This window comes from Streptomyces thermocarboxydovorans (assembly GCF_039524635.1).
Classification (GTDB): domain Bacteria; phylum Actinomycetota; class Actinomycetes; order Streptomycetales; family Streptomycetaceae; genus Streptomyces; species Streptomyces thermocarboxydovorans.
The window spans coordinates 3,629-61,299 of record NZ_BAAAGU010000035.1; the positions used below are offsets into that span (position 1 = coordinate 3,629).

Consider the following 57,671-nt stretch of genomic DNA (forward strand, 5'->3'; position numbering starts at 1 on the left):
ATGCCGAGGACGGCGACGGGTGCGATGTGGGGGTCGGCGACGGGTGCGATGTCGGGGCCGGCGCCGGGTCGGGTGACGGGTGCGTTGCCGGGTCGGGTGCCTGGTTCGGTGACGGGTTGCGTGTCTGGTTGTCCGGCTCGCTCATGTCGCTGCCTCCCCCTCGTTGCTCATGCGCCGGACCGACCCCCTCCGGTCCTCCGGGCCGGCCTGGCCGGGCACCCGCGGGGCGGAGCCGATCAGTTCGGCCGCCGCCTGCTGGTAGCGGAGCACGGCCTGCTCGGCGGCGCGCAGATCACAGGGCGCGCTCCACAGCATGCGGCGCGCCTTCTCGTACCGCTCGACCAGCAGCGGATCTTCCGCAAGCCCGCGCCGGGCCACCTTCGCCTTGTACGCGTCCAGCCGGCCGCGCAGCTCGGCGCGGACCGCCAGCGGCGCGGTGACCGCGGTCAACGACTCGCGGGCGCGCAGCAGTTCGTCCTCCGCCTTCTGCTCCAGCGACTCCAGCAGCGGCGACAAGCGGTGCCACTGCGCCTGCCTGCGGTACTCCGCGGCCGTGGCCAGCTGCTCCTGCAGCACCGTCGGCGGGCCGCTGACCACCGGCACCTCCGTGGCGGCGATCTTCGCCAGCACCTCGCCCCGCGCCGTACGGGCCTCGGCGAGCGTGCGGTCGGCGCGGGACAGCAGGTCCCGCAGGCGGACGATGCGCTTCTCGGCGTCCTGGCGGACCGTCAGCACCGCGTCGATCTCCCGGCGGACGTCCTCCAGGGCGCGCGCCTCACGGTCGTAGACGGTGGTGTCGGGCTTGCCGCCGCCCGGTGCCGAACTGCCCTCGGCAGGCTGCCAGAACGCCAGCGGGTCGGAGACGACCTCCTCGCGCAGCTTGGTCAGGGTGCGGGTGATGCGCTCCAGGTCGTCGCCCGCCGGGTGCTCGCCGGGACGCACGCCCACGGAGTGCGCCAGCTTGCGGGTGCGCTGCAACTCGGCGGCGAGCAGATCTATCCGCGCGGGCAGCGCCGACCACACCGCGTCCGCGGCGACCACCACGTCCAGCGAGGACGCGTACAGGGCGTTCATCCGGTCGACGAGGCCGGCCAGCGAGTAGCGCTCGGTCAGGCGGCCCTGCTGCTCGCCGTGCAGGGTGGGCGCGTTGGCGGTGGCGGCCGCCGAGCCGGCGACCGTGACGCACTCGCCGCGCAGCAGCTCCGTCAGCTCCACCAGGTCCTCGCGGCTGGACCAGCGGCGGCGGGACCTGATCTCGCGAGCGGTGCGCAGCGCGTCCGTGTACGCGTCGAAGTACGTCCACAGCAGCGTGATCGCCGCCTCGGTGCACTTCCAGCGTTCCGCGGTGACGCCGGTCAGCCGGGCACCCTCCAGGAGTCTTCGGCCCGCGTGGTCCTGCAGGGCGAGCAGCGAGGTCTCGATCGCCTCGTGCTCGGCGCCGAGCCGCGCCAGCGCACGGTCCACCTCGTCCCGGTCCATCACCGGCCGGGTGGGGTCCGTGTCGCCCATCGATCACCTCTCGTTGCGGGTTGGATCCGGTTGTGGGTCGGCCGGAGTCCGCTCAGCTCTTGCGCAGGTACTCCGGTGCCGGTGGTTCCGACTTGGATGAATCCCCGGCAAGTGTCGCTGACAACCATTCGTCGTACGACGCCTGCCATCCCTCCTTGGTGTCCTTGCGCCAGTCCACCAGGATCTGGTTGACCCGGCGTACCAGGTCGTCCGCGTCCTTCTTCATCGCCACGCCGTAGTACTCGGTCGTGAAGGCGTCGCCCTTGAGCTCCACCGTCGGGTCCTGTGCGGCCTGGCTCGCCGCGAGCGCGCCGTCGTTGACGACGGCGTCCACCTCGCCGAGCTGGAGCCGCACCAGGCAGTCGAGCTGGTTGGGGACCTGGGTGGAGATGTCCGTGGAGGCGGGCAGGTCGCCGTTCTTCTTGTCCTCCTCCAGCTTCGCGTAGGCCGTGGAGCCCTTCGCGGTGCAGATCCTCCGGTTGGCCAGGGTCTCGTCGTAGCCGGTGACCGGTGAGGTCTTCGGCGCCAGGACCTGCTGGCCGGTCTTGAAGTACGGGGCGGAGAAGGCCACGTCCTTCAGGCGGTCGCAGTTGATCGTCATGGTGCGGACCACCAGGTCGACGCGGCCGCTCTTGATCGCGGGGATGCGCTGGGCCGTGGGGATCGCCTTGAACTGGACGGCGTCGGGGTCGCCGAGGATGTCCTCGGCGATACGGTGCACCAGGTCGATGTCGAAGCCCTCGAGGCTGGTGTTGTTGCCGCCGTTGCCGCTGGTGCGGCTGTTGGGGTTGCGGTAGCCCCAGCGGTAGCTGTTCTGGTCCACGCCGACGATCAGTTTGCGCTTCTCGCCGGGGCGGTTCTTGATCGCCTCGATGGTGGGGCCGTCGGCGTCGGAGGGGGGCAGGGTCTGCTTCTCGGGGGCGGTGCAGTCCTCCGCCTTGCCGGCTGCGCCGGCTGTGCCGGGTGCGTGTGCTGTGTTCGCGCCGGTTTCGGCCGCGGGGGCGGCGTCGGGGGTGTCGTGGACCGCCGAGCCCGTGCAGGTGAGCAGGAGGGCGAGGAGGAGGGCCACGGCGCAGGCCGTGAACATCGCGCCCACGCCGCCCCAGCCCCGCAGGCCGGCCCGCATCTGTCGTGCCTTGTTCAGCATGCCCGTCACGCCCCCTCTCACCGGTACTCCGACAGCCGGCGGCCGATGCCGAGCACCGCGCCGAGTGCGCCGATGACGGCGAGGACGGCGGCGCCCACGGGCAGGCCGGTCAGTGCGTCGCGGCCGTCGGTGGCCGCGGACTTGAACTCGTGCTGTTCGTGCTTCAGGGCGGTGGCGAGGTTGGCGTCGACGTTGTCGAAGCACTCGCCGGTGGTGCCCTTGGCACCGATGACCATGTTCAGGGCCTGCTGGTAGTTGCCGTTGTCGTCCTGCTTGCGGGCCGCGTCGTGGCGCTTGTGCCACTCGGTCATGTTGCCGACGGCGGCGGTCACGGGCTTCTCGCCGGTGCTGTCGTCGGCGAGCCGGCGCGCGTGGGTGAGGCCCTTGGCCAGGGTGTCCATGTTGCGTTCGAAGTCGTAGTCGTACGCGTCGACGGTCTCGTCGCCGACCTGCCGGGTCTCGGCGCCGCGGGCCACCAGGGTCAGGTTCTCGTTGCCGCGGGCCTTGAGGGAGGCGATACGGGCGTCGTTGAGGACGGTGAGGGAGCGGACGCCGTGGTCGTGCGAGTCGTTCAGGCCGGAGCGGGCGAGGGTGTGGCCGGCGAGGAGCCAGAGGAGGACGGCGGTGGTGGTGGCGGTGGCGGCCACCAGGCCGTGGTTGAGGACGCGGTTGGTGCGCAGGTAGTTGCGGCGCTGGGCCCAGGCGAGGGCGGCGAGGGCGGCGGTGCCGAGGGCGATGGCGAGCCAGGGGTAGGGAGTTGCGCGTCCGTAGTCGGACTGCAGGCGCTGGTTCTCCTTGGTGTAGAGCTCCTCGGCGGCCGGGAGCATCTCCTGCTGCATCTTCTCGTTGGCGTAGCGGAGGTAGGCGCCGCCGACCGGGAAGCCCTGGCGGTTGTAGGTGCGGGCGCGTTCGACCAGGCCCTTGTACTCCGGGAGCAGGCGGTTGAGCTTGGTGATGGTGGGGGTGGAGGGGGAGTCCGGGTCGGCGTTGGCCGCGGCGGTGACGAGTTTGCCGGCGGCGGTGCGGATGCCCTTCTCGTAGCGGGCGCGGGATTCGGCGGTCTCCTGACCGCCCGCCAGGAAGCCGCTGGAGGCCGCGGTGTTGGCGTCGGCGAGGGAGCGGTAGATGTCGGCGGCGTCGGAGCTGAGGGGCTGGCTGCTGGTGAGGACGTCGTCGGCGGCGGACGCGCGGTCGGTGGTCTGCCAGATGGTGACGGCGCCGAAGCCGAGGACCAGGGCGGCGAGGAGGGCGCCGATGATGCGGAGGCGGCCGGGTTCGGTGGTGGCGGCGTGGCGGAGGCGGTCGACGCCTTCCGCGAAGGCGGTACGGCGGGGTGGCGTGGGGGCGTGCAGCTCCGCCGGTGAGGCCGGCGGTGCCTCGCCGGCGCGCGTCTGTGTCAGTATCACTTGACCTCCCCCATGGTCATCTGTCGCGGCAAGTATTGCCGCTGGGACTGACATCTGCACCTCCTCACCAATACGCCGTCAGGCCCGGGTTCGGTTCCCGCTGCGGCTGGGTGGGGGTGCGCGTCTGATGCCTGCGGCGCAACAGCGGCTCCGGTGGGGGTGCGCGTAGCGCCCACGCTGGGTGGGTGAGACGGGGCGGGGGTGGTGGTATCCGTCGGGATGTTCTGGGCATGACAGGGCCCCGCAGGGCGTGAGAGGGGCCCCGCAGGGCGTGAGAGGGGCCCCGCAGGGCGTGAGAGGGGCTCCGTGGGGTGGTGGGAGGGGCTCCGTGGGGCGGTGGAGGGAGGGTGGTGCCGGAATCAGTGAGAGGGAGGGGGTGCCGGATTCAGGGAAGGGGCTGGGCGTCAGCGGGAGGTGTCGAAGACTTCGTCGCGGGTCGTGGCCAGGGCGCTCTCCAGGGCGCCGCGCAGGACGGGGTGCTCCCGGACGCCGCCGGTGACCAGCCGCGGGCGGGAGGCGACCAGCTCCTCCAGCTCGGCCTGGACGAGGGCGCGCAGTGTCTCGCCGCCGGAGGTGAGGCCGGTGCCGCTCAGGACGACGAGTTCGGGGTCGAGGACGGAGACGAGGGAGGCGAGCCCGGTGGCGAGCCGGGTCGCGTAGGTGGTCAGCAGGGTGCGGTGGCCCTCGTCCCGCTCCGCGGCCCCGGCGGCGCGTTCCAGCAGGGCGGCGGCCACCTCGGTGCAGTGGCCCTGGGGGATGTCGCCGATGCCCAGCTCGCGGGCCAGCTTCGGGACCGCCTGGGCGCCGGCCAGCTCCTGGAAGCCGCCGCTGTTGGCCTTGGTGACCTGGCGGACCAGGGGCGTGCCCGGCACCGGCAGGAAGCCGACCTCGCCGGCGCCTCCGGTGAAGCCCCGGTGCAGCCGCCCGCCGAGGACCAGGGCGGCGCCCAGGCCCTCCTGGTTCCACAGCAGGACGAAGTCGTCGTGGCCGCGGGCGGCGCCCAGCCGCTGCTCGGCGACGGCGACCAGGCTGACGTCGTTCTCGTACTCGAACGGCATGGGCAGCGCGGCGGCCAGCTCCTCCAGCAGCGTGGGGGAGTGCCAGCCGGGCAGGTGGGAGGCGTAGCGCAGGCGCCCGGTGTTCGGGTCGAAGGCGCCCGGGGTGCCGATGACCAGGCGGTGGATGTCCGACCGGGACAGTCCCGCCTCCTTCACCGCGCCGTCCAGGGCGTCGGCGACCTGCTGCACGACCGGGACGGCGGGCCGGCGGCCGGGGGTGGGCAGCTCGTACCGGCCGACCGTGCGTCCGGTGATGTCGGCCACGGCCGCCAGGATCCGCTCGGGGGTCACATCGAGTGTGCCGTATCGGCTACTTCGTGGTGCTCGGCGGCGTCAGCGGGGACGCCGCGACCGACTGCGGGGAGACCGAGCTGGCGTACGCCGACGGCGGGGCGACGGAGGCCGCCGGGTCGGGGCCCGGTTCCGGGTCCTCCGGGGCCGTGGCGCCGCCCACGATGCGGATGCCGGCGGCGTCGAAGGCCCGCTTGATGCGCCAGCGCAGCTCGCGCTCCACGGAGAGGGACTTGCCCGGCATCGTCTTCGCCGAGACGCGGACCACCATCGAGTCCAGCAGCACCGAGTCCAGGCCGAGGACCTCCACCGGGCTCCACAGGAGCTCGTTCCAGGGCTCCTCCTTGTTCATCTTCTCGGCGACCTCGTCGAGGGTGGCCTTCACCCGGTCCAGGTCCTCGTCGGAGCGGACGGTGACGTCGACGTTGGCGGTCGCCCAGCCCTGGGAGAGATTGCCTATCCGCTTGACCTCGCCGTTGCGGACGTACCAGATCTCACCGTTGTCGCCGCGCAGCTTGGTCACCCGCAGCCCGACCTCGATGACCTCGCCGGAGGCCACACCCGCGTCGATGGTGTCGCCGACGCCGTACTGGTCCTCCAGGATCATGAAGACGCCGGAGAGGAAGTCCGTCACCAGGTTGCGGGCGCCGAAACCGATGGCCACACCGGCCACACCGGCGGAGGCAAGCAGCGGGGCGAGGTTGATCTGGAAGGTGCCCAGCACCATCAGCGCGGCCGTGCCCATGATCAGGAAGGACGCGACCGAGCGCAGCACCGAGCCGATCGCCGCCGAGCGCTGGCGGCGCCGCTCGGCGTTGACCAGCAGCCCGCCGAGACCGGAGCCGTCCACCGCGTCGCCGGTACGGGCCATCCGCTCGATCAGCTTGGTGATGGCTCTGCGCACCACCACCCGCAGCACCGCGGCGATCACCACGATCAGCAGCACCCGCAGACCGATCGCCAGCCACGTCGACCAGTTCTCCTCCACCCAGCCGGCGGCGTTGGTGGCGCTCTCCTGGGCGTCCCGGAGCGAGGGCACCGTCGGTGTCTCGGTCTCCGAGGGGGTCGGCGAGGGACTCACGGCCGCCAGGGCGACGTCCGCAACGGGCAAGGACACGGCAGGTACCTCCAGGTGCACGCTCTGCCCCCGGTGCGACAGCCACGGTCACATCAGTTCGGCAAGGTCATGCCGATTACGAAAGGGTCACCGGTACGGCAGAACCACCACACTATCGGGGCATCGTGAAGGACTCCGCGGCCTCCGTGAAGAAGTAATGGCCCTCACCTGCGCTTGAGCCGGCCATGATCCGGGGGAAGACACTCCTGTGTGGTCGAAAACACTCCCAGCCCGTTACCGGGACATGGTGGCGCGTTCACCTGGCATGAGAGGAAACTGACTACGAAATCGTCCCGGCGCGAGCCACGCGCCGCCGGCGTACAAGGAGGCATCCGTGCCGCATGTCCTGGTCCTCAACGCGTCGTACGAGCCACTCGGCGTCGTACCGCTCCGCCGCGCGCTCGTGCTCGTCCTCGAGAACAAGGCCGTCTGCCTCGAGGAGTCCGGCGCCTATCTGCACAGCGCAACCGTCACCGTCCCCGCACCCAGCGTGGTCCGGCTCAAGCGTTTCGTGCGTGTTCCCTACCGGGGGCCCGTTCCTCTGACGCGGCGGGCGCTGTTCGCCCGTGACGGGGGCCGGTGCATGTACTGCGGTGGCGTCGCAACCAGCGTCGACCACGTCATCCCGCGCAGTCGTGGGGGCAAGCACGTCTGGGACAACGTGGTGGCCTCCTGCCGCCGCTGCAACCACGTGAAGGCCGACCGGCATCTGCGCGAACTCGGCTGGCGCCTGCGCCACAAGCCGGCCCCGCCCACCGGTCTGGCCTGGCGCATCATCGGCACGGGCCATAGGGACCCGCGCTGGCTGCCCTACTTGCAGCCGTACGGCGCGGACGACGTCCTGGCCCGGATCGACGGCATCTCCGCCTGACGATCCGGGCCTTCGTGTGTCCCGCCGAGTCGGCCGTGTGTCCCGCCCGGCGGCGACCGGTCCTGGCGGGCCGGCCCCGGGAGACCCCCGTTCCCCGGGGCCGGCCGGACCGCCGGCCTGTCGGCCTGTCGGCCTGTCGTCAGGCGTAGCGCAGTTCCGCGGGGCGGACGGTGCGGCGCAGCAGGGGCAGGGCGGTCGTGGCGGCCAGGAGGCAGGTCGCGTAGACGGCGAAGGGGACCAGCAGCGACACCCACGGCAGGGACCAGCCGCCGCCCTCGGCGAGCACCGCGTACCCGAAGCCGATGACCGCTCCTCCGGCCCCCGCGAGCAGCAGGGCCGGGGCCAGCGGCAGGGCCGTCTCAAGGAGCAGCGCCCTGCCCAGCACGGAGCGCGGCACGCCCGCGGCGGCCTGTGCGGCCAGGCCCCGCCGCCGCGTGGCCAGCGACTCGGCCGTGCCGACCGCGAGACCGGACAGGGTGATCGCCAGCGCGACCACCAGGGCGGCGGCCGTGAGGTCGAGGCCGGTGGTGTAGAAGGAGCGGCCCTCCGCCAGCTGCCGCTGCGAGTCCAGCACCTCAAGCATCCATTGCCGCAGACCCACGAAACCGGTGCCCACGACCGTCACCAGCAGCACCGCGGCGTGCGTCCGTGCCGCCGCCCACGGGTCGTCGCGCAGCCGTTCCGCCGCGATCAGCACGGCCGCCGACCGGGCCCGGCGGGCGAGCAGCCGCCCGGTCAGCCTCGCCGTGGCCCCGGAGAGCCACACCGCGCCGGCGCCGACCGCGAGGATCGCTCCCATCACCGTCAGCGCCGGCCCTCCGCCGGGCCGGTTCGGCGAGGGCGGGGACGTGGTGGCCACCGCCACCAGCGCGGCCAGCGTCAGCAGTACCCCCGCCAGGAACATCAGGCCCGGAGCCCGGCCCGTGCGCGGGCCCACGCGGCGCACCCAGCCGAGCGGTGAGGTCACCACACGCCGCAGGGCCAGCGCGCCCGCCACCGCGCCCAGCACCGGCACACCGACGGCGACCAGGCCGGCCCCGGCCAGGGCCAGGGCGCTGGGGCTGTCCCACAGCCGCAGCAGCACGAGCAACGACACGACCGTCGTGACCGCCGAACCGAGCAGACAGGCCAGCCCCGTCTCCAGCGCGGCGATCCGGCGCACCTGCCACGCCGACGCCCCCGCCAGCCGCAGCCCGGCCAGCCTCCGGTCACGGTGCACGGCGCCGATACGGGCGCACTGCCCGAGGAATCCCAGGACCGGAACGAGCAGGAGCAGCAGGCCGACGATCACCCCCGAGCGGGTACTGGGCTCGTTCAGCAGGCCCGCGCCGACGGACACCTGGTAGTGGCCCCGCAGCGAGGCCAGGCTCACGGCCCCCAGTGCGAACGCCGTGGCCAGCCCCGCGCCCGTGGCGGTGAGGGCGATCCGCCACCACTCGCGCCGGTCGGAGCCCCGGGTGAGCTGCCAGGCCAGACGCAGATCCGCTCGCAGCGAGCTCACGCGGTCACCTCCAGCGGGGCCACGGTGCCGTCCCGCAGCTGCACCTCGCGGTCCGCGTACGCCGCCACCTGGGCGTCATGCGTGATCAGCAGCACCGCCGTGCCGGCCTCCCGGGCCGTGTGCACCAGCGCCGTCATCACCTGCTCGGCGGCGAGCGAGTCCAGCGCCCCGGTCGGCTCGTCCGCGAACACCACCTTCGGGCCGGTCACCAGTGCCCGCGCCAGCGCGGTCCGCTGGGCCTGGCCACCGCTCAACTCACCGGGCCTGAGCTGCTCCTGCCCGCGCACCCCGAACCGCTCCAGCCACTCGCCGGCCGCGGTCTGCGCCGCCTGGCGGCCGGTGCCCGCCAGCATCAGCGGCAGTGCCACATTGTCGAGTGCCGTCAGCTCCGGTATCAGCTGGCCGAACTGGAAGACCACCCCGAACTCGGTCCGCCGCAGCTCGCTCAGCCGCTTCTCGGGGAGCCGGTCGAGCCGCTCCCCGGCATACGTGACCGAGCCGGAGTCGGGGCGGACGATCCCGGCGAGGCAGTGCAGCAGCGTCGACTTGCCGCTGCCGCTCGCCCCGGTGACGGCGAGGATCTCACCGGCCCGCAGCTCGAGGGAGGCGCCGCGCAGGGCCTGGGTCCTGCCGTAGGCCTTGACGAGGTCACGGGCCGCCAGGAGCGGCACTGGGTTGCTCATGCTGTGTCGACCTCCGCGGTCAGAGAGGTGAGCCGGGCCGCCGTGGTGTTCATCCAGCGGAGGTCGGCGTCGAGGTGGTTGAGGGCGTAGTCCGCCGAGAGCACGGTCGCCAGGTCCGCGCCCTTGGCCGACTTCAGTGCGGTCAGCTCACGCATCCGCGCCATGTGCGCGGCCCGCTGGGCGCGCAGATACGCGGCGGGGTCGCCGCCGGACAGGATGGACAGCACGACCTTGGCGAAGATCTCGTTGGCCACGAAGGGGGCGGGCGGGGTGATCTCCCCGGCCCAGCGGGCCAGTTCGCGTGCCCCTTCCTCCGTCGAGCGGTACATGGTCCGCTCGGGGCCGCCGTCCGCGTCGGTGCCCTCGATCTCGGCGAGGCCGTCGCGGACCAGGCGCTGCAGGGTCGTGTACACCTGCCCGTAGGCCAGCGGGCGGGCCTGGGGAAAGCGTTCGTCGTGGCGTCGCTTCAGGTCGTAGCCATGGCTCGGCCCCGAGGCGAGCAGCCCCAGCAGGATGTGGCGGGTGCTCATGGGGATCAGTATGCACTGAGTACATGTACTGAGTGAATAGTGATCGGTGAAGAGATGGGTGTGGATGCCGTCGAGGGCGATGAATCCTGGCGGCCTGCCCGTTCGGACCGCGGCTCAGTCCGCCACGGCGTACGCCTCCACCGACCACAGCGAGTACCCGTACTGCGTGGCCCGCCGCTCGCCCTGGACGCGTACGAAGCGCACCTCGCGTTCGTCCATGCGGAGCGTCTCGTGGCCGCCGCGGCCGTCCTTCACACGCACCGCCGTGCGCCAGGTCCGGCCGTCCGCCGAGACGTCCACGCGGTAGACCGACGGGTACGCGTCCTGCCAGTGCAGCTCGACGCGGCCCAGCCGCACCGGCCGGCCCAGGTCCACCTGCCACCAGGCGCCGTCCTCGGCCGGGGACGACCAGCGCGTCCGGGGATCGCCGTCGTTCGCCGCCGACGCGGGGAAGTCGGGCGTCTCGTCCGCCGAGGAGCTCGCCCGGCCGGTGCGGGCCAGGTCGGGGCCCGCGGTGCGCGGGACGGCGTGCACGGTCAGCGTGCGCCGCACCCCGCCGAATCCGAGCCGCACCTCGTACCGCCCGGCCGGCGTGCCCCGCTCCACGGCCACCTCGACCGGCACCCGCACCGAGGTGCCGCGCGGCACGCCCACCTCGCCCTTGGGTACGCGGACCCGGATGCCCTCGGGCGCCTCGACGGTCAGCCGGTCGCGCACCCCGGCGGGGCGGCGCGAGCCGAGGGTGGCCGTCAGCCGGCGGCTGCCGCCGATGTCGGTGTCCGCGCGGCCGCCGCCGGACAGGTCGAGGGAGGCGGCGGGCGCGTCCTCGAACCAGGGGACCAGGTGACGCACGCGGGCGCCGTCGGCGCCGGTGACCCGTACGCCGTCCGCCCGCTCGTCCGTCCGCAGCTCGGTCGCACCGGAGGCATCCAGCGCCCCCACCCGGCGCCAGCCCGCGCCGGGCACGCGCACCTCGACCGTCCCCTCGGTGCCGGGCTCGGCGAGCACCGTCACGGCGGACAGCGAACGCGTACGGGGGAGCCGCAGCTCACGGTCGTCGGCGGCGCCGCGGGACGGTGCGGGCGGCTCGTGATCGACACCGGCCCACTCCCGGTACGTCTCCTGCGCCCGGCTGAGGAAGCCGTTCAGCACGCCCTCACCGACGGTGACCCGTGCCGACTCCAGCCGCTCCCGCTGGCTGCCGAGCCTCTGATACGCCGCCCAGGCGCCGGCCGCGTCGCCGGAGTCCTGCGCGCGGAGCATGTCCAGCGCCGTGAGCCCGGCGTCCCCGTACCGCCGCAACTGCTCGGCCCACGGGGCGGCTTCCGCGCCGACCCCGGTCCCGTCCAGGCTGCGGGGCAGCTCCCGCAGCACGCGGAAGGCCGAGCGCAGCCGCGCCTCCGCGCCGGACGCGGAGCGGCCCCGGTCGCCGCCCGCCGAGGTGCGGGCCTGCCAGAACGCCCGCATCGCCGGGCGCAGATACGCCGACTCCTCGCCGCCGAGCACCGAGGACGCCGTGTTGCCCGCCAGGGCCCGCAGCGCCCGCTCCCGTCCGGCGTCCCCGCCGGCCAGGTCGGCGATCGCGGCGCGCCAGGACTCCTCGGGGCGGTAGCCGCGCGGGTTCCAGGCGAAGTCGGCGCTGGTGAACAGGGGGATGCGGGACGCCTCCGGCTGCTCCATGGCGTTGGCGAGCAGGGCGGCCGAGCCGGAGGCGACGGCCGGTTCGCGGCCCTGGTAGGGGCCCAGGAAGATGCGGCCCGGCTCGTAGTCGTTGACCGGGTAGTTGTCCATGGTCACCAGCGGGTGCCCGAACACCTCGCGGGCCTCGGCGAGTTCACCGCCGGTGATGGTGCGCGGCACCACCCCGACCCCGGTCCACGCCACCTCCACCCGCGGATCCAGCGCCTCGGCCAGCGCCCGCCGGTAGGGGGTGGACCCGTCCTCGTAGTACTCGGTCGGCATCACCGACAGGGCGGCGCCCTGGGGGTGACGCCGCGCCAGATGGCGGGCCACCGCGTTGGCCACATGGGCCTGGGCGCGGGCGGCGGCCTGGGGGCCGGAGCCGAAGCGGCCGGCGTCGGCGCCGCAGTGCCACTCGCTGTAGCTGACGTCCTGGAACTGCAGCTGGAAGGCGCGGAAGCCCAGCGCCCACATGGCGTCCAGCTTGCGGGTGAGCGCGCGCAGGTCGTCGTCGGAGGCGAAGCACATCGCCTGGCCGGGGGAGACCGCCCAGCCGAGGGTGACGTGGTTGCGGCGGGCGCGTTCGGCCAGCTCCCGGAACTGCGCCCGCCGTTGGTGCGGGTAGGGCTCGCGCCAGCGGGCCTGCCGGTAGGGGTCGTGACCGGGCGCGTACAGGTAGCGGTTCTGCTTGGTGCGGCCCAGGAAGTCGAGCTGGGCCAGCCGCTGCCGGTGCGTCCACGGGGTGCCGTAGAAGCCCTCGGTGACGCCCCGCACCGCGGTGGCGGGCCAGTCCCGGACGACGGCGGCGTTGAAGTGTCCGTCCCGGCGGAGCAGCTGACGCAGTGTCTGCACCGCGTGGAACTGGCCGTCCGGGCCCGCCCCGGTGAGCGAGATGCCGTCGCGGCCGACGGTCAGGGCGTATCCGCCGGAGGGGAGGGCGTGACGAGGGTCGCCGCCGGGGCGTTCCGCGCCCACCCGCACCACCAGCGCCCCCTTGGGCACCGGTGCGCCGGGGGCGGTGAACCGGCGCGCACCCGCTTGCCGCAGCAGGGCGCGCAGCGCGTCCAGGGCGTACGGGTCGGCCGTCCCGTCGACGCGCAGGGCCACCTCGTCGGTCACCGCGACCGGATCCCCGCCCGTGCGCAGGGAGTGCGGGCGCGGCCAGACGGACACCTCGGCGGCCTCGGCCGCCTCGGAGGCGCGACGGGGCTCCGCCTCGGGGCCGTCCGCCGGAGCGGCGGACACGTCGGGCGCGAGGCCCAGGGTTCCGGCGACGACGGCGAGCGCGAGGACCGCCGCCCTCTTCCCACGCCGTGGCTGCACAGGCTCCTCCCGGTCGCTCGACAGGCGGTTCGAGCCCACCACCCTTGCGGTGAACGTGTCAACGACAGTGGCCGGTGTGCCCGATCTGTCCGCATGCGGGGCGAGTGAACGGGAACAGAATGTGAGCAGGACCACGTTGGACGGGTTTGTGCGTCTGGTCTCGCGCCCTCTGGGTAGGGCTGCGGGATAACCCCGCACGACCTGACCGGACACACCCGCACATCCGTGCCGAAGACTACGCACGGCCGTGCCGAGCCCTTGGGGCACGGCCGCGCCCGACGAGGAGGCCATCCGTGGCTGCACCCGCATACGTCCCGTCCCCCGCCCTGTCCAAACCCTCGGCGGAGCACACCTCCGCCGCACCCGAGGGCCCCCACGGGTCCGAAGAGGCCGAGGGACTGCACGCCTGCGTCTTCAGCGCCGAAGGCCCCTGCACCGAGGTCCCCCTGACCAGCGAGCCCCCGCTGCCCGACGCCGAACCCCTCACCAGCGAGCCCCCGCTCGCCGACGCCGCCCCGCTGACCAGCGAGTCCGACGCCTTCACGGACACCGAGACGGACACCGACCCCTCCGGACTCGACGCCTTCCCGTCCCAGTCCACCGGATTCGACGACGCCTTCCCGGCCCAGTACCGCCCGGAGCCCTAAGTGACCGCGCCGGCCGAGCCCTGCTCCGAGGACCTCTCCCGGCTCGCCGCGCTGCACGGCGTCGCCACCTCCTACCGTCCCTCCCCGGACCGTACGGTCGACGCCTCGGCCACCGCCGTCACCCTCGCCCTCGCCGCCCTCGGCGTGGACGCGAGCACCCCCGAGGCGGTGCGCGCCGCGCTCGCCGCCCGCGAGCGGGAGCCGGCCGGCCGGCTGCTGCCGCCCACCGTCGTCGGCTGGGGCGAGGCCGGCCCGGCCGCACTGGCCGCGCTCCCCGAGGGCACCCGGCTGAGCATCCGCACCGAGAAGGGCGAGACCCGCCCCTCCGCCGACGGGCTCCCGCCCGGCGTCCACCAGGTGACCGCCACCGCCCCCGACGGGCGTACCGCGCGGGCCCACCTGATCGTCGCCCCGCCCCGGCTGCCGGCCCCCGCCACCCGCTCCTACGGCCTGCTCGTCCAGCTCTACTCGCTGCTGTCCCGCCGCTCCTGGGGCATGGGCGACCTCGGCGACCTCGGCGAGCTGGCCGCCTGGGCCGGACGCAGCCTCGGCGCCGGATTCGTCCAGGTCAATCCGCTGCACGCGGCCGTGCCCGGCTCCCCGACCGACCCGTCCCCCTACCGCCCCTCCTCCCGCCGCTTCCCCGACCCCGTGCACCTGCGGATCGAGGACGTCCCGGAGTTCGCTTACGTCACCGACGACGACCGCGTACGGTCCCTGCGCCGGCGGGCCGGGCGGCTGCGCGCGGCGGTGCTGGAGCAGGGCGAGCTGATCGACCGGGACGCCGTCTGGGAGCTCAAGCGCGAGGCCCTGGAGCTGGTGCACCAGGTGCCGCTCGGGCCCGGCCGGCGCGCCGCCTACTGCGACTTCCTCGCCGAGCAGGGCGCCGCCCTGGAGGACCACGCCACCTGGTGCGCCCTCGCCGAGGCGCACGGCCCCGACTGGCACCGCTGGCCCGCCGGACTGCGCGACCCGCGCTCGCCGCAGACCGCCCGCGCCCGCCGCGAGCTGATGGACCGGGTCGACTTCCACTGCCGTCTGGCCTGGCTCACCGACGCCCAGCTCGCCGCGGCCCAGCGCACCGCCCGCGAGGCCGGGATGCCGCTCGGCATCGTGCACGACCTCGCCGTCGGCGTGCACCCGGGCGGCGCCGACGCCTGGGCGCAGCAGGAGTACTTCGCGGCCGGCATGTCCATCGGGGCACCCCCGGACGCCTTCAACGCGCGCGGCCAGGACTGGGGCCTGCCCCCGTGGCGCCCCGACCGGCTCGCCGAGTCCGGCTACGCACCCTTCCGCGATCTGCTGAGGGCCCTCTTCCGGTACGCCGGCGCGCTGCGCATCGACCACGTCATGGGCCTGTTCCGGCTCTGGTGGGTGCCCCACGGCCACCCGCCCACCGAGGGCACCTACGTCCGCTACGACGCCGAGGCCATGCTCGCCTCCCTGGTCCTGGAGGCCTCCCGCGCCGGGGCCATGGTGATCGGCGAGGACCTGGGCACGGTCGAGCCGGGCGTGCGCGAGGCGCTGCGCGAGCGCGGGGTGTACGGCACGTCGGTGCTGTGGTTCGAACGCGACTGGGAGGGCGACGGGCGCCCCCTGCCACCGGACGCCTGGCGCGCCGACTGCCTGGCCACCGCCACGACCCACGACCTGCCGCCCACCGCCGCCCGCCTCACCGGCGAGCACGTCGACCTGCGCGACCGTCTCGGCCTGCTCACCCGCCCGCTCACCGAGGAGCGCGCGGAGGCCGCCGCCGACACCGCGGAGTGGCTGGAGCTGCTGTCCCGGCTCGGCATGCTGCAGGGCTCCGGCGGCGGGGGCGACACGCGCTCGGAGGAGGCCGGGATCCAGGCCGTCCACCGCTACCTGCTGCGCACCCCCGCCCGCCTGATCGGCGTCTGGCTGCCGGACACCGTCGGCGACCGCCGCCCGCAGAACCTGCCGGGCACCTGGGACCAGTACCCCAACTGGCGGCTGCCGATCGCCGACGCCGAGGGCCGCCCGGTGTCCCTGGAGGACCTGGCGGAGTCGCCGAGGCTGCACGCGCTGCTCGAGGTGCTCAGGGGCGCGCGCTGATGCAGAGGCCGGCGGGCGCGCCGATGCGGAGGCCGGCACGCGCGCTGATGCGGGGGCCGGCACGCGCGCTGATGCGGGGGCCGGCACGCGCGCTGATGCGGGGGCCGGCAGGCGTGCTGATGCGGAGGCCGGCAGGGCGCCCTGACGTGGAGGCCGGCAGGCGCGCTGATACCGAGGCCCGTGAACCGGCACCGTCCGGGCCCCGCCCCCACCTGCGCGAAGGCCTCGTACGGCACCCCGGGCGCGCGGCCCTCACCGGCGTTCGCTACCTTGTGCAGCGTGGACAAGAAGAACGCCCTGCGCGCCGGCGCCCTGGCAGCCGGTACGACGCTGATGATGCTGCTCATGTCGTCCCCCGCGCTCGCGATCACCCGCGACGACGGTGACGACCCCGGCCCGGGCCTGAGCGTCATCGAGACGCTGGGCCTCTTCGTCGCGCTCCCGATCGTCCTGTTCGCGGTGATCGCCGGCCTGGTGATGGTCTTCGACCGCTCCAAGGAGGAGCACCGGGTGACCAGCCGCAACATCAAGACCAAGGCCGACGCCAAGGCCTGACCCGCGCCGCACGTTCCACACCGCGCACCTTCACCGAGGGCGCCGCTTCCGGCTTCACCGAGGGCGCCGTCTCCAGCCGATTCTGCCCGGGTGAGGCGGTACATCCGGCCGAAGACCTCCATCGCCGCGGTGTCGAGGTCCGGCCGGACCGTCGCTGCTCCCCGCACCCGCGGGGATGGTCCCGTGCCATCACCGCCATCACGCACAAGGAGACGTCGCCCCCCGCACCCGCGGGGCTGGTTCCTCATTGGCCATGACCGGGACCTGGCCCAAGATCTGCTCCCCCGAACCCGACCCGGCGAGGAGGACCGGCGGGGCGGTCCCTGATCGCCCGCGTCAGCCACGATGCCGGCATTCGGTTTCTCAGTCGGGCGTGAACTCGTACTGCAGTTCATAGAGGTGACCTGCCTTGACCATGACCGTGGCCTCCACGGGGCGTTCGTTGTCGCTGTAGACCACTCGCAAGGTGCGGAGGACCGGCAGGTCGCTGGGGAGGTTGAGGGCCTGGTACTGCTCCTGGGTGGGGACCCTGGCCGATACCCGGTCGACACTCAGGCGTGGCGGGAAGCCGAGTTGGTTCAGGAGTGCAGGCGTGCCGCCCTTGATCTTCCGCTTGGCGGTGATGGGGGTGCCTCGGGCGATGGACAAGGGGTAGTACGACTTGACCAGTTCGACCGGCTCGTCATTGATGGACAGGATCTGGTGACGTAGGACCGCGGTCTCGGAGCCGGTGAGGCCCAGCGCGGCGACGACATCGGCCGGTGGCCGGAGCTCGGCGACGTCGAGCAGTGTGCTGTGCGCCCTGGAGCCGAGCTTCGTGGCCTCGGTCAGCCACCGGTACGGCTTCCCGGGTGCAGCCGGAGCCAGGTACGCGGCAGGGCGTACCGTCCGCTGCCGATGCTCACGCACCGTGACGGCGGCTCCTGCGCGGCCCACCACAAGGCGTTCGTCCTTGAGGATCTGCAGGGCCTTCTGGATGGTTGCGTTCGAGGCGTCGAAGCGCTCCTTCAGCTGCGCCGTGGAGGGAAGGCTGGCGCCCGGCGCGAGGTCGCCGCTCATGATCTCGTCCCGGAGGTCGGCAGCAATGCGCTCATGGAGCGACCGCCGGTCCGGCGAGCCGGTTGGTGAGGAGGTGGGCACTGTCATCCGATCCGGATCTCGTAGGTGCAGGCGCTGTCGATGCGCCGGCATGACCATCATGTCGACCTGAAAGGGCCGGGTTGCTGCCGCCGTGGGGCGGCTCGCGGGGACCATCCAGGAGCCGACTCTGCGAAGGCGCGTGTGCGAAGTGCTGTGACGACTCCCGCCCAGGCGGCCCACGCCCGTGAACTCGACTTGACCCGACTGCTCCCCGCATGGGGCTGGGGCGCCCGGATCACACCGGGCGCCCCGACTGCTGTGGACGTACTACCTGCTACTTGCCCGCCGCCGCGTCCGCGGCCTGGGCGCGGAGGGCTCGTTCGATGCCTGCGCGGGACTCGGAGACCAGGCGGCGCAGGGCCGGGCTCGGGTCGGCCGAGGAGAGCCAGGCGTCGGTCTTGTCCAGGGTCTCGCGGGTGACCTGAATGGACGGGTAGAGGCCGACCACGATCTGCTGGGCGATCTCGTGCGAGCGGGTGTCCCAGATGTCCTTGATCACCTCGAAGTAGCGGTCGGTGTACGGGGCGAGCAGCTCGCGCTGGTCGGTCTGGACGAAGCCGTTGATGACCGCCTCCTGCACGGCGTTCGGCAGCTTGTCGGACTCCACGACCGACGCCCACGCCTCCGCCTTGGCCTCCTCGGTCGGGCGGGCCGCGCGGGCGGTCGCCGCGTGGCGTTCGCCCGCCGCGGTCTTGTCGCGCTCGTACTCGGCCGCGATGTCCGCCTCGTCGAAGCGGCCCACCGCCGCCAGCCGCTGCACGAAGGCCCAGCGCAGCTCCGTGTCGACGGTCAGGCCCTCGATGGTCTGCTCGCCGCTGAGCAGGCCCTCCAGCAGGTCCAGCTGCTCCGGGGTGCGCGCGGTCGCGGCGAACGCCCGTGCCCAGGCCAGCTGGTGGTCGCTGCCCGGCTCGGCGGAGCGCAGGTGCGCCAGCGTGGCGTCGGTCCAGCGGGCCAGCAGGGCCTCGCGGGCGGCCGGGTCGGCGTACAGGTCGATGGCCAGCTTCACCTGGCGGTGCAGCGACTGCACGACACCGATGTCCGACTCCTTGCCGATGCCGGACAGCACGAGGGAGAGGTAGTCGCGGGCGGGCATCTCGGCGTCCCGGGTCATGTCCCAGGCCGAGGCCCAGCACAGGGCGCGCGGCAGCGACTCCGCGAAGTCGCCGAGGTGCTCGGTGACGGTGGCCAGCGACTGCTCGTCCAGGCGGACCTTGGCGTACGAGAGGTCGTCGTCGTTGAGCAGTACGACCGCCGGGCGGGGCTTGCCCACGAGCTGGGGCACGGGCGTGAGCTCGCCGTCGACGTCCAGCTCCACGCGCTCGCCGCGCACCAGGCGGCCGTCGCCGTCCAGGTCGTACAGGCCGATCGCGATGCGGTGCGGGCGCAGCACCGGCTCGCCCTTGGCGCCCGCGGGCAGCGCCGGGGCCTCCTGGCGGACCGCGAAGGAGGTGATCACGCCCTGGTCGTCGGTCTCGATCTCCGGGCGCAGCACGTTGATGCCGGCCGTCTCCAGCCACTTCTTCGACCAGGTCCGCAGATCGCGCCCGGAGGTCTCCTCCAGCGCGCCCAGCAGGTCGGACAGGCGGGTGTTGCCGTAGGCGTGGCGCTTGAAGTACGCCTGCACACCGCGGAAGAACTCGTCCTCACCGACGTACGCCACGAGCTGCTTCAGCACGCTGGCGCCCTTGGCGTAGGTGATGCCGTCGAAGTTGACCAGCACGTCGTCCAGGTCGCGGATGTCCGCCATGATCGGGTGCGTGGACGGCAGCTGGTCCTGGCGGTAGGCCCAGGTCTTCATCGAGTTGGCGAACGTCGTCCACGAGTGCGGCCAGCGCGAGCCCGGCGCCGCCGCCTGGCAGGCGATCGAGGTGTAGGTGGCGAACGACTCGTTGAGCCACAGGTCGTTCCACCACTGCATGGTGACCAGGTCGCCGAACCACATGTGGGCCAGCTCGTGCAGGATGGTCTCCGCCCGCACCTCGTACGCCGCGTCCGTCACCTTGGAGCGGAAGACATACTGGTCGCGGATGGTCACCGCGCCCGCGTTCTCCATCGCGCCCGCGTTGAACTCCGGCACGAACAGCTGGTCGTACTTCTTGAACGGGTAGGCGTAGTCGAACTTCTCCTGGAACCAGTCGAACCCCTGCCGGGTCACTTCGAAGATCGCGTCCCCGTCCAGGTACTCGGCGAGCGACGGCCGGCAGTAGATGCCGAGCGGCACGCTCTGCCCGTCCTTCTCGTACACGCTGTGCACGGAGTGGTACGGGCCGGCGATCAGGGCCGTGATGTACGTGGAGATGCGCGGCGTCGGCTCGAAGACCCAGACGTTGTTCTCCGGCTCGGGCGTGGGCGAGTTGGAGATGACGGTCCAGCCCTCCGGCGCCTTCACGGTGAACTGGAAGGTCGCCTTCAGGTCGGGCTGCTCGAAGCTCGCGAACACCCGGCGGGCGTCCGGCACCTCGAACTGCGTGTAGAGGTAGGCCTGGTCGTCGACCGGGTCGACGAACCGGTGCAGGCCCTCGCCGGTGTTGGTGTAGGCGCAGTCCGCGCTCACCCGCAGCACATTGCGGCCCTTGAGCAGGCCGGGCAGGGCGATGCGGGAGTCCTTGAAGACCTCGTCGGGGTCGAGGGGGTCCCCGTTCAGGGTCACCTCGTGCACGGTGGGTGCCACCAGGTCGATGAAGGACTCCGCGCCGTCCTCGGCGACGTCGAAGCGCACCGTGGTCACGGACCGGTAGGTCCCTCCCTCTTGCGCGCCGGAGAGATCCAGGTCGATCTCGTACGAGTCAACGGTCAGCAGCTTCGCCCGCTGCTGCGCCTCTTCGCGAGTCAGGTTTGTGCCAGGCACGCGGTCATCTCCTCGTCATGAAGTGCGTCGGGTCATCCTTCCACGCATCCCCGCTGTCCAGCGACGACGGAGCCGGACCATGGGGATACCCCTGCATCGGACGGGGGAGTGCGAGGGTGATGCGGCGCGGCGTGCGCCGTGCGAAGGCATGACGAAGGGGCGCCCGGCTACGCGCCGGGCGCCCCGTGGCAAGCGGTCCTCGGACTACTTCTGCAGCTCGGCCGCCACCAGCTCCGCGATCTGCACCGCGTTCAGCGCGGCGCCCTTGCGCAGGTTGTCGTTGGAGATGAACAGGGCCAGGCCGTTCTCGACCGTCTCGTCGCGGCGGATGCGGCCGACGTACGACGGGTCCTTGCCGGCCGCCTGCAGCGGGGTCGGGATGTCCGACAGCTCGACGCCGGGGGCGTCCGCCAGCAGCTCGGTCGCGCGCTCCGGGCTGATCGGGCGGGCGAACCGGGCGTTGACCTGCAGCGAGTGGCCGGAGAAGACCGGGACGCGGACACAGGTGCCGGAGACCTTCAGGTCCGGGATCTCCAGGATCTTGCGGGACTCGTTGCGCAGCTTCTGCTCCTCGTCGGTCTCGTTCAGACCGTCGTCGACGAGGTTGCCGGCGAATGGCAGCACATTGAAGGCGATGGTGCGCTTGTAGACGTTCGGCTCGGGGAAGTCGACCGCTTCGCCGTCGTGGGTCAGCTTGTCGGCCTCGGCGACCACCTTCTGGGTCTGGCCGTGCAGCTCCGCGACGCCCGCGAGACCGGAGCCGGACACCGCCTGGTAGGTGGCGACGACCAGGGCCTCCAAGCCCGCCTCCGCGTGCAGCGGACGCAGCACCGGCATCGCGGCCATGGTGGTGCAGTTCGGGTTGGCGATGATGCCCTTGGGGCGGTGGGCGATCGCGTGCGGGTTCACCTCGGAGACGACCAGAGGAACCTCGGGGTCCCGGCGCCAGGCGGAGGAGTTGTCGATCACGACCGCGCCCTGCGAGGCGACCTTCTCGGCCAGCGCCTTCGAAGTGGCGCCGCCCGCCGAGAACAGCACGATGTCCAGGCCGGTGTAGTCGGCGGTGGACGCGTCCTCCACCGTCACGCCGTCCAGGTCGGTGCCCGCCGAACGGGCCGAGGCGAACAGGCGCAGCTCGGTGACCGGGAAGTTCCGCTCCGCGAGGATCCTGCGCATGACCGTACCCACCTGACCGGTGGCTCCGACGATTCCGACCCTCACGGCGACTCCCTCACTTGCGTCCTGGTGCGTTCCTGATGCCTGGCCGAGGCTCTTCCATCATGCGGCCGAGCACGGCCCGGCTGTCCAATTCTTTGCCCGCACTGCTCGCACAGTGGGACACCGACGCGACGGCCGGCGGTTGCGGACCTTCGGCTGCGACCCCCCTGAGCTGCAGAAATTCAGCCCGCGGAGGGCATGGGCCGCAAGGTCCCCTGCCCACCCGGCCCCCGGCCACACAAAGGTGTGACGTACGCCTCTGAGGATTCCGGGCCCGGCGTGAACGTTCCGGGCGGCCCCGGCGTCGTAGGAGAAACAGCGTGAGGGGGGTGCCAGTGCTGCGCGGAAGAACCCGGCGCGGGCGAGGCGCGCGTACCGCCGCGGACGACGATCCGCTGGACGCGGCACAGGAACGCCGGGTGCGGGCGGTGCTCGCGCTGGGCGGGGTGCCGCAGGCGGACCTGCCGGACGGGGTGCAGCAGGTCCGTCTGCGGCTGCTGGAACGCGCCGCGAGCGGCCGCGAGGCACCCCGGGACGTCTCGGCCTGGGCGGCGGTCGTCGCCTCCAACCTCGCCATGGACTGGCACCGCGCCCGCCGGCGCCAGGAGCGGCTCGGCGAACGCCTCGCCGCGCTGCACCCGACCCAGCTGCCGTCCGGCGAGGAGACCAGCCTGCTCTCCCTCGCCGTCGCCCGCGGCCTGGACGAGCTGCCCGACGCCCAGCGTCAGGTGGTCGTCCTGCGCTTCTACGCCGATCTGCCGGTCCGCTCCATCGCCGAACAGCTCGGCGTCCCGGAGGGCACGGTCAAGAGCAGGCTGCACTCCGCGGTCCGCGCCCTGCGCACCCGCCTGCACGAGGACGAGGTGGTGTGACATGACCGCCGAGAACACCGGAAACACCGAGAACACCGGAAACACCGGGAGCGCCAGAAACACCGGGAACGGGAATCCCGGGCACGGCGAGCACGGGAACGCCCGCCACGAGGACAAGGACGCCCTGATGGCCGCGATCCTGGGCGAGCCGCTGCCCCCGGAGGCCCTGCGCGACCCGTCCGTCCGGGACGTGCACGGCGCGGCCGCCGCCGATGTCGCCACGCTCCGGGAGCAGCTGGTGGTGATCGGGGACGCGCTGGCCGGCGGCGCCGGTGCCGCCCCTGCCGGACACCCGGCCGTCACCCCGCTCGCCGGGCGCCGCCCGCGCCGCCCCCTGAAGGTCGCCCTCGGCGCCCTCGCGGCCGCCGCTGCCGCCACCGTCGTCGTCTCGATGGGCTGGCTCGCGACGCAGGCGGGCGTCTCGAGCGACGACGCCGGGGGCAGCTCCGCCGCCGACAGCGCGCCCAGCGAGAGCGGCGGCGGCGTCCTCTTCGGCAGCCCCCGGTATCTGGCCTGCGCCCGCACGGTCGCCGAGGGCACCGTCTCCGCGGTGCGGCCGGCGGCGTCCGGCGGGGTCGAGCGGGTCACGCTGAAGGTGACGGCCCTGTACAAGACCGAGGACGGGCGGACCGGGGAACTCTCCTTCCCCGTCCGCACCGCCGAGGTGCCGCCGCTGCGCACCGGCGACCCGGTGCTCGTCGGCATCCCGAGGGACGGCGCCTTCCCCGACACGGTGCTCGTCGGCGAGGAGGAGATCGCCCCGGAGCGGTCCCGGCTCACCGCCTCCCTGCCGGAGTCCCGCACCCTCGACTGCGCATGACGAGGGGCGGGCGTCCTCACCAGGACGCCCGCCCCTCGTGCCCGAGCCCCTCAGGGCCCGAGCCCTTTCAGGACCTGAGCCCTTTCAAAACCAGAGCCCTTCACGGCCGTGAGCCGTCACGCACAGGGCCGTTGCGGACTCGGCCGTCGGCCGTTACGGCACGACCTTCCCGATCGCCACGCTGCCGGTGCCCGCGACCGTGCCGCGCTCGCTGACCAGCTGGACCCGGCCGAAGAACTCACGTCCCTCGGGGGCCGCCGCGGCGGCCGTGACCTGGGCGGAGACCTCCGCCGAGTCGCCCGTGCCGAGCTTCACCGTCGCGGAGTCGTCGACCGACACCGTGCCGAGCGAGGCGGAGAAGAACACGTCACGGTAGTCGTACTCGGTGGTGCCCGCCGGGACCGAGTAGCCCACGACCTCCACCGTGTAGGTGCCGGCGGCCGGCTTGGCGATGGACACCGACTCCTCCGAGTCGCCGTCGGCCGACTGGGCGACCCGCTTGCCGTCCTTGTCGTAGACCGCGAGGTCCAGGTCGGCGGCGGCGTCCGAGACGTTGCCGATGGAGACGTCCAGCGAGGCGGCGCCCTCGGGCACCTCGACCGTGGTGGTCCGGGTCTCACCCGTCTTGATCGACGGGCGGTCCGCCTTCGCCGAGCCGAGCGGCCCGCCGACCAGCTTGCCCTCCAGCGCGGCGAACTTGTTCGTCACCTTCCAGGCGGCGGCGGCCGGGGTGCCGGCCTTCGCCTCCGGCACGGTCACGGTCTCCGGCTCGAAGGCCGCGCCGAGCACGGCGACGTCCAGCTTGTAGGGGTTGTCCAGCAGCGGCGAGGTGCGGCGCGACTCGACCTCGATCTCCCAGACGCCCGGCTGCGGGTCGGCGTAGGAGCGCAGGTCGGGACGGCAGCCGTTGCCGTCGTTGTAGTTGTTGTAGCAGTTGGGCGTCGAGGTGGTGTCGACCGGGACGCCGTAGGGGTGGATGGCGATGAACCGGGTCTGGCTCTTGCCCTTCAGCCCGCTCATCGCGACCTGCAGCGTCTTCGCGCCCTCGGGCACGGTGACGAAGTAGGAGGTGGTGCTGTTGCGCTGCACCGAACCGGACGCCGAGTAGGTGTACTTCAGCGGGGCCGAGACCACCACCGTCGTCATGATCTGGCGGTCCACGCCCTCGGTGCGCGGGTCGTCGACCTCCAGGACGGCGCTCTTGATGCCGGCCGAGCCGGGCGCGGCCTGGACCTTCACGGTCACCGGCTTGTTCAGCGGCAGCCTGATGTCGTCGTCGCCGAGGATGCGGAAGGTGCGGCCGGCGTTGTTCTCGATGACCAGCTCGTGCTTGATCGCGCGGTCCGGGCCGGACGTACGGGTGATGGTGATGTCGTACGTCTTCTTCTGACCGGCCTTCAGGCCGCCCTCACGGTCGTACAGGCCGGTGCCGAAGCCCGGTGTCTTCAGGAACTGGTCGATCGCCGTGTCGACCGGCGCCTTCACCGTGTAGGTGTGCGCGGTGGCGCCGTCGCGGATCTCGTCCCAGGCGTCCTCGATGTCGATGAGGCCCGCGCCCTCCTCGTAGGCCTGCACGCCCTTGATGTGCTCGGCGGTGGAGGTGAGGGCGGTGCGCAGCGTCGCCGGCGGCAGGTCGATGCGCTTCTGCTTCGCGGCCGACAGCAGCAGCGCCGCCGCGCCCGCGGCCTGCGGGGAGGCCATCGAGGTGCCCTGGAGCATGCCGTAGCCGGGCGGGAGCTGGTATCCGGCCTCGGCGACCGGGGCGCCCGGCATCCAGGTCTGGATGGTGTTGATGGCGGCACCCGGGGCGACCAGGGTCGGCGTGAAGCCGCCGTCCTCACGCGGACCGCGCGAGGAGAACGGCATCATGGCGTACTTCTTCTCCACCTCGGAGCCGTAGTTGGCGGCCCAGGTCTCGCGGGAGACGGACGCGCCGACCGAGATGACCTTGTCGGCCAGCGACGGGTCGCCGATGGTGTTGGCGCCGGGGCCGGAGTTGCCCGCGGAGATCACCAGCTGGACGCCGTACTCGTCGATCAGGCGGTTGTACAGCTCGGCGCGGGCGTTGTTGCCGTCGTTGAGCGCCGGCAGGCCGCCGATGGACATGTTGACGATGTCGACGCCGCGCTTGGTGACGAGGTCGATCATGCCCTCGGTGAGCGCCACGTTGGTGCAGCCGCCGGACCAGGTGCAGGCGCGCGAGGAGACGAGCTTCGCGCCGGGGGCGGCGCCGTTCATCTTCCCGCCGAACAGCCCGTGCGCGGCGGTGATGCCGGCGACGTGCGTGCCGTGCTCGGACTCGATGACGCCGATGTTGACGAAGTCGGCCTTCTTGCCCACCCAGTCGCCGCCGTAGGGGTCCATCGGGACGTCCTTGCGGATCTCCACGACGAACGGCTGGCGCTCGGCGATCTCGGTCTTCGGGTCGTCGGTGCCGAAGTAGCCGACCTGGAAGCCGTCCTTGTACGGCTTCATCGGCTCGTCGTCGCCGAAGTCCTGGTTGTTGTTCAGGTCCACGCGGACGGTGCCGGCCGCCGGGTCGTACAGCACGCCCCAGGAGTCGGTGGTGTCGCCGTCGCGGTTGGCGTCCCCGCCTGCGTCGCCGCCGGTGGTGTACGACTCCAGGAAGGTGCTGATCCGGTACGCGCCGGCCGGGGCCTGCCAGGTCTTGGCCTGGTAGGTGAAGGTGGGCCCGGAGACGTCGGTGACCATCGGCCGCCAGGTGCGGTCGTTGTCGACGATCGGGTCGGTCGCCGTCACCCAGTCGACGATCTTCCGCTCGCCGGTGGTGGTCTTCTGCAGCGCCGGGTGGCCGAGGTCCACACCGGAGTCGAGGATGCCGATGGTGATGCCCCGGCCGTCCGCCTTCGGGTGGTCCTCGACGAAGTCGACGGCGCCGGTCTCGAAGGACGGGTTGTACGGGTTCTTCGCCGGGGTGCGCTTGCCGGGCGCCGGGTAGGTCTTGCCCTTCTGGCCGCCGGCCGCCTTGGCGGTGTCCGCGCTCGGCGTCGGGTCGTCCAGCGGGATCTCCTCGCGCAGGTCGATGCCGTGCACGGAGGAGAGCTTGGCGGCGGCGGCGATGGCCGACTCGGCCCTGGCCGTCGGGACGGTGGCGCGGACGTAGCCCAGCTTGTCGTGGGTGCGGCCGACCGAGCCGCCCTTGACCGCGTCCAGCTGCGCGGCGACCTCCTCGGTCTTGCCGGGCGCGGTGGCGATCATCATGGTGACGTGCTTGGCGCCCTCGGTCTGCGCCTCGGCGAGCAGCTCCGCGTCGTCCGAACCGAGCTTCTTGTCGGCGGACTTGACGTCGGCGTCGGCCGGTGCGACGGGCGCGCCGGCGGCGAGGGCCATGGGGACCGGTCCGGCCGCGGACAGCGCGGCGACGAGGCCGGCGGCCACGGCGATGCGGGCCACGCGTCTCGCGCCCGATATCGGGCCCTGCTGTGGGGAATGGGTCATCGGCATCCCTTGTGCGTAAAGGACGTGAAAGTGCGTGACAGGCGATCGTGGACGACCGGAGCTGAACGGCCCTGGCCGTGACGGTCCGGACGGCACTCCCGGACGATCGCTGAGCTTTACGCAAGGGACTGGTGTTTGGGAGGGGTTGACCGAATCGCAATGGATGCATGGGGAAAACCCCCGATCCGCTTTTCCGGACACCTCTCGCGAACACGACATGTCGTCGCCCGGCGGCCGCTAACCTCCCCACGTGCGACAGAAGTTGAGGGTGGCGGCCTACGCCGTGGTGGTGCGCGACGGACGGCTCCTGCTCGCCCGCTCACCGGGACCGGACGGCGTCCCCGAGTGGGTGATGCCGGGCGGCGGCATGGAGCACGGCGAGGACCCCTACGACACCGTGCGCCGGGAGGTCGAGGAGGAGACCGGCTATCGCATCGAGGTCACCGGGCTCCTGGGCGTCGACTCCACCCGCCATGTCCTCCCCGGCCGCCTCGGCCGCCCCACCGACCACCACGGCGTGCGCCTCGTCTACGAGGGCCGCATCACCGGCGGCGAGCTGCGCAACGAGGTGAACGGCTCCACGGAACTCGCCGCCTGGCAGCCGCTGGAGGAGGTCCCCGGCCTGGTCCGGGTGCGCCTGGTCGACATCGCGCTCCGGCTGTGGCGGGAGCGGCCGGCGACAGGACGGCTGGAGCCGGCCGAGGGGTAGCCGTGGACGTGTGTGCCGGGACCGACATGAGGAGGGGCCGCCGGTCGGCGGCCCCTCCTCTCCCCTCCTGCTGCGGTGGTGCGAGTCCTGCTGCGGTGGCGCGAGCCGCGGTCCTCAGCGGGGCAGCACCACCACGTACGCGGCCGGTTCCCGGTCCGCCGCGGCCATCAGCGCCGTACGGATCACCGCCGCCTGCTGCTCCATCGCGTCCCGGAGCTTGCGCGGGGTGACGTGGACGACCATGATGCCGAGCCGCTCCAGGTGCTCGCGCTTGCGGACGTACTCCGACCACATCGCGTCGTCCTCCTGGCGCGACGCCCGCGTGTCCAGCTCCAGGGCCACCGCCTGGTCCGGCCAGTAGGCGTCCAGACCGCCCAGGTGCGGGCCGCCCGGCAGGCGCAGATCGACGTTCCACACCGGGTCCGGCAGTCCGTGCTCGCGCACCATCCGGTACAGCCGGTCCTCGGCGATCGCCCGGCCCTCGGCGACCAGCGAGTCCACCGCGTTCACCACGTGCGGACGGTTCAGCAGCCGCGCCTCGTTCAGCTCCCGCACCACCGCGACCGCCTCGCAGTGCCCGCCGCGCACCGCCTCGGTCAGCAGCCGGCGCACCAGGCCCGCGTCCTGCAGCCGCGCCACCGCGTCGGCCAGTGCCCGCTCCACCGGAGCCACCGGGACACCCGTCACCTGCTGGGGGTCCGGCAGCGTGGCGGTGCGCACGATCCGGGCGCAGCCCGTCGACCGCAGCCGCCGCAGCCGGGGCACCAGCACGTCGAAGGCGTCCAGGGACGGCAGCGGGGGAGCGGAGGTGAAGCCGTGCAGGGTGAGCGCCGCGAGGCCGGTGATCATCGCCTCGGTGTAGGCGGGCGGCGGGGTGTCACCGGCGCCGGGCTGCTCGGGCACACCGGTGGTCCGCTCCCGCGCCGCGTACATCAGCACGGCGTGCAGCCGCTCCTCGCTGGTGGGCGGTCCGGGGTGGAGCAGGACGACCCCCGGCAGCAGCTGCTGCCAGGGACCGCCGGGACGGCACTGATCGTTGATCTCGGTGTTCGGCACGCCGTGCCGGCGCAGCTGCGCGGTGGTCATGACGCGCTGCCGGCTGTCGGCGAGGTGGTGCAGGGGGCGGGGGGAGAGCGGGGTGTTGTGGTTCATGCCGGGCAATTTCCCGTGTCCGGCCCGCCCGCGAACCGCTGTTACACGTCCGTCGACAAATACGGACAAGCTCGCACTAAAGGACGCATGTTCGGTTGCCGAAAACCCCTGGTCCATTCGGGTGAGGACCAGGGGTTACGGGTCCGACCGTACGAATCGGGTAACGCTCGTACGACCGGCCCGGCCGGGGTACTACGACCCGCTCGGCCGCGGCAGCGCGGCGTACGGACCGGCCCGGCCACGGCATCGCGGCCGCACGACCGGCCTCGGGCCACCGCCTGCGACTCGCTCAGGCCGCCGCCGCGTCGCACTCCTGCCCGCGCAGAGCCCGCGCCAGGTCGTCCCGGGCCTCCAGCACCAGCCGCCGCAGCGCCGGCGGCGCCTGCTCGTGCGCGGCGAGCCAGGCGTCCGTCGCCTCGAGCGTCGCCGGGGAGTCCTGCGTGGCGGGGAACAGACCCCGCACCACGTCCATCGCGATCTGGATCGACCGCTCGCGCCACACCCGCTCGACCGCCTCGAAGTACTTCTCCGCGTACGGCGCCAGCAGCTCCCGCTGCGAGTACTGCACGAACCCGGAGATGGTCGCCTCCACCAGCGCGTTGGACAGCGCGTCGGACTCCACCACCTGGGCCCAGCACTGCGCCTTCACGGCGGCCGACGGGCGGGCCGCCAGGCAGCGCACCTGGTGCCGCTTGCCGGAGGCGGTGTCGTCCCGGGCCAGCTCCTCGGCCAGCGCCTTCTCGTCCGCCATCCCGTGCGCGGCCAGCGGCTCCAGGAACGCCCAGCGCAGCTCCTGGTCCACCTCAAGACCCTGGATCGTCACCGTGCCCGACAGCAGGTCCTGCAGCAGCTGGAGCTCGCCGGGCGTGGACGCCACCCGGGCCAGGAACCGCGCCCAGGCCAGCTGCTGCTCGCTGCCCGGCTCGGCCGCCTCCAGCTCCCGCCGGGCGCCCTCGGCGAGCAGCGCCCCGCCGGTCTCCCGCCAGGCCGGGGCGGCGTAGTGCACCAGTGCCGACTCGGCCCAGGCGTGCAGCATCTGCAGCACCCCGATGTCGCTCTCGCGCCCGGCGAAGCGCAGCACCAGAGAGATGAAGTCCCGGGCGGGCAGGAGCGCGTCGCGGGTGAGATTCCACAGCGCGGACCAGCACAGGGCGCGGGCCAGCGGGTCGGTCAGGGCGCCGAGGTGCTCGCGCAGGGTGGCCAGCGAGGTCTCGTCGAAACGGATCTTGCAGTACGTGAGGTCGTCGTCGTTGACCAGCACCAGCTCGGGCGCCTCGGCCCCGGCCAGCTCCGCCACGACCGTACGGGCGCCCTCGACGTCCGCCTCGGCGCGCGCGTAGCGCTCCAGCGTCCCGTCGCCGGTGCGCCGGTACAGGCCCACCGCGACCCGGTGCGGGCGCAGTTCGGGGTGCGACTCGGCGGCCTCCTGCACCACCGCCAGCTCCTCGATGCGCCCGTCGGCGCCCAGCAGCACCTGCGGGGTGAGGGAGTTGACCCCGGCCGTCTGCAGCCAGGACCGCGACCAGGCCGCCATGTCCCGCCCGCTGGTCTCCTCGAGGACCGACAGCAGGTCACCGAGGGTGGTGTTGCCGTAGGCGTGCCGCTTGAAGTAGCGCCGGGCGCCCTCGAGGAAGGCGTCCTGACCGACGTACGCCACCAGCTGCTTGAGCACGCTGGCGCCCTTGGCGTAGGTGATGCCGTCGAAGTTCAGCTTGGCGTCCTGCAGATCGCGGATGTCCGCGGTGATCGGATGCGTGGACGGCAGCTGGTCGGCGCGGTAGGCCCAGGCCTTGCGGCGGTTGGCGAAGGTGATCCAGCCGTCGGTGAAGCGGGTGGCGCCCACCAGCGCGAACGCGCCCATGAAGTCGGCGAAGGACTCCTTCAGCCACAGGTCGTCCCACCAGCGCATGGTGACCAGATCGCCGAACCACATGTGCGCCATCTCGTGCAGGATCACATTGGCGCGCCCCTCGTAGGACGCCTGCGTCACCTTGCCCCGGAAGATGAACTCCTCGCGGAAGGTCACCATCCCCGGGTTCTCCATCGCGCCCAGGTTGTACTCGGGCACGAACGCCTGGTCGTACTTCCCGAAGGGGTACGGGTAGTCGAAGTGCTCGTGGAAGAAGTCCAGGCCCTGCTTGGTCACCAGGAACACGTCGTCGGCGTCGAAGTACGGGGCGAGACCCTTGCGGCACATCGCGCCCAGCGGGATCCGCAGCCGTGTGCCGTCCGGCAGCTCACGCTCGTAGGAGTCCTCCACGTAGTGGTACGGGCCCGCCACCACGCAGGTGATGTACGTGGAGATGGGCTTGGTCTCCGCGAACCGCCACACCCCGTCGGTGAGTTCACCGGCGCCGTTGCTCCACACCCGCCAGCCCTCCGGGGCCCGCACCTCGAAGCGGAACGGCGCCTTGAGGTCGGGCTGCTCGAAGTTGGCGAAGACCCGGCGGGAGTCGGCCGGCTCGTACTGGGTGTACAGGTACACCTCGCCGTCCTCGGGGTCGACGAAGCGGTGCAGGCCCTCGCCGGTGCGGGAGTAGGCGCACTGGGCGTCGACGATCAGCTCGTTGTCGGCGGCGAGGTCCTCCAGCAGGATGCGGGAGCCGTCGAACACCTCGCCGGGGTCCAGGTCCCGCCCGTTGAGGGAGACGGCCGTCACACTCGGCGCGATCAGGTCGGCGAAGCTGCTCGCGCCCGGCTCGGCGCAGCGGAACCGGATGGTGGTGACGGAGCGGAACGTCCGCGGCCCCGGCCCGCTCTCCTCGCCGACCGCGGACCGCACATCGAGGGACACCTCGTATCCGTCGACGGAGAGCAGGGCGGCCCGCTCCCGGGCCTCGTCACGGGTCAGGTTCTCACCGGGCACGGGCGGTACTCCTCATGCGTCGTCGACATGACTGATCAGCACCGATCCTGCCATGCGCCCCTGACAGGGAGCAGCCGGGAATGGCCGGGAGGCGATGTGGCGTTGACATTGAAGCCGAGGCTGGAACGAACAGACCCGTACCACGCAGACCCCCTGCCACGTCGAGGAGCGACATGTCGGACACGTCACCTGCTGCCCCCACCCCCGTCGACTTCTGGTTCGACCCGCTGTGCCCCTGGGCCTGGATGACCTCCCGATGGGTGCTGGAAGTGGAGAAGGTCCGGGACATCAAGGTGCGCTGGCATCTGATGAGCCTCGCCGTGCTCAACGAGAACAAGCTCGACGAGCTGCCCGAGGAGTACCGGGAGATGCTCGAGACCAAGGCGTGGGGCCCCGTCCGGGTGGTCATCGCCGCCCAGCAGGAGCACGGCGCCGAGGTGCTCGGCGACCTCTACACCGCGCTCGGCACCCGCATCCACAACCGCGGCGAGGGCCCGGGCAAGGAGACCGTCGCCGCCGCGCTGCGCGACGTCGGGCTGCCCGAGTCGCTGATGGAGCACTGGGACTCCACCCCTTACGAGGCGGAACTGCGCGCCTCCCACAAGGAGGGCATCGAGAAGGTCGGCCAGGACGTCGGCACCCCGGTCATCGCGGTGCCCGGCCCCGACGGCAAGGAGATCGCCTTCTTTGGCCCGGTGGTCACCCCGGCCCCCAAGGGCGAGGAGGCCGCCCGCCTGTGGGACGGCACCCTCGCGGTCGCCTCGGTCCCCGGCTTCTACGAGATCAAGCGCACCAGGACGAAGGGGCCGGACTTCAGCAACCTGTGAGGCCGGCGCCGGCGACTGCAAGCGCATACGGAAGCCCCCCGCGAGTCACGTCCTCGCGGGGGGCTTCTTCTTTCCGCCTGCCCAGGGTGAACGGTGAGAAGACGATCACGAGGCAGGACGCTTCAGAGGGCTGCCGGGCTCAGGGGCTGCCGGGCTCAGGGGCTTCCGGGGTCCCGGTCTCGGGGGGCCGGTCTCAGGGAGCGAGCAGCAGCACGTCCGTGCGGGACTTGGCCGCCTCGTAGCGGCGGGCGACGTCCTGCCAGTTGACGACCTGCCACATCGCCTCGATGAAGTCCGCCTTCTGGTTCCGGTACTGCAGATAGAAGGCGTGCTCCCAGGTGTCGAAGACCAGGATCGGGGTGGAGCCCTGCCCCACGTTGCCCTGGTGGTCGTAGACCTGCTCGACGATCAGCCGCCCGCTCAGCGGCTCGTAGGCGAGCACGCCCCAGCCCGAACCCTGGGTGGTCGCCGCCGCCTTGGACAGCTGCGCCTTGAATGCCGCGAAGGAGCCGAAGGACTCCTTGATCGCCTCGGCCAGCTCGCCCACGCCGTCCTGGGCGAGCGGCTCGCCGCCGCCCTCCTTCGGGCCGGTCATGTTCTGCCAGTAGATGCTGTGCAGGATGTGCCCGGACAGGTGGAACGCCAGGTTCTTCTCCAGTCCGTTGAGCGAGCCCCACTGCTCCTTCTCCCGCGCCTCGGCGAGCTGCTCCAGCGTGTCGTTGGCACCCTTCACATAGGCCGCGTGGTGCTTGTCGTGGTGCAGCTCGATGATCTCGGGGCTGATCACCGGGGCGAGCGCGGAGTAGTCGTAGGGCAGGTCGGGCAGCGTGTACACGGGCATGGCGGGGTCCCCTCCGAACCTCTTATTGCAAATAGCTTGCAACTGCACGCTAGCAGCAGAAAGGCCGCCGGGGAGGGCCGGGGCATGCAAAAGGCCCCCGCGTGTCGTCCACGCGAGGGCCTTTGCCGAGAGGGCCGGTGATCAGCGCCGGGCGCGCACCCGCTGCCAGGCGTAGCCCACGGCCGCCAGCACCAGCGTCATCCCGCCCGTCGAGTACAGCTGCACGCGCGTGTCGGGCTCGCGCGCCATCAGCGCGAACACCGCCGCCATGCCCAGCAGCGCGACATACGTCAGATACGGGAACGCCCACATCCGCACGACCAGCTTCTCCGGGGCCTCCCGCTCGAGCCGGCGCCGCAGCCGCAGCTGGGAGACGGCGATGAAGATCCAGACGACCAGGATCACCGCGCCGATCATGTTCAGCAGCCAGGAGAAGACGTCGTTCGGCCGCCAGTAGCTCAGCAGCACGCACCCGAAGCCGAAGACCGAGGAGGCCAGCACGGCCACCCGCGGCACACCGCCCGACACCCGGCCGAGCGCCTTGGGGCCCTGGCCGCGCTCGACCAGCGAGTAGCCGATGCGCGAGGCGCCGTAGATGTTGGCGTTCATCGCCGACAGCAGGGCGACCAGTACCACCACGTTCATCAGCTGACCGGCGCCGGGGATGCCGAGCTCGTCCAGCGCGGCGACGTACGGGCCGCTCTCCACCACGGCCGGCGAGTCCCAGGGCACCAGCGTCACGATCACGGCCATGGAGCCGATGTAGAACACCGCGATCCGCCACATCGCGGTACGGACCGCGCTCGCCACGCCCTTGACCGGGTCCTCCGACTCGGCCGCGGCGATGGTCACCGTCTCCAGACCGCCGTAGGCGAACACCGAGGCGAGCAGTCCGATCACCAGCCCCTCGCCGCCGTTGGGCAGGAAGTCGCCCAATTGGGAGGTGCCGGGGGAGTCCGTGCCCGGCAGCAGGCCGGCGATGGCCAGCCCGCCGAGCACCAGGAACAGGGTGATCGCGCCGACCTTCAGCGCGGCGAACCAGAACTCGAACTCACCGAAGTTCTTCACCGCGGCGAGGTTGGTGCCGCAGAACACCACCATGAACAGGGCCACCCAGGCCCACTCGGGCGTACCGGGCAGCCAGCCGGTCACGATCTTGGCGGCGCCGATGCCCTCCAGGCCGACCGCCGTGCACAGCAGCACCCAGAACGACCAGCCGGCGGTGAACCCGGCCCAGGGCCCGAGCGCCCGCTCGGCGTGCGCCGAGAAGGAGCCCGACGACGGATGGGCGGCCGACATCTCGCCGAGCATCCGCATCACCAGCATCACCAGGAGGCCGGAGAGGGCGTAGGCGACGACGATCGACGGACCGGCGGCGGCGATGCCGGCACCGGAGCCGACGAACAGGCCGGCGCCGATGACACCGCCGAGGGCGATCATCGACAGATGGCGCTGCTTGAGACCGTGGGAGAGGGAGACGCCGTCCTGCTGCGGCGGCGCTTTCACAGAGGTGCTGGGCATGGGGCGCGGTTCGTCCAATGCGTGGGGGGACATGGGCAAAACGACACCAGTCTGGGTGGCCGGGCCACCCTCGGGCCGGAGCGGCTCACCATATGGACACCGGGCGGACGCACGGTGCCCGGCCCCTGACCGGCGGTGCGGGGACGGGTCGACGCCGACCACGACCCTGATTGGTGAAACCCTACAGGCCCGTTCCGACGCTCCGAGTGAGAGATGCCTCCTCAGCTCCGTGACACGGGTCACTCCCACCCGGGTGCCGTTTCCGTTCTTTGTCCGAAGCCCACCAATGGCCCGATCCCGCCTTTGTCGAGCAATGACGGTGATCGCCGCGCGGGCCGCGGGATAGCGTCACGGTGTTCCGAACCGTCCTCACCCTCGCGGAGTCCCCATGAGCACCGTCGCCGCCACACCCGCCCGCTCCGGCCTGGTCCTCGCCGACCTGCTCCCGGCCTCCCGCGTCCGGGACACCGCCCTCATGCTCGGCGGTGCCGCGCTCACCGGCCTCGCCGCGCAGATCGCCGTGCCCGTCCCCGGCTCCCCGGTGCCGGTGACCGGCCAGACCTTCGCCGCCCTACTGGTCGGCACCGCCCTCGGCGCCCGCCGGGGCCTGCTCTCCCTCGCCGTGTACGCGCTGGCCGGCATCGCCGGTATGCCGTGGTTCGCGGGAGGCGCGTCCGGCATCGGGATGCCGTCCTTCGGCTACATCATCGGCATGATGCTGGCCGCCGCCGCCGTCGGCGCCCTGGCCCGCCGCGGCGCCGACCGCTCCGCCTGGCGGATGGCGGGCACCATGCTGCTCGGCGAGGCGATCATCTACGCCGTCGGCGTGCCCTACCTGGCCCTGGCCACCGGCATGTCCGCCTCCGCCGCCATCGCGGCCGGCCTGACCCCGTTCCTCATCGGCGACGCCCTCAAGGCCGCCCTGGCGATGGGCATCCTGCCCACGGCCTGGAAGTTCGTGAACAAGCGCTGACACCCACCGAGCAGCGGACCGGCTGCGACCCGCGAGTTCACCTGGGCGGCCTGGCGCACCGACGTCGACGCCTACCTCTACATCGCCTGACAGCCCAGCGGGGCGGAGCCGGCCCCGGCCGCTGGACAAAGGCCCGCCGGGTCCGTACGACTGACGTACGGCCCGGCGGGCCTTTTGTGTGCCGGGGTCCGTCTCAGGCGCCGGCTTCCTGCCGTCCCGGCCGTCGCAGCGACCACCACAGCCCGGCCGCACCGGCCGCCAGCAGGGAGGCGCCGGCCGCGCCCAGCGGCAGCAGCTCACGCACCGGGCCCGTCTTCGGCAGCTCGTCCGCTCCCGGCCTCACCGGCTCGTTGTCGGTGCCGAGGAGCAGGGGAGTGGCCGGGGCGTCGGGCGAGGGGTTGGTGGTGCCGAACGGCACCGGCCCCTGCTGCCAGTACGTCTTCTTCCCGTCCTCGGACTGCACCGGCAGGCAGATCTTCCCCTTACTCTTCAGGTCGTACGTGGCGTCCACCGCGTACGACTTGGACGCGCCGGCGGCGAGATTGCCGACCGGGCAGCTGAATCCGCTGTTCGCACCCTCCGGAAGGCCCCTCTCGGCGATCCGTTCACAACCGGGGACGTTCTTGACGGTCAGTCCGTCGAACCCGACGACCAAGAGATTGATCTTCCCGCTGTCCGCACTTCCCCCATTCTTCACCGTGGCGGTAATCGCCGTCTTTCCCGAACTTTTGTCGACCGAGATCTTCTCGGGCAGCAGCGTCGTCAACTCCACCCCCGCCGGGGCCTTGTCGACAACCTTTCCCCCTTTGCTGCTCCCGGAGTCCTGATCGTCCGCCACGGCGGTGCCGGAAAAGATCAGAACCGCCGAGAAAGATGCTGCCACCAGCGATCCGGTGACGTTCGCCCTGCGACGAGAACTCATGTTCGTCCCCCTTGGCTGCGCCTGAATTCGCAGTACTCGAAGAGGTACCACAAGATTTGTCCGCACTATGCTGGGACCGCCTGAAGTGTGACCGTCGTGTTTCACTCGGGCCGTGCTGAGGGGGTGTGGCGGATTGCGGGGGAATATCAACAGCGCCGGGATTCCGGGGATATTGGTGGCCGGGCGGTACCGATTGGGCGAGAGTATCGGTCAGGGGGGAATGGGGCGGGTGTGGCGAGCCGCCGACGAAATACTCCACCGCCAGGTCGCCGTGAAGGAAATGCGGCTGGACGGAAGCGACGCGGAGGATTCCCGGACGCGCCGCGAACGCACTCTGCGCGAGGCACGGGCGACCGCACGGATCGACCACCCCCATGTGGTGCGGATCTACGACGTGGTCGACGAGGGCGAACGGCTGTGGATCGTCATGGAGTTGGTGGCCGGCCGCTCGCTGGAGCGCATTCTCGCCGAGGACGGCCGGCTCACCCCGAGGGAGACTGCCCGCATCGGGCTGGGCCTGGTGGCCGCACTCCGCGAGGTGCACGCCCGCGGTGTGCTGCACCGTGACATCAAGCCGGGCAACGTCCTGGTGGACCGCGGCGGCAGGGTCGTCCTCACGGACTTCGGCATCGCCGCCCTCCAGGACGCCAAGGCGCTGACCATGGCCGGCATGCTCGTCGGCAGCCCCGACTACATGGCCCCGGAGCGCGTCTCCGGGCGTCCCCAGGGCCCGCCGTCCGACATCTTCTCCCTGGGCGCCACGCTCTGCGCCGCCCTCAGCGGCGCCTCTCCCTTCACCCGCCCCACCACCCTGGCCACCCTGCACGCCGTGCTCTACGAGGACCCCGAACTCCCGGAGGTGGCCGGACCGTTGCGGGACACGCTGGAAGCGGCCCTGCACAAGGACCCGGCCCGGCGCCCCACCCTGAGCAGGCTGGAATCCACCCTCGACCTCATCGCCCACCCGCCCCCGTCACCCACCGTCCCGACCCCGGCTCCCACATCCCCCGCCCGGCCGGAACCGGCCCAGGTCCCCACGCTCCCCGCCCGGCCGGAGCCGGATCAGACCCCCACGCTGCCCGCCCGGCCGGAGCCGGCACCGGATCCCGAGCCGCCGCCTGCCACGGTCGTCAATCAGCCTCAGCCCGAGCCCGATCCGCCTGAGGGCAGGCGTGCCGCTGGACGCACCGAGTCCCCTCCGCGCGAGCGCGACCGCCGGCAGCACAGGCCCCCGGACTCCGACGTCCGCCCGGACTCTTCCACCGGTTCCCGCACCAAGCCGCACCGCCGCACCGTCCTCGCCGCCGCCGCGGCAGCGGCCGTCGCCGCGACCACCGTGCTCGCCGTCCTGCTCACCGACACCGGGGGAGACCCCTCCGGAAGCGGCGGCGGCACGGAGACCTCCGCTTCCGGCCCGAGCCCCACCGTGCAGGGCACCTCCAGGCCTCCGTCCCTGCCGCCCGGAGCCCGCCGCGAGGCGGGGGGATTCGCCTGGACGCCGCCCGTCGGCTGGCGCCGTGACGTCAAGACCGGCGCGGAGGTGCACTACACCTCGCCCGACGGCCGGCAGGAACTGGCCGCCAAGTCCGCGCTGGCCCGCGGCGATCTCCTGCAGACCTGGCAGACCTCCGAACGCAACGCCCACCAGGGGCAGAACTACCGCAAGATCCGCCTGGAGGAGAGCACCTTCCGCGGCCACCCCGCCGTCGTCTGGGAGTACACCTTCACCCTCGAGGGCACCCCCTGGCACGCCCGGCTCCTCGGCTTCAACCAGGACGGCAAGTCGTACCAGATCAACACCTGGTACCAGCCCGGCATCGAGGACCAGGCCCTGCGCGTCCACGAGAAGACCAAGAAGAGCTTCACCGTGCTGTGAGCACGGTGAGAACGCACGTCCTCGCACACTTGGAAGGGGCCCGCGGCGGACATCCGCCGCGGGCCCCTTCGCCCGTTCAGCCGGGAGGACTTCAGGCGGCCGGGACCTCGTCCCGCTCCGCCGCGGCCTTGCGCGCGTCCAGCCGCTGCTTCACCACGGCGACCACCAGCACCACGGCCGCGACCAGCAGCGACAGCAGCATCGTGGTCCGCCCGTTGTGCTCGGTGTCGGTCAGCATGTAGCCGATCACGAACACGATCAGCCCCATGCTCGCCCAGGTCAGGTACGGGTAGAGCCACATCCGCACGATCAGCTTCTCCGGCGCCTCCCGCTGGATGATCTTGCGCATCCGCAGCTGCGAGACGCAGATCACCAGCCACACGAACAGCGCGACCGCACCGGAGGAGTTGACCAGGAACAGGAAGACCGAGTCGGGGAACTCGTAGTTGAAGAACACGGCGACGAAGCCGAACACCACCGACACCAGGATCGCCGTCCGCGGCACGCCGCGCTCGGTGGTCCGGGCGAACGCCTTGGGCGCGTCGCCGCGCTCACCGAGCGAGAAGGCCATCCGGGAGGCCGTGTAGAGACCGGAGTTGAGGCAGGACAGCACCGAGGTCAGCACGATGAAGTTCATGATCTGACCGGCGTGCGGGATGCCCAGGGTGTCCAGCGCGGCCACGTAGGAGCCGTTCTCGGCGATGGACTCGCTGTTCCACGGCAGCAGGCAGACCACCACGAAGATGGAGCCCAGGTAGAAGACGCCGATACGCCAGATGATGCTGTTGGTGGCCTTGGTGACCGCCCGGCGGGGGTCCTCCGCCTCACCGGCCGCGAGGGTGGCGATCTCGCTGCCCATGAAGGAGAAGACGACCAGCAGGATGCCGGTGAGGATCGCACCGGGCCCGTTGGGCAGGAAGCCGCCGTGCTCGGTGAGGTTGGACAGACCCGCCTGCTCGCTGTCGACGCCGGGCAGCAGGCCGAAGACGGCCAGCCCGCCGATGAGGATGAACGCGCTGATGGCGACGACCTTGATGCCGGCGAACCAGAACTCGAACTCGCCGTAGGAGCCCACGGAGGCCAGGTTGGTGGCGGTGAGCACCACCATCACGAGCAGGGCCCAGACCCACTGGGGGACGGCCGGAATCCAGCCTTCGAGGATCTCGGCACCGGCGGTCGCCTCGACCGCCAGCACGACCACCCAGAAGAACCAGTACAGCCAGCCGATGGAGAACCCGGCCCAGGGGCCGAGCGCCCGGTCGGCGTGTGCCGAGAAGGAACCGGAGGTCGGGTGGGCCGCGGACATCTCGCCCAGCATGCGCATCACCAGCACCACGAGCGTGCCGACGAGGGCGTACGAGAGCAGGATTCCGGGTCCGGCGGTCGCGATCGCGGACTTGGATCCGACGAACAGGCCGGCGCCGATGACGCCACCGATGGCGATCATCGACAGATGACGGTTCTTGAGTCCGGCCTGCAGTCCGGTGCCGCCGGGGTCGCCGGGGCCGGACGTAGAGCTTCCGGGCTTGGTCAGGGTCGGCTGCGAGGTCATGGAACGGACTTCCTTTGCGCCGGGTAGCTGTAGCTCGCTCGCACAGAGCCATGTACGAGCTGGACCAGTGAAACGGAGGGTTGCGCGCAGGGAAACCTTCGAAAGCAAATCGTTACTTGAGGTTTTCCTGAGGTTCTGAGATTCTCCTCACATTTCCTGGGATCAGCACCCCGCGCGCCTGCCCAGAGGGCCGCGTGTCACACTCGGGCCATGCGCGTGTACCTCGGCTCGGACCATGCCGGCTACGAACTCAAGAACCACCTCGTCCAGTGGCTGAAGGAAGCGGGGCACGACCCCGTCGACTGCGGCCCCCACATCTACGACGCCCAGGACGACTACCCGCCGTTCTGCCTGCGGGCCGCCGAGCGGACCGCCGAGGACCCCGGCGCCCTCGGCATCGTGATCGGCGGTTCGGGCAATGGCGAGCAGATCGCCGCCAACAAGGTGAAGGGCGTCCGGGCCGCGCTGGCCTGGAGCGAGGAGACGGCGGCGCTGGGCCGCCAGCACAACAACGCCAATGTGGTCGCGATCGGCGCGCGCATGCACTCGCAGGACGAGGCCACCAAGTTCGTGGAGACCTTCCTCAACACCCCGTTCTCCGAGGACGAGCGGCACGTCCGCCGCATCGGGATGCTCTCCGCCTACGAGACCACCGGCGACCTTCCCCCGATCCCGGCCCACCACCCCCAGCAGTAGCCGCCCTGCCGGCCCGCACCGGGGACGGGACGGGCCGGCCCGCACACGGAGAAGCAGGGGCGTCGCGCCCGTGCCGCACACCGGCGCGGGCAGCCGGGCCGAGGACGCAGGAGAAGGGGACGAAGGGGACCATGCCCGAGGGGCACACCATCCACCGGCTGGCCAAGGACTACGCCGCCGCCTTCGCGACCGGCGCCCCGCTCCGCGTCACCAGCCCCCAGGGCAAGTTCTCCGACGCCGCCGCCCTCCTCGACGGCACCCCGCTGCACACCACCGACGCCCACGGCAAGCACCTCTTCCTCGGCTTCCGCGACGCCGACTGGATCCACATCCACCTCGGCCTGTTCGGCAAGGTCACCTTCGGCCCGGCCCCGGCGCCGCCGCCCACGGACACCGTCCGCCTCCGCCTCGCCCACGACGGCGCGTACGTCGATCTGCGCGGCCCCACCACCTGCGCCCTGATCACCGGCGGCGAGAAGCAGGCGATACACGAGCGCCTCGGCCCCGACCCGCTCCGCCCGGACGCCGACCCGGCCGCCGCCTACCGCCGCATCAGCCGCAGCCGCACCACCATCGCCGCCCTGCTGATGGACCAGAAGGTCATCGCCGGCGTCGGCAACGTCTACCGCGCCGAGGTCCTGTTCCGGCACCGCATCGACCCCTACCGCCCCGGCCGCGACATCACCCCCGCCGAATGGGACGCGCTGTGGACCGACTTGGTGGAGCTGATGCACGAGGGCGTGCGCCGGAACCGCATCGACACCGTCCGCCCCGAGCACACCCCGGAGGCGATGGGCCGCCCGCCCCGTGTCGACGACCACGGCGGCGAGGTGTACGTCTACCGGCGGGCGAACCAGCCCTGCCATCTGTGCGGCGAGCCGATCCGCACCGCCGGCCTGGCCGCCCGCAACCTCTTCTGGTGCCCCAACTGCCAGCGCGGCGCCTGACCCTGCACGCTCCAGCCCCGGACTACAACCGGCTCGGCGCACCCTCAGTACCCGATCGGCAGCCGGCCCGGCACGCCCTCAGAAGCCGAACGGCAGCCAGGGAGCCAGGCCGCCCGCCCCGAAGGCGACGGCCGCCTGAGCAAGCGCCCCGCGCCGCAGCTCACGCACTCGCCCTGCCGCGGCCCGCGCCGCGAGGCTCACCCCGCCCAGATAGGCGGCGCCCAACTCGCGTACGGACAGCGCCAGATCGGCCGGATCACCGGTCCGCTCACAAGTCGCTCCGCCGGCGTCCCCGCTCAGCCGCCAACGTCCGCTGTTCCAGGGGCAGAAGGCGTCCTCCACCTCCAACACCACGTCCACCGGCACCTGGTAGGTACGCCGCGACAGCGCGGCCCCCACCTCCACCGGCCGCAGATACAGCGAGTCCCGCAGCGCCGGACGGCACCGCCGGATGTCGGACACCAGGTACTGCCACGCAGTTCCCGTTCCTCGTCGGATTCCGGAACTCCGCCGAAGGCCCGTATCAGCGTTCCGTACCACTTGTCCCAGTCGTCCGGGGTGAGTACCCGAAGTCCGGTCGCCGGGGCCGTGCGCTCATTCACCATGAGCCATGCCTATCAGGGCAATGCGGGACGAGCGAGGGAATTTCTCCCGAGCGGCCACGAGACGGCATCCCGTGAAGTTCACTGTGATGTCGGTCCCCGGACGGGGGACAAGGCGGGGCTCCCGTGCCAAGCGGCCGGTCCCACGGATAGGGTCCCGAACTAATGGCACCGAGACGACAGCGGCGCGCGGAAGCCGACACGTTCACGGCCCGGTTGAAGAAGCAGTGGCACCGGGCCCGCGTCGGCGTGCGCAGAGCGGCCGTCGACTACTTCCGCGGGGACGGCTCGGACTGGATCGCGCTGGCCGGTCTCTTCCTCACCATCCCGCTGATCATGGCGGGCACGCTCGTCAACTCGGTCTGGTTCTCCCCGGCGGCGCTGGTGCTGCCGATCGTGGCCGGCGGGCTGCTGCTGCGCCCGGCCAGCCTGCTCGGCCTGTACGCGGCGGCGGCCACCGCGCTCATCGTGGAGTCGGTCCATCTCGGCCCGTACACCGAGGGCACCTCACGGGTCACCCCGGGCGTGGTGCTGGTGGTGGCCGCCTGCGGCTTCTTCGGGCTGGTCGTCGCTCAGTTCCGCAGCCGGGTCGGCGTGCCCTGGCGGCGCGGCGGCACCATGCTGTTCGACCTGCGCGAACGCATCCGGGTGCAGAGCAAACTGCCCAAACTGCCCTCCGGATGGCACCACGAGATGGCCCTGCGCCCGGCGGGCGGCCAGTCCTTCTCGGGCGACTTCGTGGTCGCGGCCCGCACCAACGGCGGGCGCACCCTGGAGGTCGTGCTGACCGACGTCTCGGGCAAGGGCATGGACGCGGGCTCCCGCGCCCTGCTGCTCTCCGGCGCCTTCGGCGGACTGCTCGGCAGCCTGCCCCCGCACTCGTTCCTGCCCGCCGCCAACGGCTACTTGCTGCGCCAGGAGTGGGAGGAGGGCTTCGCCACCTCCATCCACCTCGTCCTCGACCTCGACTCCGGCGACTACGAGCTGTACTCCGCGGGCCACCCGCCGGGCCTCCAGCTCAGCGCAGGCAGCGGTCGCTGGGAGGAGAAGGCCGCCGAGGGCCCCCTGCTCGGCGTGTACGACGGCGCCCAGTTCGACCCGGTGAAGGGCTCCCTGCGCCCCGGTGACGTGCTGATGCTGTTCACCGACGGGCTGGTGGAGACGGCCGACCGGGACATCGTCGAGGGCATCGACCGGCTCACCGGGGAGGCCGACCGCTATGTCGCCGGCGGTTTCCACGGCGCCGCCTGGCATCTGATCGAGTCGGTCGCCAAGGACGTCAACGACGACCGCGCCCTGCTGCTGATCTGCCGCGAGGGCCCCACCGCCACCCGCTGAGCCGTGCCGCCGGGCACACTGGAGCGGTGAGCGACACACCCATGACCCCGGCCGAGGTCGAGGCCACCGCCCGCGCCGCCCACTCGGGCCAGACCGACAAGGCCGGGCGCCCGTACGAGGAGCATCTGCGGGCCGTCGCCGAGGGCGTACGGGCGCGCGGCGGCGACGAGGACCAGATCGCCGCGGCCTGGCTGCACGACGCCGTCGAGGACGACAGGCTCTCCCTGAAGTGGCTGGAGCAGGCCCCGCTGACCCGGCGCACCAAGGACATCGTCCTCGCGGTCACCAAGCGGCCGGCCGAGCCGCCCGAGGCGTACGCGGCCCGCATCCTCGCCACCCCGGGCGCGCTGCTGGTGAAGGAGGCCGACCTGGCGCACAACGCCGACCCCGAGCGCCTGGCCGTGCTGGACGAGCCCACCAGAACGAGACTGGCCGAGAAGTACGCGCGGATGCGCACACTTCTCGGCCTGGTCGCGGGGGAGACCCCGTAGGGCTGCCCGGGCTTCGCTCAGACGGAGACCTTCTCGCGGGACCGGGCGGCCTCGGAGCGCTTCTCGCGCTCCCGTGCCTCCGCTATGGCGTCCGGCCGGAAGGCCCACTCCATCCGTGGTTCCACCACCCATCGCAGCGCCTGCCGCACGGGCTTGGTGCACATCAGGGTGATGCCGACGGCACCGACCACGGTCAGCGCGATCTCGCCCAGCGGCGTGTCCAGCACGGGTGCCTTGAACCAGCCCTGGTAGGTGCCGGTCTTCACCACGAAGCCGTGCAGCAGGAAGCCGTAGATCGTCCCGGCGCCCAGCGAGGTGAACCACATGCGCCGGCCGGGGACCCAGGCCAGGAAGCAGGCGGTCAGCACCAGCGAGCAGCCGAACAGCGCCAGCATCATCACCGGCCCGGTCCACCACGGGGCGCCCGAGTCCTGCGCCGGGGAGTCGCGGTAGAACCAGCCGGTGGACATGCGCGGCACCGACCACCAGGCGACGGCCAGCGCCGCCGCCATCACCGGCAGCGAGGCGATCCGCACCGAGCGGCGGCGCACCAGGGAGAAGTGCTCCGGCCGCAGCACCAGACCCAGCACGAAGCACGGCAGGAACTGCAGCACGCGCTGCATGTCCAGGTCGTTGGCGATCGACGGCGTCATGGACGCCAGCGCCCCGAGGGCGATGGCGACCGGCAGGGGGTAGCGGATCGTCTTCCAGATGGGCGTGGTCAGGCGCCAGATGAACAGCGCGCACAGGAACCACAGCAGATAGGTGGCGTCGAGCAGGCTGAGGTCGTGGCCGGGGTCGTTGTCCACGACCCGCTTGTGCAGCGTGTAGGCCACCTCGAAGACGAGGTACGGCACGACGACGGTGGCGATCAGCCGCTTCACGCGCTTGGGGCTCATGTCGAAGCTGCGCGAGAAGTAGCCGGAGATGATGATGAACGCCGGCATGTGGAACGTGTACACGAACCGGTAGAGCGCCTCCACCGTCCGGTTGTCGTCCAGGATCTGGCCCCAGGCGTGGCCCACACCGACCAGCACGATCGCCAGGTACTTGGCGTTGTCGAAGAAGGCGTCGCGCTGCTTGCCGGAGGACCCGGTGGACCCGGAGGACCCGGAGGACTCGGAGGACCCGGAGGACTCGGAGCGGTTGGCGGAGCCCGCGCTCGGGGTATGCGGGCCCGTGCCTCCGGCCGCCGGTGCGTGTGCCGGGGGAAGCGGCGTTCTGCGGTTGCCGTACGGTCGCAGCGAGTTCGTCACAGGCCCTCCCACAGCGCACCGGGGGAGAGGTTCACAGAGCTCGCTGCGCTTGCGGGGGACGAGGCAGCGTGGAACATCTGAGGCACCCTAGCGTTGTCTCCTGCTATTCGTAAAACGCCCGACGTCATTACTGGTTATTCGGTCCGGGTACCCCTGATTGGGGAAACTCGGCCTCGTGGTCCGAGTGATGGCCAACACATCGGATGCTTAAGGGGAGTACGCGCCCGAACCGTCCGACAGGCGCCCTGCATGTCGTGATTCATCCGGATTAAGCCATGCATAAGACCGGCGGGTGACTCCGACGGAATGTCCACTTCCGTCGGCTTCGCGCCCTGCGTCGCCGGTCCGTTGAGAAGAGCGTGCGGGCAATTCGAAATGCCTGCGAACGCGTTGTGTGGGTATGGAAACGATCCCGTTGAATTCCCTGCCCGGGTGGTACCTCGAATTCCCGTGCGAGACAACGGTGTTGTGGCGTGCGGTGCCGCGTGCGCGCGGGCGTGCGCGGTCCTGAGGGACGGGGCTCCCCGTCCGCCGCCGGGTACCCGGGCTGAACGATGTGTCACCTGCGGCATGACGCGGGCAGGTTGGTGGCACGATGGTTCTGGCGGGGTGCGCGGGGGTCGCGCCCCCGGGCCGGGAGAGCGGACCGACCGAGGGTGTGATCAGTTGTGGCCATTTCACTGTCTGTGGTGCTGCTGTTGGCGATCATCCTTGTGGTGCTCCTGAGAGGCGGCTCCATCAAGGCGGGCCCCGCGATCGTCGCGGTCCTCTTCGGCTTCTTCCTCGCCTCCACCGGCATGGCCGACGACATCCAGCGCTTCCTGAACTCGATAGCCGAGACGATCAACTCGATCCAGTTCTAGGAGGCCGGCCGTCCCGGGAGGCCGCGTGGTGCCGGGTGGCCGGCCCAGGCAGCCGTACGCCCCAGCCCGGTGATCAAGGTCCCGGGCCGGCGGGACGGGGCTGGGGGCCGGGCGCGGTGCGCCTGGGGCCGGAGAGCGCGGCGGGCCCGAAGCCGGAGAAACGATCACCGCGAAGCCCGGGGCAGCCGGAGAACGATCAGCGCCACCGGAGCGGGGAAACGATCAACGCCGCAGGAGCCGGAAAACGATCAGGGCCGGCCGGAGGAAGTGATCCTCCGGCCGGCCCCGAGCCGTACAGAGCGGGCGACGGGAATCGAACCCGCGTAGCTAGTTTGGAAGACTAGGGCTCTACCATTGAGCTACGCCCGCAGGGTGCACCGCAGGCCGTACCGGCCGCAGTACTGACAGGCATCGTAGCGGGTCAGGGCACCTCGATGCACACCCGTTGCCCGCCCCGCCGGCGACACCGCAGCGCGCCCCTGAAATCCTGCCGTCGCACCGCCGGGCGGCATGTACCCTACGTGTCGCACCAGACGGGGTGTGGCGCAGCTTGGTAGCGCGTCCGCTTTGGGAGCGGAAGGCCGTGGGTTCAAATCCCGCCACCCCGACCACCCATCCGGTCACCCTCGGTGATCAGCCAACGGTCACTTGCCGGTGATCGCCTTTTGGGCGCCGTAGTCGCTGCCGTTACTATGCAAGCTGCACGCCCGTGTGTCTCAGGTCTGAAGTCCTCCGGGCGGCGCATCCGCCGGACCGCTCTGGTACCGGCAGAAACCGAGAAGTCAGCCACAAGGAGACCGAACCGTGAAGAGCGCCGTGGAGACCCTGAACCCGACCCGGGTTCGGCTCACTGTCGAGGTGCCCTTCGAGGAGCTCAAGGACAGCCTCGACGCGGCGTACAAGAAGATCAACCAGCAGGTCACGGTGAAGGGCTTCCGCAAGGGCAAGGTCCCGGCCCGGGTCATCGACCAGCGCTTCGGCCGCGGTGCGGTCCTGGAGGAGGCGGTCAACGACGCCCTCCCGAAGTTCTACACCGACGCCGTGAACCAGGCCGAGCTGAGCCCGCTGGGTCAGCCCGAGGTCGACATCACGGAGCTGAAGGACGGCGAGACGCTGAACTTCACCGCCGAGGTCGACGTGCGTCCCTCCATCGAGATCCCGGACTACTCCGGCATCGAGGTCGAGGTCGACGCCGTCGAGGTCACCGACGAGGACGTCGACAAGTCGGTCGAGCAGCTCCGTGAGCGTTTCGCCTCCACCACCCCGGTCGAGCGCGCCGCCGAGGACGGCGACGTGGTCACCATCGACCTGGAGGCCAAGGTCGAGGGCAAGGTCCTCGAGGACGGCGTCGCCAAGGACGTCTCCTACACCATCGGCTCCGGCGAGCTGCTCGACGGCATCGACGACGCCGTCAAGGGCCTGTCCGCCGGTGAGGAGGCCACCTTCACCTCCGAGCTGAAGGGCGGCTCCGCGGCCGGCAAGGAGGCCGAGGTCACCGTCAAGGTCACCCAGGTCGCCAAGCGGGAACTGCCCGAGCTGGACGACGAGTTCGCGCAGCTGGCCTCCGAGTTCGACACCCTCGAGGAGCTCCGGGCCGACAGCCGCAAGCGCCTGGAGAACATGAAGCAGTACGACCAGGCCACGCAGGCCCAGGAGCGCGTCCTGGAGAAGCTGCTCGAGCTGGTCGAGGTCCCGGTCCCCGAGAAGCTGCTCGAGGACGAGATCAACACCCGTAAGCACAACCTCGAGCACCACCAGCTCGGCCAGATGGGTCTCACCCTCGACAAGTACCTGGAGATCCAGGGCAAGACCGCCGAGGAGTTCGAGAACGAGACCCGCGAGGCCGCGATCAAGGGCATCAAGACCCAGTTCGTGCTCGACGAGCTCGTCAAGCAGGAGAAGCTCAACGTCAACCAGGAGGAGCTCACCGAGCACCTCATGCGGCGTGCGGCCTCCTCCGGCATGTCCCCCGACCAGTTCGCCCAGGCCGTCGTCGAGCAGGGCCAGGTCCCGCTGCTCGTCGGCGAGGTCGCCCGCGGCAAGGCGCTGGCCGTCGTGGTCGAGAAGGCCACGGTGAAGGACACCAACGGCGAGATCGTCGACCTGGACGACGAGGAGGAGCCGGCGGAGGCCGAGGCGGAGACCGCCGAGGCCGCCGCTGAGTCGGCCGAGTCGGCCGAGGCCAATGAGTCCGCCGAGTCCGCCGAGTCCGGCGAGGACAAGGCCGAGGAGAAGTCCGAGGGCTGAGCCCCGGCTTCCGCAAGATCACAGGAAGGGCCCCGGGGCGAACCCCCCGGGGCCCTTCCGGCACCAGCGAGGGCAGCACCGCAGGTACGCGGGGACCGGCGCCGACCGGACGCGCACGAGACGTACCTGCCGGCGACCGGAACCACACGGGCCGCTACGCCCCCGGCGAACACCCACAGAACCGGGATGGCACCGCCCACCCTGAGCGTTAGGGTCCATGAATACGGGGCCCAGCACCCACCGGCGGCCGAGCTGCCGGAGGCCCCCCGCAGGGAACACGTGAGACGGCCCGGCGCCGTCGTAAGACGAGCAGGTGGATACGTGACGAATCTGATGCCCTCCGCCGCCGGCGAGCCCTCCATCGGTGGTGGCCTCGGCGACCAGGTCTACAGCCGGCTGCTCAACGAGCGGATCATCTTCCTCGGCCAGCCGGTCGACGACGACATTGCGAACAGGATCACCGCACAGCTGCTGCTCCTTGCCGCCGACCCCGACAAGGACATCTACCTCTACATCAACAGCCCCGGCGGCTCCATCACGGCCGGCATGGCGATCTACGACACCATGCAGTACATCAAGAACGACGTGGTGACGATCGCCATGGGCCTGGCCGCCTCCATGGGCCAGTTCCTGCTGAGCGCCGGCACCCCCGGCAAGCGGTTCGCGCTGCCGAACGCCGAGATCCTGATCCACCAGCCCTCCGCCGGCCTGGCCGGCTCGGCCTCGGACATCAAGATCCACGCCGAGCGGCTGCTGCACACCAAGAAGCGCATGGCCGAGCTCACGGCCCAGCACACCGGTCAGACGGTGGAGCAGATCCTCCGTGACTCCGACCGTGACCGCTGGTTCGACGCCTTCGAGGCCAAGGAGTACGGCCTCATCGACGATGTGATCGCCACGGCCGCCGGCATGCCGGGCGGCGGCGGCACCGGGGCCTGATCGCCCCATCAGCTCCGCTCGCCGACCGCCTCAGCCTTTACCAGGAGACACCGTGAACGACTTCCCCGGCCGCGGCCTGTACGACCGCATGGACGCCGTGCAGGACATGCGCGCATCCCAGTCCCGGTACACCGGCCCGATGGCCGAGTCCCGTTACGTCATCCCCCGCTTCGTCGAGCGCACCTCCCAGGGCATCCGCGAGTACGACCCGTACGCGAAGCTCTTCGAGGAGCGCGTGATCTTCCTCGGCGTCCAGATCGACGACGCCTCCGCCAACGACGTCATGGCGCAGCTGCTGTGCCTGGAGTCGATGGACCCCGACCGTGACATCTCGGTCTACATCAACAGCCCCGGTGGCTCCTTCACCGCGCTGACGGCGATCTACGACACCATGCAGTACGTCAAGCCGGACATCCAGACGGTCTGCATGGGCCAGGCCGCCTCGGCCGCCGCCGTGCTGCTGGCCGCCGGCACGCCCGGCAAGCGCATGGCCCTGCCGAACGCCCGCGTGCTGATCCACCAGCCGTACAGCGAGACGGGCCGCGGCCAGGTGTCCGACCTGGAGATCGCCGCCAACGAGATCCTGCGGATGCGCTCGCAGCTGGAGGAGATGCTGGCCAAGCACTCCACCCAGCCGCTGGAGAAGATCCGCGAGGACATCGAGCGCGACAAGATCCTCACGGCCGAGGACGCGCTGCAGTACGGCCTGATCGACCAGATCATCACCACCCGCAAGATGGACAACGCCAGCCTGCGCTGACGCACGAGGCTGAGACGTCTGCCGCCCCTTGGCACGGTTTGGCCCGGTTCACGTCAAAGCGAACCGCGCCAAGGGGGGCCCGAACGGGGGGCCCGGCAAGGTACCGTCGGACATAAGGCAGCACCAGGAGCCGCTGGACGTTGACGTCCAGGCGTCTCCCAGGCGAAGGGGAAGCACACCGTGGCACGCATCGGTGACGGCGGCGATCTGCTCAAGTGCTCGTTCTGCGGGAAGAGCCAGAAGCAGGTCAAGAAGCTCATCGCAGGGCCCGGTGTGTACATCTGCGACGAGTGCATCGATCTCTGCAACGAGATCATCGAGGAGGAGCTCGCCGAGACCAGCGAGGTGCGCTGGGAGGAGCTTCCCAAGCCCCGTGAGATCTACGAGTTCCTCGAGGGCTATGTGGTCGGCCAGGAGGCGGCGAAGAAGGCCCTCTCCGTCGCGGTGTACAACCACTACAAGCGGGTCCAGGCCGGCGAGAACGGCGGGGCGAACGGCCGCGACGACGGCATCGAGCTCGCCAAGTCCAACATCCTGCTGCTCGGCCCCACCGGCTCCGGCAAGACCCTGCTCGCCCAGACCCTCGCCCGCATGCTGAACGTCCCGTTCGCCATCGCCGACGCGACGGCGCTGACCGAGGCGGGCTATGTCGGCGAGGACGTCGAGAACATCCTGCTCAAGCTGATCCAGGCGGCCGACTACGACGTCAAGAAGGCCGAGACCGGGATCATCTACATCGACGAGATCGACAAGGTCGCTCGCAAGAGCGAGAACCCGTCGATCACCCGCGACGTCTCCGGCGAGGGAGTCCAGCAGGCCCTGCTGAAGATCCTCGAGGGCACCACCGCCTCCGTCCCGCCGCAGGGCGGCCGCAAGCACCCGCACCAGGAGTTCATCCAGATCGACACGACGAACGTGCTGTTCATCGTGGGCGGTGCCTTCGCCGGCCTGGAGAAGATCATCGAGGGCCGGGCGGGCGCCAAGGGCATCGGATTCGGCGCCGACATCCGCTCCAAGCGGGAGCTGGAGTCCAAGGACCAGTTCGAGGACGTCATGCCGGAGGACCTGGTCAAGTTCGGCATGATCCCCGAGTTCATCGGCCGCCTGCCGGTCATCACCTCGGTCCACAACCTGGACCGCGAGGCGCTGCTGAAGATCCTGGTCGAGCCGCGCAACGCGCTGGTGAAGCAGTACCAGCGCCTCTTCGAACTCGACGGCGTGGAGCTGGACTTCGAGCGCGAGGCGCTCGAGGCCATCGCGGACCAGGCCATCCTCCGCCAGACCGGCGCCCGCGGCCTGCGCGCCATCATGGAGGAGGTCCTCCAGGGCGTGATGTACGAGGTCCCGTCCCGCAAGGACGTGGCCCGCGTCGTCATCACCGCCGACGTCGTCCTCTCCAACGTCAACCCCACCCTCATCCCCCGCGACGCCCGCGGCCGTGGGCCGGGGGAGCAGAAGACGGCGTAGCCGTCCCCCGGGCACAGAAAGGCGCCCCGGCCGCTAGGCCGGGGCGCCCTTCTCGTTCCTGTTCCCGCTAGTTGACCGGGACGCGTACGTCCTTGCGGAGGTCGGCGGTGACCTTGGCCGAGGTGTCGAGGTCCACGCCCTTGCCGCCGGCGGCGGGCACGGCCATGCCGATCGTGCTGTAGTCGGCCCAGAGGCACACGTACTGAGTGTCCGTCTGACCGGTCTGCTTGTTCTCGCCCTTGGCCTTCTGGCACTTCATGACGGCACCCTCGAGGCCGTCCGGCTCCACGCTCTCCGCGTCACCGACGAACTCGAGGTCCTTGGCGGTGCTCTTCTTCATGCCGTTGAGGGCGTCGTCGAGCGCCTGCTCGGGGTCCTTCACCTTGCCGTAGAGACCCACGAACGTCACGGCCTTGGAGGCAGCCACCTTGGTCGGGTCCTCGAGGGCCGAGGGGTCGTTGATGTCGAGCGTCGAGAACAGCGCCCTGACGGCCTTGGCGTCGCTGATGCCGCTCTTGGCGAGTTCCTTGACGTCGCTCGACGAGGCGTCCTCCGGCGGCTGGTTCGGGCCGATCCGCTTGTAGTCGGTGAGCACCGTCTCCGGCGTCGTCAGCTTGTGCGGACCGTCGTCCTTCAGACCGCTCGCGCCGCCGCCGCTGCCGCCGAGGACGAAGTACGCGCCCACGCCGATCGCCGCCACGACCGCCACCGCGCCGATGATGATGCCCGCCTTCTTGCCGCCGCCTCCGCCGGGGGCGGGAGGCTGGCCGTACGGGGCCTGGCCGTACGGGGCCTGGCCGTAGGGCGGCTGCTGCGGCGGGACACCGGGCTGGCCCGGCTGCTGGGGGTAGCCGTAACCCGGCTGTCCCGGCGGCGGGGCCTGCTGGGGGTAGCCGTAGCCGGGCTGCGGAGCCTGCGGCTGCTGGCCGTAAGGACCCGGCTGGCCGTACGGTCCGGGCTGCTGGGGCTGCCCGCCGTACGGGCCCGGCTGGTTGTAGCTCATTCCTGGGTTCCCCTCCAGATGCTTATGTGTCGCTCACATCCTGTCGCAGAGGTGATGTGTTCAGGCCAGCGGGTACCGCACCGTTACAAAGGAAACGCGTTTCGGGGCTGGGCCGTGACACCCGTAAACTCATGCCCGTGACCGAGAACACTCAGCAGCCAGAGACAGCGCCCACCACCGAACTGCCGACCCAGTACGCGCCGGCCGACGTAGAGGGGCCCCTGTATGAGCGCTGGGTAGAACGCGGTTACTTCGAGGCCGACGAGCACAGCGACAAGCCGCCGTACACCATCGTCATCCCGCCGCCGAACGTCACCGGCAGCCTGCACCTGGGCCACGCCTTCGAGCACACCCTCATCGACGCCCTGACCCGCCGCAAGCGCATGCAGGGCTACGAGACGCTGTGGCAGCCCGGCATGGACCACGCCGGCATCGCCACCCAGAACGTCGTCGAGCGGGAGCTCGCCAAGGAGGGCAAGTCCCGGCACGACCTGGGCCGTGAGGCCTTCGTCGAGCGGGTCTGGCGGTGGAAGGCCGAGTCCGGCGGGCAGATCTCCGGCCAGATGCGCCGCCTCGGCGACGGCGTCGCCTGGTCCCGTGAGCGCTTCACCATGGACGAGGGCCTGTCCAAGGCCGTCCAGACCATCTTCAAGCGCCTCTACGACGACGGGCTGATCTACCGCGCCGAGCGCATCATCAACTGGTGCCCGCGCTGCCTGACCGCGATCTCCGACATCGAGGTCGAGTACCAGGACGACGACGGCGAGCTCGTCTCCATCCGCTACGGCGAGGGCGACGACTCCATCGTCGTGGCCACCACCCGCGCCGAGACGATGCTCGGCGACACCGCCGTCGCGGTCCACCCCGACGACGACCGCTACCGGCACCTCGTCGGCCGGGAGATCGAGCTGCCGCTCACCGGCCGCCGCATCCCCGTCGTCGCCGACGAGCACGTCGACCCGCAGTTCGGCACGGGTGCCGTCAAGGTCACCCCGGCCCACGACCCGAACGACTTCGAGATCGGCCAGCGGCACGACCTGCCCGCCATCGCCGTGATGGACGAGCACGCCGTCATCACCGCGCACGGCCCGTTCCAGGGCCTGGACCGCCTCGAGGCCCGTTCCGCCATCGTCGCCGCGCTGCGCGCCGAGGGCCGGATCGTCGCCGAGAAGCGCCCGTACGTCCACTCCGTCGGCCACTGCTCGCGCTGCAAGACCACCATCGAGCCGCGCCTGTCCATGCAGTGGTGGGTCAAGGTCGGCCCGCTCGCCAAGGCCGCCGGTGACGCGGTCCGCGACGGCCGGGTCAAGATCCATCCGCAGGAGATGGAGAAGCGCTACTTCGACTGGGTCGACAACCTGCACGACTGGTGCATCTCGCGGCAGTTGTGGTGGGGCCACCGCATCCCGGTCTGGTACGGCCCCGACGGCGAGGTCGTCTGCGTCGGCCCCGACGAGGAGCCGCCCAGCGGCGAGGGATGGCACCAGGAGACCGACGTCCTGGACACCTGGTTCTCCTCCGGCCTGTGGCCCTTCTCCACTCTGGGCTGGCCCGAAGAGACCGACTCGCTCAAGAAGTTCTATCCGAACTCCGTCCTGGTCACCGGCTACGACATCCTCTTCTTCTGGGTCGCCCGGATGATGATGTTCGGCCTGTACGCGATGGACGGCACCCCGCCGTTCCACACCATCGCCCTGCACGGCATGGTCCGCGACCAGTTCGGCAAGAAGATGTCGAAGTCCTTCGGCAACGCGGTCAACCCGCTGGACTGGATGGACAAGTACGGCTCCGACGCCCTCCGCTTCACCCTGGCCCGCGGCGCCAACCCCGGTGTCGACGTCCCGATCGGCGAGGACTGGGTCCAGGGCTCGCGCAACTTCGCCAACAAGATCTGGAACGCGACCCGCTTCGCCCTGATGAACGGCGCGACGGTCGAGGGGCCGCTGCCGGACCCGTCGAAGATGTCGCCGACGGACCGCTGGATCCTCTCCCGGCTGAACTCCGTCGTCGCCGAGGTCGACGCGTACTACGACGACTTCCAGTTCGCCAAGCTGTCGGACGCGCTGTTCCACTTCGCCTGGGACGAGGTCTTCGACTGGTACGTCGAGCTGTCCAAGACGACGTTCCAGGCGGGCGGCGAGCCGGCCGAGGTCAGCAAGCGCGTCCTGGGCGAGGTCCTGGACGTCATGCTCCGGCTGCTCCACCCGGTCGTCCCGTTCGTCACCGAGGCGCTGTGGACCGCGCTCACCGGCGGCGAGTCCGTCGTGATCGCCGACTGGCCGAAGGACAGCGGCTTCCGTGACCTCGAGGCCGAGCGGGAGATCGCCACACTCCAGTCGGTGATCACCGAGGTCCGCCGCTTCCGCGCCGACCAGGGCCTCCAGCCCGGACAGCGGGTCCCGGCCCGCCTGTCCCTGGAGGGCTCGCCGCTGGCCCGGCACGAGCCGGCCATCCGCCAGCTGCTGCGCCTGCAGCCGGAGGGCGACTCCTTCACGCCGACGGCGACCCTCCCGGTCGAGGGCGTCGAGGTCGCGCTGGACCTCTCCGGTGTGATCGACGTGGCCGCCGAGCGCAAGCGCCTCGCCAAGGACCTGGCCGCCGCCGAGAAGGAGAAGGCCCAGGCCACGGCCAAGCTCGGCAACGAGGCGTTCCTGTCCAAGGCCCCCGAGCACGTGGTCGAGAAGATCCGCACCCGCCTGGCCAAGGCCGAGGAGGACATCAGCCGCATCCAGGCCCAGCTGGAACGCCTCCCGCAGGCGTAGTCCTCCACGCACGCCAGCCCCAGGGCCCCGGCGCCGTTCTGGCACCGGGGCCCTTTGCGTGCGGGCGGCCGGGCCTCGGTGAGTGCGGCCGGGCCTCGGTGAGTGCGGAGCCGGGGGCCTTCCGGTGGGTGCGCCCGGAGGCTCTTTGTGTGCGTGCCGATGGTTCTTTCGTGAGGGGAGCCGGGTCCTTGGTGCGCCGGGGCCGGGCCCCTGGGCGCCGGCCCCGGCCCCGGCGTGCCGTGTCTGCGGGCTTCCCCCGCGGGGCGCCGGGCTATGTGCCCACGGGCAGCCGTGCCCCCGGCCGGCGGGCGGCGAGCTCTCGCCCTGGGGGTGCCGTTGGCCCGCCGGGTCGCAGGTGAGCCGCCGCCTCCGAGGCGGGCCGGGGGAGGGCAGGGCCGCACGTAGACTGGGGGCCGTGAGTGACAGCGACCCCTTTGCAGAGATCGTCGCGGCGGAGACCGACCGCGACCCCGATCTCGCCGTCATCGAGGCCGGCAGCCGCACCCTGCGCACCCAGAGCGGCCCGCCTCAGGCGGACATCCCCGCGCGCCCGGAGGACCCCGAGGTCGACAAGGCCCTGCGCGAGGTCGAGGGGGAGCTGGCCACCCGCTGGGGCGAGACCAAGCTCGAGCCCTCCGTCAGCCGCATCACCGCCCTGATGGACGTGCTGGGCGAGCCGCAGCGCTCGTACCCCTCCATCCACATCACCGGCACCAACGGCAAGACCTCCACCGCCCGCATGATCGAGGCCCTGCTCGGCGCCTTCGAGCTGCGCACCGGCCGGTACACCTCGCCCCATGTGCAGTCGGTGACCGAGCGCATCAGCCTGGACGGCGCGCCGATCTCCGCCGAGCGGTTCATCGAGACCTACCGGGACATCCAGCCGTACGTCGAGATGGTCGACTCCCGGCAGGAGTACCGGCTGTCGTTCTTCGAGGTGCTCACCGGCATGGCGTACGCCGCCTTCGCCGACGCGCCGGTCGACGTCGCGGTCGTCGAGGTCGGCATGGGCGGCAGCTGGGACGCCACGAACGTGATCGACGGGAACGTCGCCGTCGTCATGCCGATCGAGCTCGACCACACCGACCGGCTCGGCACCACCCCCGCCGAGATCGCCACGGAGAAGGCCGGCGTCATCAAGCAGGGCGCGACCGTGATCATGGCCCAGCAGCCGGTGGAGGCGGCCCAGGTACTGCTGAAGAAGGCCGTCGAGGTGGACGCGACCGTGGCCCGCGAGGGCCTGGAGTTCGGGGTCGTCTCCCGGCAGGTCGCCGTCGGCGGCCAGCTGCTCACCCTGCGCGGGCTGGGCGGCGAGTACCCCGAGGTGTTCCTGCCGTTGCACGGCGCCCACCAGGCGCACAACGCGGCCGTGGCGCTCGCCGCCGTGGAGGCCTTCTTCGGCGTCGGAGCCCAGCGCGCCGAACCGCTCGACATCGACACCGTGCGCAACGCCTTCGCCGCCGTCGCCTCGCCGGGCCGGCTGGAGGTCGTACGGCGCTCGCCGACCGTCGTGCTGGACGCCGCGCACAACCCGGCGGGCGCGCGGGCGGCCGCCGAGGCGCTGGGGGAGGCGTTCCAGTTCAGCCGGCTCATCGGCGTCGTCGGCGCGAGCGGCGACAAGAACGTCCGGGGCCTGCTGGAGGCCTTCGAGCCGGTCTTCGCGGAGATCGTCGTCACCCAGAACTCCAGCCACCGCGCGATGGACGCCGACGAGCTGGCGGGCATCGCCGTCGAGGTGTTCGGGGAGGAGCGCGTGCAGGTCGAGCCCCGGCTGCCGGACGCGCTGGACGCGGCGGTCACGCTGGCCGAGGAGGAGGGCGAGTTCGCCGGCGGCGGAGTGCTCGTCACCGGTTCGGTCATCACGGTCGGCGAGGCCCGGCTGCTCCTGGGGAGGGGCTGACCCACGATGCGTACGCTCTGTTCGTCCACGCTGATCGGCGAGTTCTTCGTGATCGGATTCGCCGGGCTGGTCGCGATGAAGGACCCGGACCTCGCTACGGGCACGGTGTGGACCGTGTGCGGCATCGCGATGTTCCTGTCCGTGGTGCTGTGCGGCATGGTCACCAGGCCCGGCGGCGTGGCGCTCGGCTGGGCGCTGCAGATCGCCCTGATCGCCTCCGGCTTCTTCGTCCCCTTCATGTACTTCATGGGCGTCCTGTTCGCCGCCCTGTGGTGGGCCTCGGTGCATTTCGGCCGAAAGGTGGACGAGGCGAAAGCCCGCTTCGCCGCGGAGGCCGAGCAGGCTGACGCTGCGTGACGCCCCTGAGGGCCCGCCCGGTAACCTCATCGAACCGCACATACCTGCTGTAC

42 protein-coding genes, 2 tRNA genes and 2 pseudogenes are annotated in these 57,671 nt (G+C 71.6%); 23 read left to right on the plus strand and 23 right to left on the minus strand.

The features are described from left to right. Positions 1-141: 141 nt before the first annotated feature. The 5 genes and pseudogenes from ABD198_RS17545 to ABD198_RS17565 all read right to left on the minus strand — a co-directional run bounded on the left by ABD198_RS17545 (position 142) and on the right by ABD198_RS17565 (position 6,528). Complete coding sequence (locus tag ABD198_RS17545) at positions 142-1,509, minus strand: hypothetical protein (protein ID WP_344002306.1); 1,368 nt, start codon at positions 1,507-1,509, stop codon at positions 142-144. Between the two features lie 52 nt (positions 1,510-1,561). Beyond that, positions 1,562-2,656, minus strand: a complete 1,095-nt coding sequence (locus ABD198_RS17550; RefSeq protein ID WP_344002438.1) for a glutamate ABC transporter substrate-binding protein — start codon at positions 2,654-2,656, stop codon at positions 1,562-1,564. 17 nt (positions 2,657-2,673) lie between these two features. Then, positions 2,674-4,056, minus strand: coding sequence for a hypothetical protein (locus ABD198_RS17555; protein WP_425580497.1), 1,383 nt, complete (start codon positions 4,054-4,056; stop codon positions 2,674-2,676). 410 nt (positions 4,057-4,466) lie between these two features. Further along, positions 4,467-5,420: pseudogene (locus tag ABD198_RS17560) on the minus strand (ROK family protein); the annotation flags it as partial. A gap of 10 nt (positions 5,421-5,430) precedes the next feature. After that, on the minus strand, positions 5,431-6,528 hold the full coding sequence (locus ABD198_RS17565; RefSeq protein ID WP_344002309.1) for a mechanosensitive ion channel family protein: 1,098 nt from the start codon (positions 6,526-6,528) through the stop codon (positions 5,431-5,433). A gap of 334 nt (positions 6,529-6,862) precedes the next feature. Between ABD198_RS17565 and ABD198_RS17570 the strand changes: the two genes are divergently transcribed. Then, entirely contained in the window at positions 6,863-7,399 is a 537-nt protein-coding gene (locus ABD198_RS17570; RefSeq protein WP_167998117.1) for an HNH endonuclease, read from the plus strand. 139 nt (positions 7,400-7,538) lie between these two features. Here ABD198_RS17570 and ABD198_RS17575 read toward each other — a convergent pair whose 3' ends face one another. From ABD198_RS17575 to ABD198_RS17590, 4 genes are all read right to left on the minus strand, one after another. Further along, the gene (locus ABD198_RS17575) at positions 7,539-8,900 is read right to left on the minus strand and encodes an ABC transporter permease family protein (RefSeq protein WP_344002313.1); all 1,362 of its coding nucleotides are present in this window, start codon (positions 8,898-8,900) and stop codon (positions 7,539-7,541) included. Next, positions 8,897-9,583: an ABC transporter ATP-binding protein gene (locus tag ABD198_RS17580; protein WP_344002316.1), complete on the minus strand. Its 687-nt coding sequence runs from the start codon at positions 9,581-9,583 to the stop codon at positions 8,897-8,899. The genes ABD198_RS17575 and ABD198_RS17580 overlap by 4 nt, the downstream gene beginning before the upstream one ends. Continuing rightward, a complete protein-coding gene (locus tag ABD198_RS17585; RefSeq protein ID WP_344002319.1) occupies positions 9,580-10,113 on the minus strand; it encodes a PadR family transcriptional regulator in 534 nt (177 codons plus the stop codon). Before ABD198_RS17585 ends, ABD198_RS17580 begins: the two co-directional genes overlap by 4 nt. 114 nt (positions 10,114-10,227) lie before the next feature. Then, complete coding sequence (locus tag ABD198_RS17590) at positions 10,228-13,116, minus strand: beta-N-acetylglucosaminidase domain-containing protein (protein ID WP_344002322.1); 2,889 nt, start codon at positions 13,114-13,116, stop codon at positions 10,228-10,230. Between the two features lie 293 nt (positions 13,117-13,409). Here ABD198_RS17590 and ABD198_RS17595 point away from each other — a divergent pair, with 293 nt between their 5' ends. The 3 genes from ABD198_RS17595 (at position 13,410) to ABD198_RS17605 (ending at position 16,394) form a co-directional block, all read left to right on the plus strand. Continuing rightward, positions 13,410-13,763, plus strand: coding sequence for a hypothetical protein (locus tag ABD198_RS17595; RefSeq protein WP_344002325.1), 354 nt, complete (start codon positions 13,410-13,412; stop codon positions 13,761-13,763). Next, positions 13,764-15,839: a 4-alpha-glucanotransferase gene (gene malQ / locus ABD198_RS17600; RefSeq protein WP_344002329.1), complete on the plus strand. Its 2,076-nt coding sequence runs from the start codon at positions 13,764-13,766 to the stop codon at positions 15,837-15,839. Positions 15,840-16,118: 279 nt separating this feature from the next. Next, positions 16,119-16,394, plus strand: coding sequence for a hypothetical protein (locus ABD198_RS17605; protein WP_344002332.1), 276 nt, complete (start codon positions 16,119-16,121; stop codon positions 16,392-16,394). 363 nt (positions 16,395-16,757) lie between these two features. Here ABD198_RS17605 and ABD198_RS17610 read toward each other — a convergent pair whose 3' ends face one another. From ABD198_RS17610 to ABD198_RS17620, 3 genes are all read right to left on the minus strand, one after another. Beyond that, complete coding sequence (locus ABD198_RS17610) at positions 16,758-17,540, minus strand: GntR family transcriptional regulator (RefSeq protein WP_344002335.1); 783 nt, start codon at positions 17,538-17,540, stop codon at positions 16,758-16,760. 268 nt (positions 17,541-17,808) lie between these two features. After that, positions 17,809-20,382, minus strand: coding sequence for an aminopeptidase N (gene pepN, locus ABD198_RS17615; RefSeq protein ID WP_344002337.1), 2,574 nt, complete (start codon positions 20,380-20,382; stop codon positions 17,809-17,811). Between the two features lie 204 nt (positions 20,383-20,586). Then, on the minus strand, positions 20,587-21,603 hold the full coding sequence (locus tag ABD198_RS17620) for an aspartate-semialdehyde dehydrogenase (RefSeq protein WP_344002340.1): 1,017 nt from the start codon (positions 21,601-21,603) through the stop codon (positions 20,587-20,589). Positions 21,604-21,935: 332 nt separating this feature from the next. On the opposite strand from ABD198_RS17620, the gene ABD198_RS17625 reads away from it, so the two are divergent. Both ABD198_RS17625 and ABD198_RS17630 read left to right on the plus strand, forming a co-directional pair. Continuing rightward, a complete protein-coding gene (locus ABD198_RS17625; RefSeq protein ID WP_344002444.1) occupies positions 21,936-22,472 on the plus strand; it encodes an RNA polymerase sigma factor in 537 nt (178 codons plus the stop codon). Position 22,473: 1 nt separating this feature from the next. Continuing rightward, positions 22,474-23,292, plus strand: a complete 819-nt coding sequence (locus ABD198_RS17630; protein WP_344002343.1) for a hypothetical protein — start codon at positions 22,474-22,476, stop codon at positions 23,290-23,292. A gap of 153 nt (positions 23,293-23,445) precedes the next feature. Here ABD198_RS17630 and ABD198_RS17635 read toward each other — a convergent pair whose 3' ends face one another. Further along, the gene (locus tag ABD198_RS17635) at positions 23,446-26,751 is read right to left on the minus strand and encodes a S8 family serine peptidase (RefSeq protein ID WP_344002346.1); all 3,306 of its coding nucleotides are present in this window, start codon (positions 26,749-26,751) and stop codon (positions 23,446-23,448) included. A 268-nt stretch (positions 26,752-27,019) separates the two neighbouring features. Here ABD198_RS17635 and ABD198_RS17640 point away from each other — a divergent pair, with 268 nt between their 5' ends. Next, complete coding sequence (locus ABD198_RS17640) at positions 27,020-27,460, plus strand: NUDIX hydrolase (RefSeq protein ID WP_344002447.1); 441 nt, start codon at positions 27,020-27,022, stop codon at positions 27,458-27,460. Positions 27,461-27,574: 114 nt separating this feature from the next. Here ABD198_RS17640 and ABD198_RS17645 read toward each other — a convergent pair whose 3' ends face one another. Together ABD198_RS17645 and pepN (ABD198_RS17650) are read right to left on the minus strand one after the other, a co-directional pair. Further along, complete coding sequence (locus tag ABD198_RS17645; RefSeq protein ID WP_344002349.1) at positions 27,575-28,612, minus strand: hypothetical protein; 1,038 nt, start codon at positions 28,610-28,612, stop codon at positions 27,575-27,577. 289 nt (positions 28,613-28,901) lie between these two features. Then, on the minus strand, positions 28,902-31,478 hold the full coding sequence (pepN, locus tag ABD198_RS17650; protein WP_344002352.1) for an aminopeptidase N: 2,577 nt from the start codon (positions 31,476-31,478) through the stop codon (positions 28,902-28,904). A 173-nt stretch (positions 31,479-31,651) separates the two neighbouring features. On the opposite strand from pepN (ABD198_RS17650), the gene ABD198_RS17655 reads away from it, so the two are divergent. Further along, positions 31,652-32,305, plus strand: coding sequence for a mycothiol-dependent nitroreductase Rv2466c family protein (locus ABD198_RS17655; RefSeq protein ID WP_344002355.1), 654 nt, complete (start codon positions 31,652-31,654; stop codon positions 32,303-32,305). Positions 32,306-32,498: 193 nt separating this feature from the next. On the opposite strand, the gene ABD198_RS17660 is transcribed toward ABD198_RS17655, so the two are convergent. Beyond that, entirely contained in the window at positions 32,499-33,146 is a 648-nt protein-coding gene (locus ABD198_RS17660) for a superoxide dismutase (protein WP_344002358.1), read from the minus strand. 141 nt (positions 33,147-33,287) lie between these two features. Further along, positions 33,288-34,667: an amino acid permease gene (locus tag ABD198_RS17665; protein ID WP_344002361.1), complete on the minus strand. Its 1,380-nt coding sequence runs from the start codon at positions 34,665-34,667 to the stop codon at positions 33,288-33,290. A gap of 388 nt (positions 34,668-35,055) precedes the next feature. Between ABD198_RS17665 and ABD198_RS17670 the strand changes: the two genes are divergently transcribed. Then, on the plus strand, positions 35,056-35,640 hold the full coding sequence (locus ABD198_RS17670) for a biotin transporter BioY (protein ID WP_344002364.1): 585 nt from the start codon (positions 35,056-35,058) through the stop codon (positions 35,638-35,640). A 193-nt stretch (positions 35,641-35,833) separates the two neighbouring features. On the opposite strand, the gene ABD198_RS17675 is transcribed toward ABD198_RS17670, so the two are convergent. Then, a complete protein-coding gene (locus ABD198_RS17675) occupies positions 35,834-36,562 on the minus strand; it encodes a hypothetical protein (RefSeq protein WP_344002366.1) in 729 nt (242 codons plus the stop codon). A 220-nt stretch (positions 36,563-36,782) separates the two neighbouring features. Here ABD198_RS17675 and ABD198_RS17680 point away from each other — a divergent pair, with 220 nt between their 5' ends. After that, positions 36,783-38,438 (plus strand): serine/threonine-protein kinase, encoded by a 1,656-nt coding sequence (locus ABD198_RS17680; protein WP_425580496.1) that lies wholly within the window; start codon positions 36,783-36,785, stop codon positions 38,436-38,438. Positions 38,439-38,529: 91 nt separating this feature from the next. On the opposite strand, the gene ABD198_RS17685 is transcribed toward ABD198_RS17680, so the two are convergent. Beyond that, positions 38,530-39,990: an amino acid permease gene (locus tag ABD198_RS17685; protein ID WP_344002373.1), complete on the minus strand. Its 1,461-nt coding sequence runs from the start codon at positions 39,988-39,990 to the stop codon at positions 38,530-38,532. Positions 39,991-40,200: 210 nt separating this feature from the next. Between ABD198_RS17685 and ABD198_RS17690 the strand changes: the two genes are divergently transcribed. Then, the gene (locus ABD198_RS17690) at positions 40,201-40,686 is read left to right on the plus strand and encodes a ribose-5-phosphate isomerase (protein WP_344002375.1); all 486 of its coding nucleotides are present in this window, start codon (positions 40,201-40,203) and stop codon (positions 40,684-40,686) included. Between the two features lie 131 nt (positions 40,687-40,817). Further along, a complete protein-coding gene (locus ABD198_RS17695; protein WP_344002377.1) occupies positions 40,818-41,633 on the plus strand; it encodes an Fpg/Nei family DNA glycosylase in 816 nt (271 codons plus the stop codon). Between the two features lie 78 nt (positions 41,634-41,711). On the opposite strand, the pseudogene ABD198_RS17700 reads toward ABD198_RS17695, so the two are convergent. After that, positions 41,712-42,116 (minus strand): annotated as a pseudogene (locus tag ABD198_RS17700) (sterol carrier protein domain-containing protein); the annotation flags it as partial. Between the two features lie 284 nt (positions 42,117-42,400). Here ABD198_RS17700 and ABD198_RS17705 point away from each other — a divergent pair. Together ABD198_RS17705 and ABD198_RS17710 are read left to right on the plus strand one after the other, a co-directional pair. Further along, a complete protein-coding gene (locus ABD198_RS17705) occupies positions 42,401-43,573 on the plus strand; it encodes a SpoIIE family protein phosphatase (protein WP_344002380.1) in 1,173 nt (390 codons plus the stop codon). A 41-nt stretch (positions 43,574-43,614) separates the two neighbouring features. Then, positions 43,615-44,064, plus strand: coding sequence for an HD domain-containing protein (locus ABD198_RS17710; protein WP_344002450.1), 450 nt, complete (start codon positions 43,615-43,617; stop codon positions 44,062-44,064). Between the two features lie 17 nt (positions 44,065-44,081). Here ABD198_RS17710 and ABD198_RS17715 read toward each other — a convergent pair whose 3' ends face one another. Next, positions 44,082-45,320, minus strand: coding sequence for an acyltransferase family protein (locus tag ABD198_RS17715; RefSeq protein WP_344002383.1), 1,239 nt, complete (start codon positions 45,318-45,320; stop codon positions 44,082-44,084). A gap of 668 nt (positions 45,321-45,988) precedes the next feature. Between ABD198_RS17715 and ABD198_RS17720 the strand changes: the two genes are divergently transcribed. Continuing rightward, positions 45,989-46,183 carry a hypothetical protein gene (locus ABD198_RS17720; protein WP_123999966.1) on the plus strand — a complete coding sequence of 65 codons (195 nt, stop codon included), beginning with the start codon at positions 45,989-45,991 and terminating at the stop codon, positions 46,181-46,183. A gap of 298 nt (positions 46,184-46,481) precedes the next feature. On the opposite strand, the gene ABD198_RS17725 is transcribed toward ABD198_RS17720, so the two are convergent. Further along, positions 46,482-46,552, minus strand: a tRNA-Gly gene (locus tag ABD198_RS17725). A 165-nt stretch (positions 46,553-46,717) separates the two neighbouring features. On the opposite strand from ABD198_RS17725, the gene ABD198_RS17730 reads away from it, so the two are divergent. The 5 genes from ABD198_RS17730 to clpX all read left to right on the plus strand — a co-directional run bounded on the left by ABD198_RS17730 (position 46,718) and on the right by clpX (position 51,596). Then, a tRNA-Pro gene (locus ABD198_RS17730) sits at positions 46,718-46,794 on the plus strand. A 193-nt stretch (positions 46,795-46,987) separates the two neighbouring features. Then, on the plus strand, positions 46,988-48,430 hold the full coding sequence (tig, locus tag ABD198_RS17735; RefSeq protein WP_344002388.1) for a trigger factor: 1,443 nt from the start codon (positions 46,988-46,990) through the stop codon (positions 48,428-48,430). A gap of 333 nt (positions 48,431-48,763) precedes the next feature. Further along, positions 48,764-49,369 carry an ATP-dependent Clp protease proteolytic subunit gene (locus tag ABD198_RS17740; protein WP_344002452.1) on the plus strand — a complete coding sequence of 202 codons (606 nt, stop codon included), beginning with the start codon at positions 48,764-48,766 and terminating at the stop codon, positions 49,367-49,369. Between the two features lie 52 nt (positions 49,370-49,421). After that, on the plus strand, positions 49,422-50,129 hold the full coding sequence (locus ABD198_RS17745) for an ATP-dependent Clp protease proteolytic subunit (protein WP_344002391.1): 708 nt from the start codon (positions 49,422-49,424) through the stop codon (positions 50,127-50,129). A gap of 180 nt (positions 50,130-50,309) precedes the next feature. Next, a complete protein-coding gene (gene clpX, locus ABD198_RS17750) occupies positions 50,310-51,596 on the plus strand; it encodes an ATP-dependent Clp protease ATP-binding subunit ClpX (protein ID WP_344002394.1) in 1,287 nt (428 codons plus the stop codon). Between the two features lie 67 nt (positions 51,597-51,663). Here the strand turns inward: clpX and ABD198_RS17755 are convergent, their stop codons facing one another. Further along, positions 51,664-52,599, minus strand: coding sequence for a hypothetical protein (locus ABD198_RS17755; protein WP_344002396.1), 936 nt, complete (start codon positions 52,597-52,599; stop codon positions 51,664-51,666). Positions 52,600-52,736: 137 nt separating this feature from the next. Between ABD198_RS17755 and ABD198_RS17760 the strand changes: the two genes are divergently transcribed. From ABD198_RS17760 to ABD198_RS17770, 3 genes are all read left to right on the plus strand, one after another. Then, a complete protein-coding gene (locus ABD198_RS17760; protein WP_344002399.1) occupies positions 52,737-55,361 on the plus strand; it encodes a valine--tRNA ligase in 2,625 nt (874 codons plus the stop codon). Between the two features lie 415 nt (positions 55,362-55,776). Then, positions 55,777-57,261, plus strand: a complete 1,485-nt coding sequence (gene folC, locus ABD198_RS17765) for a bifunctional tetrahydrofolate synthase/dihydrofolate synthase (protein ID WP_344002402.1) — start codon at positions 55,777-55,779, stop codon at positions 57,259-57,261. Positions 57,262-57,267: 6 nt separating this feature from the next. Then, positions 57,268-57,618: a DUF4233 domain-containing protein gene (locus ABD198_RS17770; RefSeq protein WP_344002405.1), complete on the plus strand. Its 351-nt coding sequence runs from the start codon at positions 57,268-57,270 to the stop codon at positions 57,616-57,618. The last annotated feature ends 53 nt before the right edge of the window (positions 57,619-57,671 follow it).

Excerpts from the sequence above, each read along its gene's own strand:
- ABD198_RS17545 (WP_344002306.1), bottom strand. The coding sequence starts at position 1,509 with ATGGGCGACACGGACCCCACCCGGCCGGTGATGGACCGGGACGAGGTG.
- ABD198_RS17550 (WP_344002438.1), bottom strand. The coding sequence starts at position 2,656 with ATGCTGAACAAGGCACGACAGATGCGGGCCGGCCTGCGGGGCTGGGGC.
- ABD198_RS17580 (WP_344002316.1), bottom strand. The coding sequence starts at position 9,583 with ATGAGCAACCCAGTGCCGCTCCTGGCGGCCCGTGACCTCGTCAAGGCC.
- ABD198_RS17585 (WP_344002319.1), bottom strand. The coding sequence starts at position 10,113 with ATGAGCACCCGCCACATCCTGCTGGGGCTGCTCGCCTCGGGGCCGAGC.
- ABD198_RS17610 (WP_344002335.1), bottom strand. The coding sequence starts at position 17,540 with ATGACAGTGCCCACCTCCTCACCAACCGGCTCGCCGGACCGGCGGTCG.
- ABD198_RS17630 (WP_344002343.1), top strand. The coding sequence starts at position 22,474 with ATGACCGCCGAGAACACCGGAAACACCGAGAACACCGGAAACACCGGG.
- ABD198_RS17635 (WP_344002346.1), bottom strand. The coding sequence starts at position 26,751 with ATGACCCATTCCCCACAGCAGGGCCCGATATCGGGCGCGAGACGCGTG.
- ABD198_RS17645 (WP_344002349.1), bottom strand. The coding sequence starts at position 28,612 with ATGAACCACAACACCCCGCTCTCCCCCCGCCCCCTGCACCACCTCGCC.
- ABD198_RS17655 (WP_344002355.1), top strand. The coding sequence starts at position 31,652 with ATGTCGGACACGTCACCTGCTGCCCCCACCCCCGTCGACTTCTGGTTC.
- ABD198_RS17660 (WP_344002358.1), bottom strand. The coding sequence starts at position 33,146 with ATGCCCGTGTACACGCTGCCCGACCTGCCCTACGACTACTCCGCGCTC.
- ABD198_RS17665 (WP_344002361.1), bottom strand. The coding sequence starts at position 34,667 with ATGCCCAGCACCTCTGTGAAAGCGCCGCCGCAGCAGGACGGCGTCTCC.
- ABD198_RS17670 (WP_344002364.1), top strand. The coding sequence starts at position 35,056 with ATGAGCACCGTCGCCGCCACACCCGCCCGCTCCGGCCTGGTCCTCGCC.
- ABD198_RS17675 (WP_344002366.1), bottom strand. The coding sequence starts at position 36,562 with ATGAGTTCTCGTCGCAGGGCGAACGTCACCGGATCGCTGGTGGCAGCA.
- ABD198_RS17680 (WP_425580496.1), top strand. The coding sequence starts at position 36,783 with ATGGGGCGGGTGTGGCGAGCCGCCGACGAAATACTCCACCGCCAGGTC.
- ABD198_RS17685 (WP_344002373.1), bottom strand. The coding sequence starts at position 39,990 with ATGACCTCGCAGCCGACCCTGACCAAGCCCGGAAGCTCTACGTCCGGC.
- ABD198_RS17690 (WP_344002375.1), top strand. The coding sequence starts at position 40,201 with ATGCGCGTGTACCTCGGCTCGGACCATGCCGGCTACGAACTCAAGAAC.
- ABD198_RS17695 (WP_344002377.1), top strand. The coding sequence starts at position 40,818 with ATGCCCGAGGGGCACACCATCCACCGGCTGGCCAAGGACTACGCCGCC.
- ABD198_RS17705 (WP_344002380.1), top strand. The coding sequence starts at position 42,401 with ATGGCACCGAGACGACAGCGGCGCGCGGAAGCCGACACGTTCACGGCC.
- ABD198_RS17710 (WP_344002450.1), top strand. The coding sequence starts at position 43,615 with ATGACCCCGGCCGAGGTCGAGGCCACCGCCCGCGCCGCCCACTCGGGC.
- ABD198_RS17740 (WP_344002452.1), top strand. The coding sequence starts at position 48,764 with ATGCCCTCCGCCGCCGGCGAGCCCTCCATCGGTGGTGGCCTCGGCGAC.
- ABD198_RS17755 (WP_344002396.1), bottom strand. The coding sequence starts at position 52,599 with ATGAGCTACAACCAGCCGGGCCCGTACGGCGGGCAGCCCCAGCAGCCC.
- ABD198_RS17770 (WP_344002405.1), top strand. The coding sequence starts at position 57,268 with ATGCGTACGCTCTGTTCGTCCACGCTGATCGGCGAGTTCTTCGTGATC.